Raw genomic sequence first — 56,863 nt, forward strand, 5'->3', positions numbered from 1 at the left:
GGGCGTCGAGGCCGGCTGCCCGAAGATGGCCCGTGATGTGGTCCGGGTCCGGTTGCAGTTCCTCGAACCGGTCCAGGGCGGCGCGGAAGAGTGGATACTCGATGGTGGACGGCAGCATCGCCACCAGCACCCGGCCGCCGGGAGCAAGCAGCTCGGCCAGCCCTGTCAGGGTGGGGGCGGGGTCAGCGATGTGGTGCACCGATTCCTTGAGCCACATCGCGTCGAGTTGCTCGTAGGGAAGCTGGACGCGGCCGGAGGCGATGTCCTCGGCTGATGCGGTAAGGGGTGCGAGCCGTGACGCCGCATCGGCGCCTACCTGGCGCAGCATCGGCTCCGAGGGGTCGGCGCACACGATGGGTTGCTCGGGGTGGATCAGCTGCTCGACCTCACGGGCGAAGAGGCCCGTCCCGCAACCGATGTCGGCGATGCGGTCGGTCGACGACAGGCTCAGGGCCCCTGCGATGCGCGCCGACATCCAGGGCACGTAGCCCGGCCCGTACACCCAGTTCTCGTCGTACTTGGCAGCGAGCTCCTCGTAGTGCCCCCGCACGTCACGCCGCTCCACGTTCCCCCTCGCACTGGTTCGCCAGTCTCACCCCGGCCAGGCTACCGGCTGCCGTACACGGGTGACATGGGGTGATTTCCAGCCACGGGCGGGCTGTTGCTGATGCCGCCGCTCCCCGAGCCGGTAGGCGCGACGGCCGGCGCGGAAGCTCGGGTAGGTGGTCCCGGGCCGGGCTCGTCGACGTCCTCGTGGTGGCGGCCTTTCGGTGAACCCGCCGGTCGGGTCGACACCTGGATTTCCGGGGCCCGGTGGGGGAGGCCGGGACCCGGAGAACCGGGGCCCGGCCGACCGCCCCGCGCCCGGGGTCGACGCCTGGCTCGCCTCGGGCGTCCGTCCCGCGCGCATCACCGGCACTCTCACCGCCGACCTGCCGGCGAGCTTCCGCTCCCGCCCCGCAGCCATCCTGGCCTGGCGCCTGGCCGAACTCCGCCACGGGCACCCGCAGTCGGACGCCGTCGAAGCGGGCTGACGACCGGTCGCCCGGAAGAGAATCCACACCCTTGGTGTCAAGGAGCTCTACGAACCCGCCAAGACGGAGGGACAACGAACGACCGGCTGGGCTTGTGGGTCGGCGCCCGCTCACGCCCAGTCCGGCTGAAGGCTCGGGCGAGGGCCAGGGGGCGGAGGGCGCGTGCTCGGTGGCTGCCAGGGCCCGGACGACGGGCCGCTTCCCGGCGCCGGTCAGGTCTCGCCGAAGTCCGGCAGCACGAGCGCCCCGTCGTCCCGGAGGGCGAACCCGGGGTTGTGGGCGATCTCCCAGACGTGCCCGTCCGGGTCGCGGAAGACCCCGGCGTATCCGCCGTACGCGGTCGCCGCAGGCTGCCGGGTGACGGTGGCCCCGGCCCGTCCTGCCGCGGCGACCAGCTCGTCCACCTCGGCGCTGGAGCGGACGTTGTGCGCCACGGCGACACCGCCGAAGCGGGCGCCGTCGTCGGTGACGCCGCAGTCCTCGGCCAGCTTGTCGCGTCCCCACAACACCAGGGCCAGGCACCCGGCCTGGAAGAAGACGGTCTCCTCGACCTCCTGGCCACGCCACCCCAGTGCCTCGTAGAAGGCGCGGGCGCGCGGCAGGTCCTCGACGCCGAGGGTGAGCAGGCTGATGCGCTGTTCCATGCGGGAGAGGGCATCACGCCCGCAGCCGGAGGACGCGAAACGACACGTGAGGATTCGGGGCGGAACGGTGCCGGACGTGTTGACGGTGGCGACGGAAGCCGGGTGATGTTGACGCTGTCCAGTCAAGCCTCCGACGGAAGGCAGGCGTCCCCCACATGCCTGGCATCACCCCGCTTCGCCGCCCCCGGTACGCCGGCCGGCTGCTCACCGCCGCGCTGGCGGCCGGAGCCCTCACGTTCGGCGCGACCGCGCACTCCGCACCGGGACCCGCCGCGGACTCCGACCGCGCACGCCCCGCGGCCGGGGCCACCTCACCCTTCACCGGACTGCCGGCCGAGCCGGCCCCCGTGCTCGCCGTGAAGGTCGACAACCACCGCGGCGCCCGGCCGCACACCGGCCTGGACCGCGCGGACATCGTCGTCGTCGAACAGGTCGAGGGCGGACTGGGCCGGCTGATCGGCGTGTACGCGAGCGACGTGCCCGACGCAGTCGGCCCGGTGCGCAGCGCCCGCGACTACAACGTCGAGCAGCTCCGCATGTTCGACCGTCCGGCCCTCGCCTACTCCGGCGCGGCGGAGGGCGTCGAAGAGGTCATCCGCAACTCGCCGCTGTACGCGCTGTCGCACGACACCTTCCCCGCCGCCTACTACCGCGATGCGGAGGGCGAGGCGCCGCACAACCTCTACGTGCGTCCCGCCGATGTCCTCGCGGAGGCGCCGGACGCGAGCCTGAGCGACGACATCGGCTTCCGCTTCGCCGACGACGCACCGGAGGAGGGCGCACCCACCACGACCGCCGGTGTCGAATACCCCGCCTTCCGCGCGGACTTCACCTGGTCCGCGGAGGAGGAGAGGTGGCTCGCCTCCTTCGACGGCGCGCCTGCCGAGACCGCGGACGGCGGCCGCCTCGGCGGCCGCACCGTGGTGATACAGGAGGTCGAGATGCGGCCCTCGGACGTCAACCCCGCCACGCCGTACATCGAGACCGTGGGGGAGGGGAGCGCCACCGTCCTGCGCGACGGCCGGGCTTACGAGACGACGTGGCAGCGCCCCGACGCGACGTCGGGCACCGCGTTCGTCCGCCCGGACGGCGAGCGGATGCGGTTCGACCGCGGCCAGGTGTGGATCGTCTACAAGGAGGCGTGACCCGGGCACGGATCGCGGCGCGGTTCCCCGGGCCGGCCGCCGACCCGGCCGCCGACCGGCCCTCCCGGCGGCGGCCGGCCTGGTTCACGCGGCGCCTTTCAGGCGCCGTCGTTCACGCGGTGTCGTCCTCCAACAGCAGGAACGTGCTGCGGGCTTCGGTGCCGTCCGGACGGTGCCAGGGGGCGGAGACACGGGCGCGGGTGCCGGCCGGGTCGGCGGCGGGTTCGCCGGCGGGCAGGACGCGGGCCACGGTCAGCGTGCGGCGCGGCTGCTCCTGCGCGTCCTCGGCGCCGGTGCGCAGGACCACGCCGGTGCCGTGCGGCGGACGCTCGGCGACGCCCGCCGCCTCCAGCCCGGCCGGCAGACCGTCCGCCGGCCCGTGCACGGTGACGGCGGGGTCCGGAGTGCCGGACTCGCTCTGGGCCTGCGGTTCGGCGCGGCCCCGGAGGAGGGCCAGTACCTGGGCGACCAGCACCGGGTCGTGGACGCCGTCGTAGATCCAGCGTCGCCCCAGCACGCCGTGCTCGGAGGTGCCCAGCAGGGCGTGCTCGGCGCCGTCGAGCGGCGCACCGCGGTAGCTCAGCGGAAGGTGGTACGCCACCGTCCGCTCACCGGAGGCGTCTGTGACCACCATGAACTCGATGCCCACCTCGCCGGCCGGGTCGTCGAGCCGGAATCCGCCCGCCTTGGCGAGTTCCGGCTGCCGGCCGCTCCCGGCGCCCGCGTACCAGGGGCGGCCGGGCAGCCACGCGGCGACGAGCTCGAGCTTCGTGGGCGTCATCGTGGTCCTGTGAATGACAGACATGCCTGCTGAACCCCCGGCGTGCCGAGGGTGTTCCCGGCGTACGGCGGCGGGGCAAGCCGGGGCGGGCCGGTCGGGTGGACCGGTGTGGCGCCGGGGCGTTCTCCGGCGTGCCGGGGGGACGGAACGGTTGAACGGGGCACTTCTTCCAGCGCTTTGCCGGGGCCGCGCTCACACCCCGTGAGGGCGGACCTCAGACGCCACTCTCCTGATGGAGGAAACGTGATCAAGCGCACCCCCCACACCGCCGCATCCGGGAAGCGCCGCCTGCTGGCGCGCGGCTCCGCCCTCGCGGCGGCCGCCGCGCTGGCGCTGCCGGCCGCGGCGAGCGCGGACGCCCCCACCCCGCCGACCGTCGCCGAGTTCGCCCGTGCGAGCGAGGCGATCCTGCAGGCGGACGTCGCCGGCACGGCCTGGCACGTCGACGACCGGGCCGGCACCCTGGTGGTCACCGCGGACCGCACGGTGTCCGACAAGGAGATCGCCTCGCTCAAGGACGCCGTCGGCGCACCGATGAGCGACTCGATGCGGGTCGAGCGCACGGAGGGAGAGTTCCGGCCGTACGCCTCCGGCGGTGACGCCGTCCACTCCGGACGGGCGCGCTGCTCGCTGGGCTTCAACGTGCGGAAGGGCGGCGAGTACTACTTCCTCACCGCCGGCCACTGCACCGAGTCGGCCACGCAGTGGGAGGACGGCTCCGGGAACGTGCTCGGCCGCACGACCGGCTCCAGTTTCCCGAGTGACGACTACGGCATCGTCCGGTACGACGACTCGGCCACCGAGCCGCCCGGCACGGTGGGCTCGCAGGAGATCGACCGGGCCGGCACGGCGACGGTCGGCCTGCAGGTCGAGCGCCGCGGCAGCACGACCGGCACCCACAGCGGCCGGGTCACCGCCCTGGACGCCACCGTCAACTACGGCAACGGCGACGTCGTGCGCGGCCTGATCCGTACGACCGTGTGCGCCGAGCCGGGTGACAGCGGCGGGCCGCTGTACGACGGGACCACGGCGCTCGGCCTGACCTCGGGAGGCAGCGGCGACTGCTCCGGCGGCAGCGCGACGACCTTCTTCCAGCCGGTGAACGAACCGCTCCAGCGGTACGGCGTGGAGGTCTACTGACACGTCCGGCCCGGTCGGTCCGCGCCCGTCCGCCGCCCGCTCGCCTCGTCCGCCGGGGCGAGCGGTCGGCGGCCGGGCGGTCGGCGGCGGTCGTGCGGGCCGGATACGCTGCACGCACGACGGCCGCCCGCCCGCCGCCCGCCCTTCCCCGACGGAGGTAGCGCGCATGACGACCCGGCGACACGTGCTGACCTGGGAGGTCCCGGCCGGCGACGCCACCGGCTGGGAGACCGCCTGGGTGGAGTCCTCCGGCAGCGCCCTGCATGCCCACGGGCGTGCCTTCGGCCTGCGCCCCGACCCGTACTGGCTCACCTACGAGCTGGAGACCGGCCCGGAGTGGGTGACCCGTACGATGCGCGTCACCGTGGAGGCCGAACACGCGGTGCGGCGCCTGGAGTTGACCCGTGACGAGGACGGGGTGTGGAGCGCCGACGGCGAGCCGCTGACCGGGCTCGGCGAGGCGCTGGACTGCGATCTGGGGCTGTGTCCGCTGACCAACACCATGCCGGTGCTGCGCCACCGGCTGCACGAACGGCCTGGGGACCGGTCGCTGGTGACGGCCTGGATCTCGGTGCCGGACCTGGTCGTGCGGGCGTCGCGGCAGCACTACACGCACCTGGGGGAGTGGCCGGGGCGGTCGCGGGTGCGGTTCGCGTCCGGCACCTTCCGCAGCGACGTGACGTTCGACCGGGACGGCTTCGTCGTCGACTACCCGCAACTCGCCCGCCGCGTGTCGGCCGCCTGAACGGAACGGCGAGGCCGCGGGCACACACCGCCGCCCCACGGTGTCGAGGAGTGCGGCGCACCGTCCGGTCCGGGGGCGACCACGCGAGCGGAGGCGGGCGGCGGGCGGCGCCTCGACGGAAGCGCCGCCCGCCGCACCGCGCCCGTCAGCCGGACAGCGGCAGCGGCCTGCGCCCGGTGAGGTCCGGCAGGGCGCCCGCCACCGGCCGCCCGGTCGTCTCGTCGACGACCGTCACCCGCACCGCCGGCACCGGCGTGCCGTCGACCGTGGCCCGCGCGTCCAGGGCGAACAGCACGGACACCGGCCGTGCGTCACGTGCGCCGGTGTCGTGCGCGCCGGTGTAGTGCAGGAAGCGCCAGCCGTCGTCGTCCCAGTGGTCGGCCAGCCCGGACCGTACGATCCCGGAAGCCGACTCCCAGGCCAGCGAGCGCTCCAGGAGTTCCACGGTCGCCTCCACCGGCACGTGCGCCGGGTCCCCGTCGCCGCCGAGCGGGTGGCCGAGGAGCCGCAGCCGCAGCCGTCGCAGCGGCAGCAGGTAGCGGTCGGGAGGGGTGAACAGGCCCGCCGCGACCAGCCCGTACGCCGCCAGCACGCCCGCGGCCGCGAACGGGTGCCCGGCGAGCGCGTCCCACCAGGGCTGCCACCGGAACGCCGGGCCGGCGACCACGGCCGCACCGCCCGCGACCACCAGCCCGGCCCGCAGGAAGGCGCGCGGGCCGACGGGGACGTCCTCGCGCGCCGTGCAGCCGCACGAGGACTCGGGGGCTGTGACCTTCGCCCAGGTGAGGTAGCCGGTGAAGCCCGCACCGAGGCAGAACGCCGCCGGGCCGGTGACGGCCGCTCCGGGAGCCGCCAGCAGGGCGGCGGCGACGGCGAGTTCTGCCGCCCCCACCGCCCGCAGGGCGCGGACCGCGCCGCGCAGGTCGCCGAACGCCCGCTCCAGCGCGGTGCCCGCCGCCTGCCGTTCGGGTGAACGGCCGAACAGTTTCCCCGCGCCGCTCCACCCCAGCAGGGCCCCCAGTGCGAGCGGCACCAGGGACAGGAACGGCACGGCCGTGGTCGTCGCGTTCATCGGGTGTCCGCCTCCCGCCTCAGTGGCCGACGGTGACGCGGACGACGTCGATGGAGTCGTCGCGCGGCCGCCAGGCGCCCAGGACCTGCGCGTACTGGCCGATGCGCAGCCGGGACAGGTCGGAGGTCAGGGCGCCGCCCGCGTACGAGGCGGCGGTGGTGTCCTTCACCAGCCGTCCGACGATCTCGTGGTCGTCGTGGGACAGGTGCAGGCGGTCCTTGGCGATGCCGCGGATGGTGCAGGCGAGATTGACGATGTTCACCCACACCGCGTCGGCGGCGATGCTGCCGTCCGGCATCCTCACGCCCCGGGCGTAGAGGCCGTCGCCGGGCTCGATCGCGTCGGCGGTGGTCGGGTGGACCTTCCAGATGCTGGTGGCGTTGGTGAGCTGGATGCGGTGGCTCTCGCCGTGCGAGCCGGCGACCTCCAGCATGCTGCCGTTGCGGCCCATGACCCGGCCCTCGGCGAACGAGGTCTCCTTGACGGCGGGGTCGAGCGGCTCGGTGGGGGCGGCGAACGCGGCGTCCGCGTCGAGCGCGCCGAGTGCGGAGGCGCCGACGACGGTGGCGCCGCCGAGGGCCGCGGTGGTGAGGAAGCGGCGCCGGTCGACGCCCTGCCGGGTGGTGTGCTCGGTCATCTCGGTCGTCCCCTCTCTCACTCGTAGATCCAGACGGGCAGCTTGCCGGAGCTGAGGCTGCCGATGGCGGAGTAGGCGGCCGGGGTCAGGTCGAGGATGCGGTTGACCCGGCACTGCCCGCCGCAGCAGGCCTGTTCGCCGCAGAAGCTCTTGGTGCGGGGGCCGCAGTCGGTGATGGTGATGCAGACCTGCGCGCCCGTGCACTGGTGCTTGACGTTCATCACGCTGCCGCAGCCTCTTCGCGGGATGTTGCCCTCGCCGCAGAGGTCGGGGCGGGTGATGTCGTAGCAGGCCTGCGAGGCGTAGGGCCAGGCGCCGTGGTTGGCGGCGGAGCGGCAGTTGCCGCAGGCGCCGCCCCCCGCGGAGCCGCAGGGGCCCCAGGCGTTGCCGCAGCAGAACCAGGTGGCCTCGCCGCGCCAGAGATAGGTGGATCCGCATGCCATGGGTGGTGCTCCTTCCGTCGTGTCCGCTGTCCGGCCGCGACCCGCCAGAGAGTGGCGTGAGCATGACAAAACAGCGCGCTGAAGCTGCGCCGGTGCAGGACACTCCGCAGGAGACGGACCGGGCGGTGGCCGTGTGCGCAGAGGGTGCGGGGTTGCGACGGCGAACCGCGAGGTGGGGGTTGCGCCGCGTGGGGCGGGCAGTGCGGTCGAGCAACGCCATGATGCCGCGCGGCACGCGGCGCCGGAAGGGGGCGCGCACACCTGGAGCCGTTGCACTTCGGTCGACCTGGTCGTGGCGCCCCCGGAACACGCAGGTCAGCCGAAGTGCAACGCGTCCGGACCGAGTTCGGCGGGCGAGCGGTGCCCGGACAGGCCCAGGGTCAGGTCCAGGTCCGCGAGCAGGCAGCGCAGCACGTGCCGTACGCCCTCCTCGCCGCCGTGCGCCAGCCCGTACGCGTAGGTGCGGCCCACCAGCACCGCCCGCGCGCCGAGGGCGAGCGCCTTGAGCACGTCCGCGCCCGTCCGCACGCCCGAGTCGAACAGCACCTCCAGCCGGTCCCCGGCCGCGGCGACGACGGCGGGGAGCACGTCCAGCGAGGCCACGGCGCCGTCCACCTGCCGCCCGCCGTGGTTGGACACCACCACGCCGTCCATTCCCGCGTCGGCCGCCCGCCGCGCGTCGTCCGGGTGCTGCACGCCCTTGAGGACGATCGGGCCGTCCCAGTGCTCGCGGAGAAACGGCAGCCGGTCCCAGGTCTTGTCCGTGCCCGTGAACATCGGCACCCAGCGCAGCACCGCCGCGATCACGTCCTCCTCCGGCGTCGTGGCCAGCCCGGCGCGGAAGGCCGGGTCGGAGAACGGGATCGCCGTGCCCACCCCGCGGATGAACGGCAGGTACGACCGGTCCAGGTCGTTCGGACGCCAGGCCAGCGTCCAGGTGTCGAGCGTGACGACGAGCGTGGAGTAGCCGTGCGCGCGGGCACGTTCGAGGATGCTGACGCACACGTCGTCGTCGTTCGGCCAGTAGAGCTGGAACCAGCGCGGTCCCTCGCCGCTGGCCTCGGCGACCTCCTCCAGCGTGTGCGAGGAGGCGGTGGACAGCACCATCGGCACGCCCAGCCCGGCGGCGGCGCGGGCGGTGGCGAGTTCGCCGTCCGGGTGCACGATCGACTGCACGCCCACGGGCGCGAGCAGCACCGGCGCCGGGAGCCGCTGCCCGAGCACGGTCGTGCCCAGGTCGCGTGCGGTCGCGCCGGTCAGCATCCGCGGCACCAGGCGCTGCCGGTCGAACGCCTCCCGGTTCGCCCGCGCGGTCGCGCCGGAGCCCGCCGCCCCGGCGACGTACCAGAAGGGCCCGTCCTCCAGCCGCTCCCGCGCGGAGGACTCCAGCGCGGTCAGGTCGGTGGTGAAGGGCGGCAGCCGGTCCTCGAGCCCGTGCAGGTAGATCTCGTTCTGGTAGTCGCCGAAGCGGGGTGCGCTCACGTCGGGTCTCCCTCCACGCGCCGCCCCTCCGGGGCCCGGGCGCGTCCCGGTCGGTCGATGCGGGCCGCCGCACCGGACACGTGCACCCGCGCGTCGCCGTCCCGCAGGTCGACGGTGAGTACGCCCGGCCGGCCCATGTCCTCACCCTGATGGAGAGTGAGGGTACTCCCCGCCGGTACGAGGCCCAGCTCCCGCGCGTAGCCGCCGAACGCCGCCGCCGCGGCCCCGGTGGCCGGGTCCTCCACCATGCCGCCGACCGGGAACGGATCGCGCACGTGGAAGGTGTACGCGTCCGCCGGGTCGCGCCACACCAGCTGGAGGGTCGTCAGGTCCAGCCGCAGCATCAGCGCCTTGAGCCGTTCGAAGTCGTAGGCCAGGGCGGCGAGTCGGCCGCGCGTCGCGGCGGCCAGGACGAGGTGGCGTGCTCCGGCGAAGGCGATGCGCGGCGGGACGCGCGGATCGAGGTCCGCCTCGGCCCAGTCCAGCGCGGCGAGCGCCTCCGCGAGATCCCCTGCGGCCACCGGTTCGCTGTGTGGCGCGACGCTGCTGAGTGTCGCGCGCAGGGCACCGCCCCCGCCGGCCTCGCCACCCCGTCCGGTGCCCTCGCCACCCCGTCCGGTGACCGTCACCGGGACGGGACCGACGGGGGTGGTGAACAGCATCGCGCCCGCCCCGTGCCGCTCGGCCAGCGCGACGGCCGCCGCGACGGTGGCGTGGCCGCAGAAGGGCACCTCGGCGAGCGGGCTGAAGTACCGCACCCCGTACGCCCGCCCGGCGTCCGCGGGAACCGCGTCCGCCGGGCCGGCGGGCGGCGGGGTGAGGAACGCGGTCTCCGAGTAGCCGACCTCGGCGGCGATCGCGAGCATGTCGGCGTCGGAGAGTGCGTCCGCATCCAGCACGACACCGGCGGGGTTGCCGCCGTCCGGGCTCTCGGAGAAGGCGGTGTAGCGCAGGACCTCGGCACCCCTGATCGTCGTCATGATCGTTTCAACCGCCGGATCCGGCACCGTATTCCGGCCGGGCCACCGCCTCCCCTCCGGGGCTCCCCGATGTGGAACGCGTCACGCGCGGCCTCCGACGGCACGCCGCACGCGGGCGCCGCGCGTACCGGCCGCTGCACAGGAAGCGCCCCGGTACGCAGGGCGCCGTCGCGGATCGTTGCTGTTCAGGATGGTTTCCCACGGGATCCGTGCACCGGTCCGCCCCGGCCGGACGGCCTGTGCCGGGCGGCGGAGCGGCGGCGAGGCCCCACCCCGCCGGCGACCGGGCGCCGAAACCGGCTGGGCGACCGGGGCGATCCCTGGGAGAATGTCTGTGCCGTTGACTTTCTCCTGGAGAGGTGCATGTCCGAATCCGGCCCCTCGACCCCGGCCGCTCCGCCCGCCACCCCACCCGCTGCCACCCCGGCCGTCCCCGCGCCCGCCGCCCCGCCCGCCGCCGCCGAAGAGCCGAAGCTCACCCGCCGGCAGCGGGCGGGACTGCTGCTCACCCTCATCCTGGGCAGTCTCACCGCGCTCCCGGCGCTGTCCATGGACATGTACCTCCCGGCGCTCCCGGCGGTCGGCTCCGACCTGTCCACCCCGGCGGCGAGCGTCCAGCTCACGCTGACCACCTGCCTCCTCGGACTCGCCGTCGGCCAGCTCGTCGTCGGGCCGATGAGCGACCAGTTCGGGCGTCGCCGGCCGCTCCTCATCGGCATGGGCGGATACGTACTGGCCAGCGCCGCCTGCGCGTTCGCCCCCACCATCGGCACGCTCACCGGCTTCCGCCTCGTGCAGGGCCTCGCCGGGTCGGCCGGCATCGTCATCGCCCGCGCCGTCGTCCGCGACCTCTACGACGGCCTGGCCATGGCCCGTTTCTTCTCCACCCTGATGCTCATCGCGGGCACCGCGCCGATCCTCGCCCCCGTGCTCGGCGGCCAGATCCTCCGCTTCACCGACTGGCGCGGCGTGTTCCTGGTCCTCACCGGCATCGGAACGCTGCTGATGCTGATCGTGGCCCGCAAGCTGCCCGAGACCCTGCCGGCGCGCGCACGCCACCGGGGCGGGGTGCCGGAGGCGCTGCGCACCATGCGCGGTCTCTTCGCCGACCGCGTCTTCACCGGCTACCTGCTGGCCGGCAGCTTCGGCTTCGCCGCGCTGTTCGCCTACGTGGCCGCGTCGCCGTTCGTGGTGCAGGAGATCTACGGCGCCTCGCCGCAGACCTTCAGCATGCTGTTCATGGCCAACTCGATCGGCCTGGTGGCCGTCGGCCAGGTCAACGGCAAGATCCTGGTGGGCCGGGTGTCGCTGGACCGGGTGATGGCGTTCGGACTCGCCCTCACCCTCCTCGCCGCGGTGGCGCTGCTGCTCCTGACCGCCGGCGCCTTCGGCCCGGTCGGCCTGGTGCCGGTCGCCACCGGCCTGTTCGTGCTGATGTCCGGCATGGCGCTGATCCTGCCGAACGCCAACAGTCAGGCGCTGATGCGCGCCCCGCACGCCGCCGGGTCGGCGTCCGCGCTGCTGGGTACCTCGCAGTTCCTGGTCGGCGCCGTCGCCTCGCCCCTCGTCGGCATCGCCGGCGAGCACACGGCCGTGCCCATGGCGCTGGTGCAACTCGGTGCGCTGCTCGTGGCCGTCGGGGGTTTCCTGGGTATGTGCAGACCGTGGCGTACGCGCGACTGAGGCCGGCCGTCTCGCCGGAACGGGCGGGGCTGCACGCCGCCCGGCTCGACGCTCTCGTCGCGCACGTCGACGCCCTCCCCGGCCGCTGGTGCGCCGGCGTCGTCGTCCTCGCCGGCCGGGGACCGTACGTCGCCGTCGAACACGCCGCCGGCCGGGCCGTCCGGTACGCCTCCTGGGACCCGCACGCCGGACGCGGCACCGAACTCCCGCGTCACCGCCAGGTGCCCGCCGGGACGGGCACGGTCTTCGACCTGGCCTCGCTCACCAAGCTGTTCACCGCGATCGCCGTCCTGCAGCAGGTGGAACGGGGCACCGTCGACCTCGACACCGGGATCGACCGCTACGCCCGCCGCCACGCCGGGCGCGACGCCCCGGCGCGCGGCCTCACGCTGCGGCAGCTGCTGACCCACCGCTCGGGGCTGCGCCCGGAGCTGCCGCTGTACGCCTGCGCCACCCGCGCCGAGCGCATCGACGCGCTGTGGAACGAGGAGCCGCGGACCCGCCCCGGTACCGCCGTCGGCTACTCCGACCTCAACCTGCTCCTCACCCAGCAGGTGCTCGAACTGGCGACCGGCCGTGGTCTGGACGCACTGCTGCACGAGGGCGTGCTGCACCCGCTGGGCATGGAGCACACCCGGTTCCGGCCGCCCCGGTCGTGGATTCCCCGTATCGCGGCGACCGAGGACCAGCGCACCCCGTGGGCCAAGCTCGACCGCGGGATGCTGCGCGGCGAGGTGCACGACGAGAACGCCCACGCCCTGGGCGGCGTCGCCGGGCACGCCGGCCTGTTCTCCACCGCCGGGGACCTCGCGGTGCTCTGCCGCACCCTGCTCAACGGCGGCGCGTACGGCACCGCGCGCATCCTGGCGCCGTCCTCGGTGGCGGCGCTGCTGGCCCCGCCGGGGCTGGGCTTCGGCGTCGACCAGCCGTGGTTCATGGGCGAGTTGGCGGGGCCGCTGAGCGAGGGCCGCGCCGCCGGGCACACCGGCTTCACCGGCACCAGCCTGGTGCTGGACCCCGTCAGCGACACCTTCCTCGTGCTGCTGGCCAACACCGTGCACCCGGTGCGCCGTCCCGCCGACAACGCCCCCCGCGCCCTGGCCGCGACGCATCTGGCGCGCGCCCTGCGCTGAGGCGGTCCCGCGCGGGGCATCCCCACCGGGGCTCCGGGGCGCGGACCGCCCCGGAAAACCCCGCGACGGGAGCGCACCCGGCACCGCACAATGCGCGCCATGGAACGCAGCCGCATCAGCGCCCTCGCCCACGCGCACCACCCCATCGCCGCACCGCTCGCCGACGCCGTCGTGGCAGGGCTCCTGGAGCGGGCGCTGCCCCCCGGCGAGGGACGCGTGCTCGACCTCGGCTGCGGTGGGGCCGCCTGGCTGCGTCGCGGCCTGGACCTGCGTCCCGGACTCCACGCGGTGGGCGTCGACCTGGACGCGCAGACCGTGGAGCGTGCCCGCCGGGACGCGGCCGCCGACGGACTCGGCGACCGCCTCACCCTGCACGCCGCCGACGCGCGGGAGTTCGCTGCCGACCGGCCTTTCGACAGCGTGCTGTGCGTCGGCGCCACCCACGCCTTCGGCGGCCTGCTGCCCACGCTCGCCGCCGCCCGCCGCCACCTGGCGCCGGGTGGCACGGTGCTCGTCGGCGACGGCTTCTGGGAATGCGAGCCCGACCGCCGCACCCTCGACGTCGGCTTCGCCGCGGACGAGTACGCCGACCTCGCCGCCACTGTCGACCGCGTCACGGCCGCGGGCTGGACACCGGTGTACGGGCACACCAGCACGCCGGAGGAGTGGGACGACTACGAGTGGTCCTGGACCGGCAGCCTCGCCGCGTGGGCCCTGGACAACGGCGCGGACGCCGCCCTGGAGGCCGCGACGCGGCATCGCGACGAGTGGCTGCACGGCTACCGCGGCACCCTCGGCTTCGTGACCCTGGTGCTGCGCCGTACGCGGCCGGACGACGAGCCGTCAGGCCACCGGTAGTCCCGCCGCCCGCCAGGCCTGGAAGCCTCCGCGCAGGTCCGCGACGTTCGTCAGGCCCAGCGTCTCCAGCGAGCGGACGGCGAGGCTGGACGCGTACCCCTCGTCGCAGAACACGACGACGGGCAGGTCCGGACCGGTGGCCTCGGGTAGCCGGTGCGGGCAGGTGGGGTCGAGCCGCCACTCCAGTTCGTTCCGCTCCACGACGAGCGCGCCCGGGACCAGTCCGTCGCGGTCGCGGAGCGCGGCGTACCGGAGGTCGACCAGGAGCGCGCCGGCCCGGGCCGCCGCTGCGGCCTCCGCCGGGTCCACCCGGCGCATTCCGGCCCGCACGGAAGCCAGCAGTGCGTCGATCCTGCTCATGTCCACGCTCCGGGGTGTTCGACGTCGACCAGCCGCAGCAGTCCGCCGTGCGCCGCGAACCGGCGCATCGACGGCAGCGCGGGCGCGTAGAGGTGCAGCGAGACCGCGTGCACGGTACCGGTGCTGAGCACGTCGTGCACGTGGCGCGGACCGAACGCCCGCCCGGCGCCGGCCGTGAGCACGCGCCGGTGCGGCCCGCCGGGCGGTAGCCGCACGGTGTCCGTCTCCCGGGAGGGTTCGGCGGCCGGGGTGTGCTCCTCCAGCAGCCCTTCGAGCACGGTGAAGGCGCCGCTGGCGCCGCCGTGGTCGTGCCAGCCGGTGGCCGTGCCGGGCGGCCAGCCGACGAGCCAGGCCTCACAGCCGTCCGGGCCGTCGATCCGGGCCCAGGTCCGGACGTCGGCCTCCAGGTGCAGCTGCGGGCGCACGGCGGGATCGCGTGCCAGTTCCGCGGCCCGGGCGAGGAGCCGGCGGCGGGACGAGGCCCCGGGCCCGGCCGGGTCCGGGTCGGGGCGCGACTGCGTGGGGGAGGCGAGCATCGGTGCTCCAGAGGGCCGGTCGTGCGAGCGGACGGTGTGGGGGCGGCGGGTCCGGGATGCGGACTCGGTGGTGACCCGCTGGTCTCCGACTGTACCCTACTAACCCAGTAGGAAAACTAGGGAAATCTGGGGTGTGCGTCGCGAACCCGGGGGGAACCCCGCTCCGCACCCGCCGACCACACCGTGGTGCGGCTCCGCGAGGCGGAGCTGTTCCGCGGCCGGTACCGCACCCGTACGCTCCGCCGCCACCTGGCGCTGCACGCGTACGCCTCCGCGCCCGCCACCTGCCCGGCGGGCGCGTGAGGCCACGGGCGGGGCGGCCTACCGGTACGACACCACCAGCGCGTCGGCGAGGGCGGCGGCCTGCACGCGGATCTCCGGGATGGCGGTGGTCTCCCACAACTCGCCGCGCCTGGGCGCTCCGAGGGTGTGGAGCGCACGCGACGCCGTACCGTGCTCGTCCAGCAGCCGTCCCTCCTCGGTCGCCACACCGAGGCCGAGCGGCCCGGGCACGGCCAGCCCGGAGTCCAGCAGGGAGCGCCACAGCGATCCCGGCGCCGCGTCCGTCTCCGAACCCGGACCGGTGCAGTCCACCACCCAGCCGGTCGTCAGCCGGGCGCCGTCGGCCAGGACGGTGGCGAACCTGCCGGTCTCCAGCGGGCGTACCGAGGAGATCCGTCCGGTGTGCCGCCGCAACCCGCCGGTGGCCTCCAGTCGTTGCACGGTGCGCGCGGTCGCCGGGGGCATACGGTGCCGGAGGGTGTTCCACCGGGTCATGCCGTGCGCCATCAACTCCGCCTTCTCCGCTTCGCCGAGGCCCTGCCAGACCCGCGAGACCACCGGCCGCAGCCCGTCCATGGCCGGACGCCAGTCGCCCGACTCCCGCCGCTGACCGGCGAGATGGCGGGTCACGGCGGCGCGCAGCCGTCCCGGGGAGCGTTCCGCCGTCAGTCCGGGTGGGCAGGGGACGGGCGGCAGCGGCACGTCCGCGTGCCGGGCGGGCAGCAGATCGGTGCGGGAGACGGCGTGCACCGTGCGGCCGGGACGCGCGAGCGTCATCGCGAGGTCGGCGGCGGTCAGGCCCGCGCCGACCAGCAGCACGTCGTCGCGGTCCGCCGCGACGACGTCCAGCGCGCCGGTCTCCCACGGCCGGGCCAGGAATCCCGGCGCCTCCCGGAGTTCCTGCGGAATCCATCCGCCGCCCTCGGCGGGCCCGGTCGCCAGCACCACCCGGTCGGCGTGGACCAGGCGCCCGTCGGCCAACAGCAGAGCGGCTCTCCCGGCGGGGTCCGGCCAGTCGCACCGCACCGCCTCCGCCCGCAGCCGCCGGACGCGCACGGTCTCCCGCGCACCGATCACCGCACGGCCCAGCGTGTGGCCGAGGTAGGAGCCGAACCGGTAGCGGGAGACGAAGTCCCCGTCCCCGACCTGTTCCTCGTGCCGGCACAGCCAGCGCCGGAAGTGTCCCGGATCATCCGGACGGCAACTCATCGCGCCCACCGGTGTGTTGAGCAGATGCCGGGGATCCCGGCTGCCGTACGCCGTGCCGCGGCCCGCCTCCGGCGCGGGATCGACCAGCACCAGGTCGAGCGGCTGTCCGGCGCGCACCGCGGTGTCGCACACGTGCAACGCGACGAGCGTGCCCGCCGCTCCCGCGCCGACGACCACCACGACCGGCCGCACCGGTGAGCCCTCCACCCGGAACCTCCCTCGGCCACTCTTTCCGGTCAAACAGACCGGGAAACTAGGGAAGCCCACTCTACCCCGCCTCCCGCTCCCGGAAAACCGCTGTCCCGCCCGGAGCCGACGCTGCTAGCCTGCCTGACATGAAGCGCGCTGTCGTCACGACGACGCCGGACTGACGTCCCGGCGCGCTGAACGACGAACCGAAGCGAAGCCCCGGGGCGAGTGCCCCGGGGCTTCGCCGTGCGGTGGTCACTCGTCCCCGACACCGAGGGAGACCACCGTGCAGGACCACCGCAGGCTCGGCCGCGAGCTGGACGTCTTCGACACCGACCCCTTGATCGGCGCGGGGCTGCCGTACTGGCTGCCCGACGGCGCCGCCGTGCGCCACGCGCTGGAGGAGTACGTGCGCGGCGAGGAGCGACGGGCCGGCTACCGCCACGTCTACGCGCCGCCGCTCGGCAAACGGGAGCTGTACGAGCTCTCGGGCCACTGGGAGCACTACCGCGACGACATGTTCCCGCCGATGGACCTCGGCGGCGAGCAGGTCGTGCTGCGGCCCAGCCTCTGCCCCCACCACGCGCTCATCTACCGGTCCCGTTCCCGCAGCCATCGCGAACTCCCGCTGCGTATCGCCGAGCTGGGCGACATGTACCGGTCCGAACCCTCCGGGGTGCTGGGCGGTCTGAGCCGCGTGCGGGCCATCCGCCTCAACGACGCGCACGTCTTCTGCACCCCGGGCCAGGCCGCGGCGGAGATCCGCGCCGCGCTGGAGATGATCCGCCGGGCCCACCGCGCCATGGGAATCGTCCCCACCCGCCACCGGCTCTCCCTCCCGGGCGCGGGCGGGAAGTACGTCGCCGGGCAGGAGCGGTGGCGACGGGCCATCGCGCTGCTCACCGACGCGCTCGACGCCTCCGGCCTCCCGTACGAGGCGGCGGAGGGCGAGGCCGCGTTCTACGGGCCCAAGATCGACGTGCAGTTCACCGACGCGGCCGGACGCGAGTTCACCCTGTCCACCGTGCAGATCGACTTCCACCAGCCCGAGCGGTTCGGTCTGGAGTACGTCGCGGCGGACGGCGGGCGCCACCGGCCGGTGATGGTGCACCGCAGCGTCGTCGGCAGCATCGAACGGGCCGTCGCCCACCTCCTCGAACGGCACGGCGGCGCCTTCCCCGCCTGGCTCGCCCCCACCCAGCTGGTCGTCCTCCCCGTCTCGGACGCCGAACACCCGGCCGCCGCCGCGCTCGCCCGGCGGGCCGTCGAGGAGGGACTGCGGGCCGAGGTCGCCGGCCCGGAACGCGGCACCCTCGGGGCCCGCGTCCGGCGGGCCCGCCACGTGCCGTATCAGGCCGTGGTCGGCCCGCGGGAGGCGGGCGACGGCCGCGCCGCGCTCCGGCTGCGGGACGGTCGCAGGCTCGCCGCCATGCCGTCCTGCGACCTGCTCGCCGGCATCGGCGCACACGTCGCAGCCCGCAGCGCCGAAGCCCTGTGGGACGGGGCATGACGCCGCGTAAACTCGCCGGATGGCGAAGTACTACGACGTGCACCCCGAAAACCCTCAGCCGCGCAGCATCGGCCAGGTCGTGGAGGCCGTCCGGTCCGATGCCCTCGTCGCGTATCCCACGGACTCCTGCTACGCGCTGGGCTGCCGGCTGGGCAGCGCCGACGGCATCGCCCGCATCCGGTCGATCCGGAATCTGGACGACCGCCACCACTTCACCCTGGTGTGCCGCGACTTCGCCCAGCTGGGCCAGTTCGTGCACATCGACAACGACGTCTTCCGCGCGATCAAGGGAGCGACCCCCGGCAGCTACACCTTCATCCTCCCCGCGACCAAGGAGGTGCCGCGCCGGCTGCTGCACCCCAAGAAGAAGACGGTCGGCGTGCGCATCCCCGACCACGTCGTCGCGCAGGCGCTGCTCGCCGAACTCGGTGAGCCCCTGCTCTCCAGCACCCTGCTGCTCCCCGACGAGGAGGAGCCCATGACCCAGGGCTGGGAGATCAAGGACCGGCTGGACCACGTCGTGGACGCAGTGATCGACTCGGGCGACTGCGGCACCGAACCCACCACGGTCATCGACTTCTCCGGCGGGGGCGCGGAGATCGTGCGCCACGGAGCGGGCTCCACCGAACGCTTCGAGTGATCATGCACGGCGTACCCCGTACCCGCGCACCCCGTACACTGCCACGGTGCAACAGGCCAGCTCACCGCGGACCGCGGAGTCGCTGAGGGCCGCGCTCGACGCGCTCGTCGACGGGCTGCCGCCCCGGCGGGCGGCGTCGGCCGTGGAGCGGCTGATCGGCCACTACCGCGGCGCCACCCCCACCCACGCGCCCATCCTCCGCGACCGCGCGGACGTCGTGGCGTACGCCGCGTACCGGATGCCCGCCACGTTCGAGGCCGTCGCGGCGGCGCTGCGGGCCCTGGCCGTACGGGCCCCCGGCTGGTCGCCGGAGACACACCTGGACCTGGGCGGCGGCACCGGCGCGGCGGTGTGGGCCGCCGACGCGGTCTGGGGCGACGGCCCGCCGGGCGGTCCCACGCGTGGCACGACCGTGCTCGACTGGTCCGAACCCGCCCTCGCCCTGGGACGGGACCTCGCGGCGCAGCGCGGTTCCGCGGCGCCGGCCGCCGCCGAGTGGCGGCGGCAGCGGCTCGCCGGGGACGCCGCGCTGCCTCCGGCCGACCTGGTCAGCGTCGGCTACGTGCTCAACGAACTCGCCGACGCGGACCGCGGCACCGTCATCGAGGCGGCCGCCGGGGCGGCCCGGGGAGCGGTCCTGGTCGTCGAACCGGGCACCCCCCACGGCTACGCCCGGATGATCGAAGCCCGCGACCGGCTGGTGGCGGCCGGGCTGACCGTCCTGGCGCCCTGCCCGCACAGCGGGCGCTGCCCGATCGTGCCCGGCGAGGACTGGTGCCACTTCGCCGCCCGCGTCAGCCGCTCCTCCCTCCACCGCCGGGTCAAGGGCGGCACCCTTCCCTACGAGGACGAGAAGTTCGCCTACGTCGCGGCCGTGACCCCCGGGCTGCTCGACGGGGGCGCCGGCGGCCCGGCTTCCGCCCGCATCGTGCGCAAGCCGCAGATCCGCAAGGGACAGGTGCTGCTCGATCTGTGCAGCGAGCACGAGGGCTTGCGGCGGACGACGGTCAGCAAGCGGCACGGCGCGGACTACCGCGCCGCCCGCAACGCCGACTGGGGCGACGCCTGGCCCCCGCCCGGCCCGGCCGGCCAGGTGTGTTGCAGTTGACGGAGAGTGAGGCTGGATGTGCCCGGCCCTGGATGCGGCGGCCCTGCCTGCCCGCATCATGAGCCGCCGGCTTTTCGGGTGCCGTGCCCGTGTGGGGCTTCAGCTTCCTGACGCCGTCGGGGGATTCGCGGTGCCGTTGCACTTTCCGGGTCCGGCCGCGTGTGCGGCCTCTTTTCCGCAGGCGATCATCTCCCATTCAAGCTTGAGAGTGTAGAGGTGATCGTTCGTTCGGTAGTCGATCCAGGCGCGATCGATGATGCCTCCTGGCTCGCCCACTTTCATGGCGAACAGTAGTTCGGTGAAGCCGGATGTCGACCTGTCCTCGTCCGCGCAGCTCTGGGTGATGCGGGTGCCGGGGCCGGCTTTCTCAAAGCGGCCGGGAAGTCGTCCATCCGGCAGGTCGGGAGGTTCGCCGATGGCACCACCGAGGGGTCCGGCCGCCGGGTCGGTGGCTCTGGTCTTGCCTGACACGGTGCGCAGCATCAGGTGGACGTCGAGGGGCTTGACCGTGGTGCGGTAGCGGATGTCTTCGATTTCGATGGCCGAGCCGGTGGTGGAGCAGAGCACGTAGGTGCCGAAGGTGCCCGTCCATGGCGTTCGCTCGGGTGCGTACATGGAGGTGGCGCCCTGCTGCGTGTGGGACTGGAGGGGGCCTTGTCCGGCCAGGTGCTCTCTGCGGTGGGCCTCGAAGGGGGAGCCGGCGACGGCGAGGTAGGCGACGATCGCGGCTGTGATCAGAGCAGCGGCCGTGAGCGGCGGACGAGCGGCGAGTGCCCGCCGCCGCGCGGGGGCGGGGGCGGGCACTTCGTGGGGTTCGGGGTTCACAGTTCTTCTTCGATGCGGTTGTAGTACTGCTGGACCTTGGGGGCGTAGTCGGGCTTGTCGCTGTTGCCGCACAGGGAGTCGTGGTCAGCGGTCATCTTGTAGCTGAGGGACGACTTCGATGTGTAGGCCCGCTGGGTGCTCAGGTCGATGCCAGCCGCACCCGGAATCGGGCGTTCTCCAGCGCCACAGCCTTGTTGACCTGGCCGTTCAGCGCTACCACGCCGTTCGCTTGTGCCGCAGTGGCCGCCTTCGGAGCAAGCAGGCCTCCAGCGACAACAATTCCCAGGGTGGCCGGAAAAACGGATCTCACGCCGGCATTGTTCCCCATTTGACTTCCCCCGTAATCGATGCACCCGCAAGCAAGTTACCCGAACAGCAAAGGAGCGAAAAGCGGGAAGCTGCAATGAGACACCCCTGTTATGTGTGCGTTTTTAGCTCGCAATGTCTGACTGCATCAACTAAAATGTATCCGAAAATGCAGACAAGAGTGGAAATTGGGACTGGTGAGGAGTGGCGGAGGGTGTCAGACATCGCTGCCGATGCCAGCGATGCCCGGCGCAAAGCCGGAGCCGGGTGGGGGCGACGGGCGGACCCTGCGCTCTCACTGCGTCCAACGGCTCCATGCGCGATCGGCGTCCGAAACGGCTCGCCGCGGGCGAACCCTTGTAGGTGAAGGGGGCATAGGCAGTCGCCGAAAGGGTGTCCCGCGACCACTAGAATGTGCCCCTGTCCGCCGTGGAGGCAACCGGCGGCGAACGGGGGAGGATTAGTGCACTTTGGGAAGTTCCGGCGATCGGTGACTGCTGCGACAGCAGGGTCCCTGCTGCTTGTGGCGGGATGCGGGGCCGACATTGAGAAGGTGACGCTCACGAAGGCCGAGGTGAACGCGGTCCTCCCGGGGAAGAGTGCTATGCCTGGTTGGAGGACATTCTTCAAGCCGACCACAACCTCTTACAAGAGCGCCTTCGAGGGGAAGCTCTGCCCGGGCGAGAGTGAAGCTTGCAAGGGGGTCCGCCTCTACAGCTCAGTGAGGTTCCATCACAAGGAGCAGCATAGCTTCGCCACTTTCATCGTGATTACCTACAAGGACGACGGTTCGGCGGCGGCCGCGTACGACTCGTTGTGGGAGCGATTCGGGCAGCTGCCTGACTCTCACCCGCGCACACTGGATCTCGGCGAGCTCGGCGATACCCGTGACGCGCGTTTCGGTCAGTCCGGAATCGATGAGGTCGGTGGTGTCTATCAGGTCCGTGTCGGCCCGATGATTCTGTTCGGCAATGCGACTGGCGAGAAGCCGGAAACAGAGCTCAGTCCCGGTAAGATCAAGAGTTTCGCCGAAATGCTCACCGGTCGTGCGGAAGGCCCGGAACCGGGCGACAAGTAGAGGTCGACTCCTGACGCACCAGTGCGCGGGTACGACTTCTCTTCCGCGGTACATCAATGGTGTTCTGGCTGCGGGCTGACGAACGTCGCGGCAGATTCAGTGAACAACAGGGCGGCGCATCTCGACGGAATAGCAGGTGACCACTAGTGGTCTTCGCGCAGCGCAAGCTCGCCGCCATGCTTCTCGTTCTTGGAGGGGTAGCGGGATGCTCCCTGCCCGAGGAGGAGTTCGGCGTGCCGGAGCGGGTATGCGGTGTGCCGCTTCCAGAGGGCACCGTCCGCTCCGTCCTCCCGGGCGGAGCGGAACTCAAGGAATCCGGCGAACCCTTGCCCAAGCTGTACAACCACTGTGACCTGGTGGTGGACGGAGAGTCAGCCGTGAGAATCGCCTTCGGTGCATCGACCGAGTTCTACGAACCCTTGAAAGACCACAGATATCGTGACGGCGACGAGATCACCTTGAGCCTTCCGGGTTCTGGCGCCATGAAGTCCAACGGCAGAACGAAGATAATCCTCAAATGCGGCCTACCCGGGCGTCCCAACATCGCTGGTACTTTTCACTACCCGCCGCCGGGTGGAGTCCATGCCGATCCGTCGCGCGCTGACATGAAGCGCTTCGCCGTGACGTACATGGCAGGCGCGAAGAAGGAACTCGGGTGTCCTCAACCGAACACTTCCCCGGAACCCTGACACAGCGGGCAGATTTCAGGGCTTGGACCTGTTGGCCCTGAGTCAGCGGCTGGGACCGGGTCAGGGCCTGGATCTGACTCTTCTCTCGTCCACGCACAGCACCAGGGCCTTCTCGCCAGGTGCGGACCGTGTCCGGAGAAACCCGCAGGCGGCGGGAGACCTCCAGGATGCGCGTGGCCCTCGGCGCACTCCAGCACGATCCGCGACCGCTGAGCCAGCGCCTGAGACGTCGTACGGCGACGCACCCAGCCCTCCAGCACAGCCCGCTGGGCATCAGTCAACGACAACGGCGGAATCTTCGAACCCGGACGGCTCAGACCCAACCAACGACGAATCTCCGACTCGGGTCACCAGCGGCTCCTTCCCGGGCTGCCCACCGCCGAGGGGCCGTGCCGCCCTCATGCCGCCGTGTCCGCCCCCGGCGGTGTTCCCGTACGGACCTGCCCCTGCTCCTGCATGAGCGGCCGCCGAGCGGCAACACGGGACTGAGTCGGCCGGGCTCCTCCCGGCCGGCGCAGTCCCGGCCGCGCGTGCACCTTTCCGACGCACGACCCGGCCGTGACGCACGCGACGGAGAAGGAGAGCAGAGACCGGTGTCCCATGACCGAGCCGCCGTCGGCACCCGCGGGGCCGCGCCGCCCGACCGCCTGAGCCGCGTCCGCCAGTGGTGGACGCGCGCCTCGTCCGCAGGCAGCCACGAGCGCAACACCCTGCTGCTCGTGGCGAAGAGCACCGTCGCCGCGTGCGTGGGCTGGGTGATCGCCCACCGCCTGATGCACGCTCAGTTCCCCGCCTTCGCGCCGTTCTCCGCGGTGCTGATGATGCAGGTCACCGTCTACCAGTCCGTTTCCCAGGCGCTGCGCTACGTGGGAGCGGTGGTGGTCGGGGTCGCCCTGCAGGGGGTGCTGGGGTTCGTGGCCGGCCCGGACCTGGCGACTTTCGCCCTCGTCGCGTTCATCGCCCTGGTGATCGGCCGCTGGCGGCCCCTCGGCACGCAGGGCGGGCAGGTCGTCACGGCCGCCTTCTTCGCCTTCTCCGCCTTCCTGTCCGCCGGCTCCGGCGGCGAGCGCCTCTCCCTGCTGGGCGAGATCGTTCTCCTGGTCCTGGTCGGATGTGCCGTGGGCGTGCTGGTCAACGTGGTCCTTGTGCCGCCGCTGCGGTACCGCAGCGCGGAGTACGGGGTCCGCTCCCTGGCGCACAGCCTGTGCGACCTGCTGAGCGACATGTTCGCCGCGCTGCAGGAGAACAGCCTGGAGGAGGAGCGCACCCGCCAGTGGCGCCACCGGGCCGGCGATCTCCGCTCCAGCGTGGACCAGGCCAGGTCGTCCGTGGACACCGCCTACGAGAGCCTCTTCTACAACCCGCGCCGCCTGCTGCCCGGCCGGCGGATGACGGCGGACTTCAGCGGCTACCGCGCGGTGATCGACGGCCTGGAGCGGGTGGCGCACCAGGTCGCCTCCATGACCCGCAGCCTCGACCAGTGGCGGGAGAGGGAAGGGGAACGGGGGCGGGGAGACCACGGCCGGTTCGTCCAGGTGTACGGGGACTTCCTGTCCTCCGCCGCGACGATCGCGAGGCTGCTGAGCGAGGTGGACGAGGACCGGCTGCAGGACCAGGCCACGAAGCTGTGCCAAGCCGCCGGATCGGCTCAGGACAGCAGGAAACGGCTCGCCGACCTCGGCGACCGCGAGCGGCTGCCCGCGGAGGACCTGCACCACCCCTACGGCGTGCTCCTGCTGGAGGCGGACCGCCTGATGGTCGAGTTCCAGCACACCTGCGACGTGCTCCAGGACGCCGTGGACCGGCACGCCGCGACCCGCGCCGCGCGGTGACGGCGGGGCATTCGGACGCGGTGTGCCGGTCCACGCCGGGGTGCGCGTCCGTGCGGCGCGCACCCCGGTTCCGTTCCTCAGTCCGCCGGGCGCAGCTCCGCCGTGCAGCACTTGACGCTGCCGCCGCCCTTCAGCAGCTCTCCGAGGTCGATGCCGATCGGCTCGTAGCCGCGTTCCCGCAGCGGCTCGAACAGCCCGGTCGCCGCCTGCGGGACCAGCACGTGGTGGCCGTCGCTGACGCAGTTCAGGCCGAACGCGCGGGCGTCCGCCTCGCTCGCGATCAGCGCGTCCGGGAAGAGCCGCTCCAGAACGGCTCGGCTGCCGCGCGAGAACGCGTCGGGGTAGTACATGACCTCCCCGTCGACGCCGTCGTCCAGCACGCACAGCGCGGTGTCCAGGTGGTAGAAGTGCGGGTCCACCAGGTCCAGCCCGATCACCGGGCGGCCGAAGAACTCCTGCACCTCGCCGTGCGAGAGCGGGCTGCTGCGGAAGCCGCGCCCGGCGAGCAGCCAGGACGCGGTGACGGCGAAGTCGCCCTCGCCCTCGTTGATGTGCTCCGGCTCGCGGACGTCCGCGAAGCCGTTCTCCCGGTACCACTCGGCGTGCGCGGCCGCCTCCGGCGCGCGCTCCGGGTGCGCGAAGCGCGCCCCCAGCACCCGGCCGTCGACGACCGTGGCGCCGTTCGCGGCGTACACCATGTCCGGCAGGTCGGGGTCGGGGGTCAGCTCCTCGACCGTGTGGCCCAGGGCCCGGTAGCGGTCCCGCAGGTCCTCCCACTGGGCGACGGCCAGCGGCAGGTCCACCGGCTTCCCCGGGTCCATCCAGGGGTTGATGGAGTACGTGACGCGGAAGTGCTCGGGTGGGCACATCAGGTAGCGACGCGCTTTGAACAACTCTTGCTCCTCACGGGATCGCCGTGCACTGGTGAGGCCATGGTCCACTCCCAGCGGGCTTCCTGCGAGTGTCGCGCACGGTCTTTACGGGGATTCCCACCCCCCTCCGTCACGGAAGGCGTCCTCCCCTGTGGTGGAGTATCGCGCTTCCGGCCGCCGCGCGCCCGCCCGCCCCGCTTGTGTACCGCTCCGCACGGCGGACCGCGGCCCGACCCCGGTGCGCACGGATCGGGGCGAAGAGGCAGGATGGGGGCAGGTGTCCGCGGTGCGAGGGAACAGCCCGGCCCCGTGATCCACGGATTCCGCGTCACGGCGGTGCGGCACTGCGTACCCTCGTCCGTGAGGCGGGTGCGCGGGTCCGCACGGGTGACCCGGCGCCACGGCCGAAGGTCGCGTGAGTGAGACGGTAGGCGGTAGATGGAACGCGAGAGCAGGTTCTCCCAGTGGCTGCGACGGCGTGCCCGCAACGGGGCCCGCTCCGGTCCGGATGCCGCCCGCGCCCGTGCCGAACTGCTGCTGCGCGCCGCCGAGGCAGGGTTCCCGCTCGCTCCGGCGGCGCACCCGTCGGGGTACGGCTGTTCGTGCGTACGCATCGGCTGCCCCACGCCCGGCCGGCACCCCGTGTCGTTCGCCTGGCAGACGCAGGCGACCACCGACCCGGAGCAGATCGAACGCTGGGCGGAGACGCAGCCGCAGGCCAACTTCGTCACCGCCACCGGCCGTACCCACGACGTGCTGGACGTGCCGGTCGAGGCCGGCCGCATGGCGCTGGAGAGGCTCGACGAGCAGGGCGACGACGCCGCGGCCGGGCCGGTGGCGCTCTCCGACGGGGAGCGGATGCTGTTCTTCACCGCGACCCGCGGCACCCCGGACGACGAGGACGAGTGGTGGCCGTGCGAGCTGGACTGCCACCCGGAGACCATGGACGAGCATCCGGGCCTGCGCTGGCACTGCCGCGGCAGCTACGTCCTGGTGCCGCCCGCGACGCTGCCCGGCGACCGGCCGTACGCGGACGTGCGCTGGCTGCGGCCGCCGGTGCCGGGGGAGGCGCTGCCCGAGCCGCTGACGCTGCTGGAGACGCTCACCGATGCCTGCGCCGTGCACGCGGGTGGCCGTCGGGACCACGAACCGGCCGCGCCCTGGCCGTCCCGCTGAGGGCCGGCGGGCCGCCGAGCCGTCGCCGGTGCGCGGGGCCGCCGCGCGGCCGTCAGGACCCCGTCAGGACCCCTTGACCTCGGTCAGCCCGGTCACCCGGCTGAGGAACTCCACGTCGCCGCCGTCCGCCGCCGTCGGCACCAGCACGGCCTGCTCCGAGACCCGTACGTACGTCACCGACTGCTTCGGCTCGCCCTCCATCAGGGCCTCGACGTAGGGGTCGTCGATCTCGGGGGAGTAGCCCTTCGAGGCGGTCTGCTTCATGTAGTGCTGGGAGGCGAAGAACACCACCGCGCCGCCGTCCTCGGTGCGCAGCGCGAAGGGCGTGAACCGCGGCGGCTGGACGGGCAGGTCCGCCCACTCGGTGCGGACCCGCGGCTGCTCGGCGTTCTTCGCCCGCTCCTCCCGCCAGGCGCTGGTGTGCGGCCCGGCCGCCCAGCCCTCGCCGCCCTCCTGCAGGTAGGTGGTGTAGCCCTTGCTGGCCTTCTCCGGCGGTACGGCGAGCTTCTCGGCACCGGGCTCCGCGCCCGGTCCGCCGCCGACCGGCACGTCCTGCACGTGGCCGTCCCCGTCCGTCGCGAACTCGGGGGTCTCCTCCTCGGACAGTACGGCCAGGTAGGTGGCCAGCCACGGCTCGTCGACGCCGTCGCGCTGGAACACCAGGTACCAGCGGCCGCCGTCGCCGCGGTTGCTGGCGGTGTCGGCGACGAAGGACTTGGGCCAGCCGGCCTGCTCCGGGATGAGGAACCGCGGGTCGGTCAGTTCCAGCGGGCTGAAGTCCTCGTTGCCCTGTCCGTGGACCTCGTCCCGCGCGCGCAGACCGGCCTGGTCTATCGCGCCGAGGGCGCCGCCCTCGATGGTCTTGTTCAGCTCGGCGTCGAAGGTGCGGTTGGCCTTGTTGTTGACCTCGATGAACCTGTCCAGGACCTTCTTGGCCTCGGACGTGCTGATCGCGGGCACCACGGCGGTCTCACCGTGCACCGTGATACATCCCGACAGCGTCGCCGCCAGAACCGTCGCGGTCGTCGCCGCCGTCAGCAACCGGGACCTCATCCTGGATTCCTCCCCTTGACCGCCTTCGCAGCACCGCACCCTACCGTTGTCACCGCGCGCGCCCGCGCGCGGCCCGGACACCCGTGCGCACGGCGTCGGGGCCGGTCAGGTGCGGCCGTGCAGCTGCTGTGAGCGGCGGGAGAGGGAGTCGACGACGACGGCGGCGAGCAGCACCCCGCCGGTCACCATGAACTGCACCGAGCCCTGGATGCCGAGCAGCGCCATGCCGGACGCCACGGACTGGATGACGAGCATGCCGAGCAGCGCGGACCACGGCGTGCCGTGGCCGCCGTACAGGCTGGTGCCGCCGATGACGGCGGCAGCGATGGCGTTGATCAGCAGCGTGCCCGAGCCGGAGGTCTGGCTCGCGGAGGTGATGCGCGAGGCCAGCATCAGGCCGCCCAGCGAGGCCATGGTCGAGGACACCACGAACACCGAGATGCGCACCGTGCTCACCCGCACGCCCACCCTGCGGGCCGCCTCGATGCCGCCGCCCAGCGCGAGCACCCGCCTGCCGTAGCCCGTCCGGCGCACCACGAAGTCCATCAGGGCGAGCACCACCACCAGGATGAGCAGCGCGAGCGGCAGCCCCTGGAACATGTTGAGCACGTACGCGGCCGCGAACGCGACCGCCGCCAGCAGGCCCGTGCGGGCCAGCACCTCGTTCAGCGGACGCAGCGGCAGTCCCACGGCGAGGCGCCGCCTGCGGTCCAGCCAGGCGCCGAGGAAGTACAGCCCGGTGCCGACGGCGGCCAGCGCGTACGCCGCGGCCACCTCCTCGAAGTAGGTGCTGGTGAGCATGGCGACCATGCCCTCGTCGTCGATGTTGACGGTGCCGCTGCGCCCCAGCACGAACAGCATCAGGCCGTTCCAGGCGAGCAGCCCGGCCAGCGTCACCACGAAGGCGGGCACCCCCACCTTGGCGATGAAGAAGCCGTGCACCAGGCCGATGGCAGCCCCGCACAGAGCCGCCGAAAGGAACGCCAGCCACTCCGGAACCCCCTGCTGCACGTTCAGCACGGCGAACAGTGCGGCGCCCAGGCCGCTGACCGAACCGACCGACAGGTCGATCTCGCCGACCAGCAGGACGAAGACGATGCCCGCCGCGATCAGCCCGGTGCCGACGATGTCCACGCCCAGGTTGGACAGGTTGCGGGCGGAGAGGAAGTTCGCGTTGAGGCTCTGGCAGACGATCCAGATGACCACCAGACCGATCAGCGCGGGAACGAAGCCGAGTTCGCCCCCGGCGATCCGGGTCTGGTAGCCCTCCACCCAGCCCTTGGTGATCCTGCCGGGCCTGCTCACCAGTCCGCCTCCCCGGGATGCCGGATGTCGCGGGTGACGGCGTCCCCGCTCGCTCCCGTGATGGCGGAGATGATCTGTTCCTGGGACGCGGTGGTGACGTCGAAGAGGCCGTTGTTGCGCCCCAGCCGCAGCACCGCCACCTCGTCGGCCACCGCCTTCACGTCGCCCATGTTGTGGCTGACCAGCAGCACGCCGGCGCCGCGGTCCCGCAGCCGGTCGATGAGGTCCAGCACCTGCGTGGTCTGCTGGACGCCCAGCGCGGCCGTGGGTTCGTCGAGCAGCAGCAGCTTCGGGCCGCCGAGGAACGAACGGGTGATGGCGACCGTCTGCCGCTGGCCGCCGGACAGCGACGCCACCGGCACGCGCAGGTCGGGGATGCGGATGGAGAGGGCGTCCAGCAGGTCCCGGGCGCGGCGCTCCATCTCCACCTCGTCCAGGATCCCGAACCGCCGGATCTCCCGGCCGAGGAAGAGGTTGGCGACGACGTCCAGGTTGTCGCACAGCGCCAGGTCCTGGTAGACGGTCGCGATGCCGAGGTGCTGGGCGTCCTGCGGGCGCCGGATGTGCACCGCCCGGCCCTGCCACTCGACGATCCCGCGGTCGGCCGGCCCCACTCCCGAGATCACCTTCACCAGGGTCGACTTGCCCGCGCCGTTGTCGCCGACCAGCGCCACCACCTTCCCCGCCTTGATCTCCAGCACCACGTCCCGGAGGGCGTGCACGGCGGCGAACTGCTTGGAGACGCCACGCAGCGACAGCAGCGGCAGGGGGGACACGGCGCACCACTCCTCTCCCTGCCGATTAGCCGACGAGCCCGGCCCTCGCGCAAGCCGACACGAACTTCGGCGTACAGATCTCCTCGATCGTGTACATCCCGCGCTTCACGACCGTCTCCTCGATGTTGTCGGCCGTGACCGGGATCGGGTTGAGCAGCACCGCGGGCACGTTCTTCGCGGACTCGGTGTCGACCGTCGCCCCCGCCAGCGCGTCCACGGGCTCGCCGCGGGCCAGCGCCAGGGCCATCTCGGCCGCCGCCAGGGTCTCCGGCCCGAAGGGCTTGTAGACCGTCATCGTCTGCTCGCCCTCCACGATGTCCTGGATGGCCGACAGCTCGGCGTCCTGGCCCGTCAGGGGCGGCAGCGGCTCGACGTTCTGCGCCTTGAGCGCGGCGATGACGCCGGAGGCCAGGGCGTCGTTCGCCGCGTACACGCCGTCGATGCCGCCGGGGCCCAGCGCGGCGATCGCGCCGGACATGTTCCGGTTGGCGTTCAGCGGGCTCCACTGCGGGGTGTCGTACGCCTTCGCGATCTCCACCTCGCCCTCCAGCACCGCGAGGGCGCCCTCCTCGAACGCCGCCGTGTTCGGGTCGGTGGGGTCGCCGTTCATCATCACGACCCGCGCCTCACCCGGCGGCTCGTCCATCGCCGCGAGCAGCGCCTCGCCCTGGAGCCGGCCGACCTCGTCCCCGTCGAAGGACACGAACCCCGAGATGGGTCCTTCCGTCAGCCGGTCGTAGGACAGCACCGGGATGCCGGCGTCGTCCGCCTGCTTGACGGACGACCTGAGCGCGCGGAAGTCGACCGGGGTGAGGACCAGCGCGTCCACCCCCTCGGTGATCATGGTGTCGACCTGCTGTTGCTGGGTGCCCACGTTGCCGCGGGCGTTGGCGTACTCGATCCGGCACTCGGGGCAGATGCGCTTCAGCTGCCGGGCGATCAGCGGCCGGTCGAACCCCTCCCAGCGGCCGGTGACGGCGTCCGGGAGCAGCAGCCCGACGGTGGTGACGCCGTCGGCCGGGGGCAGCGCCGAGCCGTCGGACTGGGCGGCCGTGCCGCACGCGGGGACGGCGAGCGCCAGGCAGGCGACGGCAGCGGCGAGGAGGCGCCGGGCCCGTGTGCGGACAGATGCGCCGAACGGGAGGCGCGGACGGGTCGGCACCGGCCTCACCACGCTTCCGCCGGGGGGCCGGCGAGACGGTCGCCGTCCCCCGGCTCACGGGCCGGCACCGGGACCTCCGCCCACACCTGCTTGCCGCCGCCCACCGGCACCGAGCCCCAGGCCGTGGACACCGCCTCGACCAGCAGGATGCCGCGCCCACCCGTCGCCTCCCAGTCCACGATGACCGGCTTGGCGGGCGCCCGCGGCGAGGAGTCGGTCACCGCCACCCGCAGCCGGTCCCCGGACAGCATCAGGTCCAGACGCGCCGCGCCCTGGGTGTGCAGCAGCGCGTTGGTGACCAGCTCCGAGACCACCAGCAGAGCCCCGTCCACCTCGTCGGCCAGGCCCCAGGAACGCAGCGTGCGCGCGGTGAAGCGGCGCGCGTGCAGCACGGCGTCCGGAAGTCGCCACACCGACCAGCCCGCCCGGATCGGGCGGGACGCCATGCCGTCGAACCGCAGCAGCAGCAGCGCTGCGTCGTCCTCCCGCCGGGTGACGCCGCCCACCACGTCGTCCGCCATCCGCTCCGCCGCGGCCGGGTCGGCGGCGGCCAGCAGATCGCGCACCCGGCCCATCCCCTCGTCCAGGTCGAGGCGCTTGGACTCGACCAGGCCGTCCGTCAGGAGGGCCAGGACCGTGCCGGGAGCGAGCCCGAGGGTGGTCAGGGGGTACTCGGCGTCCGGCAGCACGCCCAGCGGTGGACCACCCTCCGCCGCCACCTCTTCCGTGCCGCCCTCCGGGAGCCGCAGCACCGGCGGGATGTGTCCGGCCCGCACCACCCACGCGTGCCCCTCCTCCAGGTCGAGTTCGACGTAGGTGCAGGTGGCGAAGAGGTCGGTCTCCATGGAGACGAGCAGCCGGTTGGTGTGCGAGACGACGATGTCCGCCGGGTGCCCCTCGGCCGCGTACGCCCGGATGGCCGTGCGCAGCTGGCCCATGAGGGTGGCCGCCGCTGCGCTGTGGCCCTGCACGTCCCCGATGACCAGCGCCACGCGGCCCTCGGCCAGCGGGATGACGTCGTACCAGTCGCCCCCGACCTCCAGCCCCATCATCGAGGGCAGATAGCGGGCCACCGCCAGCCCGCCCGGCAGGTCCGGCAGCCGGCGCGGCAGCAGGCTGCGCTGCAGCGTCGTGGCCAACTCGTGCTCCGCGTCCAGCGCATGCGCCCGTTTCAGCGCCTGCCCCACCAGACCGGCCGTCGCCGTCAGCAGCGAACGTTCCTCCGCGCCGAAGACGTGCGGCGCGTCCCACCCCACGAAGCAGGCCCCCACCACCTGACCGTCGGCCGGCAACGGCAGCACGGCCAGGCCCCCCGGGCCGACGCCGGCCAGCGCCGGCTCCCGCACGGTGCCCGGCTCCCACAGGCTGGCCCGCCCCTCGCTGAGCGCGGCGTCCAACGTCGGCAGCACCCGGGCCGGTGTCCCAGGCGACCCCGCATGCCAGCCCTCCGGCCATCCGCCCGGCCCCGGCGGGTCCAGCCCCACGACCGCGAGGCGGTCACCGGCCAGCTCCGCCAGCGCCACCCGCGCCGCACCCAGCGGCTCCCGCAGCGAGTCCACCACCGCGTGGCTCACGTCCCCGACCGTCACCGCGGTGGCCAGCGCGGCGGACAGCTGCTGCAGCCGGGACACGTCGTCGCCCCCGGGACGCAGGAACGAGGAGTCCGCGATCACACCCAGCAGACGCTCCCGCCCGCCGTCCCCGCCCGGGCCCCCCTCCTCGTCGGGCAGCACCCGCGCCCGCAGCCGCAGCCAGCGCAGCTCCCCGGACGGCCGCCGCACCCGGAACTCCAGATCCCGGCCGCGCCCGTACGACGTCGGGTCCGGCTTCACCACCGTCATGAGCGCGGGCAGGTCGTCCGGCACGGTGTACGCCAGCAGCGTCTCGATCCTGGCGTCGAACTCCTCCGGATCGAGATCCACCAGTTCCAGGGCGCACCGGTCGGCGTCGATCCGGCCGGTGCCCAGGTGCAGCGTGAACGTGCCGACCCGCAGGTCCTCCAGCGCCGCCGCCGCGCGCGCACTCTCGGCGATGCCGCCGCGGCCCGCCCCGGCCGCCTCCAGCCACGTCGCGACGTGGTCGGCGTACATCTCCAGCAGCGCCCGCCGCTCGGCGCAGAAACCCTCCCCGCCGGTCTCGACGACAGCCAGGCAGCCGAAGGGCCCGGAGGCGCCGCCGAGCGGCAGGACGGCCAGCGAGAGGCGCGCCAGTTCCGGGTAGGCGGACATCGGCCACAGGGGGTGCCCGGCCCGGAAGGCGTCCGCCACGGGGGAGGACTCCGACGCCGGACAGGCGGCCGGCAGCCCGTGCTCCTCCGGCGCGCCTCCGACACTTCCGGCGGCACGCAGCACCCCGTCGGCCGGGTCCAGCAGGTACACGACCGCGAGCGTCGCCCCGGCGGACTCCAGCGCGTCGCGCCGCTCCGGGTCCACCGGCGCGCACCCCGGCCCCCGCGCCGGGTCCACGCGTGAACTCTCCGGCCCGGGCCTGGTGCGGCCGCCTGCGTCGGGCATTTCGGTATCCACCTGCCTCCATCGTCGCCGCACCGGACGGGCGCGGCCAGTCGAGGGCGGCCGCCCGGCGTCCCTCCCCGGGCCGGAGAGCGCCGGGCGGGGCCCGCAGGTGCCGTTTTGGGGCGCGCATCAGCCCACCCGTGCCGGGTACCGGTCCGTGCACCACGCGACCCCCGAACGGGGGTCCGTCCGTCCACCGACCGGGAGCCTGCGCCGATGACCGCCTGCGACGACGTCGAGCCCTCCGCCGAAGAGGCCTGCGGCCCCGTCGGCCCCGACCCGGCGGGCGAGCCGGCGCCGAAGGGCCGGCAGGAGGAGGGGGAGACGAAGGGCACCGTCTTCGTCGCCCTCGCCGCCAACCTGGTCATCGCAGCGGCCAAGGTCGTCGGCGGCCTCGTCAGCGGCTCCTCCGCGCTGCTGTCCGAGGCCGCCCACTCCGTCGCCGACAGCCTCAACGAGGTCTTCCTCCTCGCCTCGCTGCGCCGCAGCCGCAAACGCCCGGACGCCTCACACCCCTTCGGCTACGGCAAGGAGCGCTACTTCTGGTCGCTGCTCGCCGCCGTGGGCATCTTCGTGATGGGCGGCTGCTTCTCCGTGTATCAGGGAGTCCACGCCCTGCGCTCCGACGCCTCCGAGCCCTCCGGCGGGTACCTGATCGCCATCCTGGTGCTGGTCGCCGCCGGACTCATGGAGGGCACCTCGCTGGCCCGCGCGCTGTGGCAGGTCCGCAGGGAGACGAGGACGACCGGCCGCCCGTTCCGCAGGCAGCTCCGCGAGACGGAGGACCCGGCCCTGCGCACCGTCATCGGCGAGGACGGCGCCGCCGTCACCGGCGTCCTGGTCGCCCTCGCCGGGATCACCGCCCACCTGCTCACCGGCGACACCCTCTGGGAGGGCCTCGCCTCCCTCGGCATCGCGGCGCTCCTCGTCTATGTCGCCTACCGCCTGGGCCGCGAGGCCCGGGACCAGCTCGTCGGCCAGGCCATGGACTCACCCCTGCGCCGCGAGGTCCACGCCTTCCTCTGCGGCCAGCCGGAGATCGACGCCGTCACCGACCTGCTGACCATGCGTCTCGGCCCCGGCTCGGGCCTGCTGGCCGCCCGCGTCGACCTCGTCGGCGGCTCCGACAGCGAGGAGGTCGAGGAGTCGGCGGTCCGCATCAAGCGCGACATCGTCCACCGCTGGCCCGAACTCGACCACGTCTTCCTCGACATCACCGACGCGAGTCCCGGCGACCGCCGCCGCGCCCGCCTCCTCCACGACGACCTCAACGGCGCCTCGGACTGACGGCCCTCAGCGGAGCCCGCCGCCCCGTACGGCGAGGGACGGGGACAGGCACAGGCGCGCCCTCAACGGGCTCCTGGTCGCCGCCGGCAGGATCGAGTGGTGGCGAGGGGATCGGTCGTCGGACTGCGCGTGGCGGAGGGCCGGTGACAGGATGCGGACGGGAGTCGATCGGGAGGGGCGGGAGCATGACGCAGGTGGGGGAGCGGGCCGGGTACGGGTCGTACGGGGAGGCGCTCGGGGCGTTGCGGGAGGCGCAGAAGAGCGCCAAGGGGGTGTCGCTGTACTCGCGGTACGTGAACCGGCCGGCGGGCAGGGTGCTGGCGGCCGGGGCGTACCGGGCGGGGCTGACCCCGAACCAGGTGACCGGCGTCAGCGCCGCGTTCAGCTTCGCGGGGATCGGTGCGCTGGCGGCGCTCCCGCCGTCGTGGCCGCTGGCGTGCGCGGTGTACGCGGCGCTCGCGGTCGGCTTCGCGTTCGACTCGGCGGACGGGCAGCTCGCCCGGCTGCGCGGGGAGAGCAGTGCGGCGGGGGAGTGGCTGGACCACGTCGTGGACTGCGCGAAGATCACCGCGCTGCACGCGGCGGTGCTGGTGGCCTTCTTCCGCTTCTTCGACCTGCCCGACCCGGCATGGCTGTTGCTGCCGCTCGGGTTCCAACTCGCAGCCGTGGTGATCTTCTTCGGTGGCCTGCTCACGGACAAGCTGAAGCCGAAGCCCGCCCCCGGGGCGCCGCGCCCGGCGCCGTCGGCGCTGCGGGCGGTGGCGCTGCTGCCGGTGGACTACGGCGTGTTCTGCGCCGTGTTCCTGCTGCTGGGCAGCGAGACGGCGTTCCGCACCGGGTACGCCGTCCTCGCCGCCGTACACGCGGCGTTCCTCGTCGCGTTCTGCGTCAAGTGGTTCCGGGAGCTGTCCGCCCCGCGACCGCCGGCGTGACGGCCGGGGGCGCCAGCGCGTCCAGGGCGCGGCGCAGCTGCGTGCTGGAGGTGTGCATGGTGTACGGGAAGTAGACGACGTCCACGCCCACGGTGCGGAAGTCCGCCTCCAGCCGGTCGCCCTTCGCGGTGCCCCGCCAGTCGTCGCCCTTGAAGAGGACGTCGAAGCGGACCTGCTGCCACGTCTCCAGCTTGTCCGGCACCGTCTCGACGAACGCAGCGTCCACGAACCGGATGCTGCGGACGATCTCCAGGCGCTCGACCAGCGGAACCACCGGCGGGCGGCCCTTGGCCCGTTCGGCCATCTCGTCGGACACCACCCCGGCGACGAGGTAGTCGCACCTGCTGCGGGCGTGCCGCAGCAGGTTCAGGTGGCCGACGTGGAACAGGTCGTACGCGCCCGGCGCGTAGCCGACGGTGTGCGTCATGTGCCGCTTCCCCCCACGGGATCCGGATGTCCGGTCGGGCAGGCCGGTCCCCTCCGGCGCCCTCGCGGGCAGATCTTTCCATAAACCGAGGAAATCGGGACCTTGTTGTGCAGATGATGTGCTCGCGGCGCTAGGCTGCCGCTTCGGGGTATCGGGGGCGCCGCGTCACGCGGCGGACACATCGAGGGGGAGGGGTACGCGTATGTCCGCGTCGACGGGTGCGCCGGGAGCGTTCGCAGGCCGAAGAGTGCTGCTGGTGTCCACCAACTACGCTCCGGAACAGGCCGGCATCGGCCCCTACGCCACGCAGACCGCCGAGCACTGGGCCGCCGAGGGCGCGGAGGTGCACGTGCTGGCCGGCATGCCGCACTACCCCGCCTGGCGCACCGACCCGGCCTACCGGAGTGCCTGGGCCCGCACGGAGAGGCGGAACGGCGTCCGCGTGCACCGGCGCCGGCACACCGTGCCGCCCCGGCAGACCGCCGTGCGGCGCGCGCTGTACGAGGCGTCGATCCTCGCGCACGGGGCTCTCCTCCCGCCGCGCATGCCCCGCCCGGACGCCGTCGTCGCCCAACTGCCCAGCCTGGCCGGCGGCGTGCTGGCCGCACGTTTCGCCCGCCGGCAGGGCGTGCCCTTCGTGCCCGTGGTGCAGGACCTGATGGGCGCCGCCGCCGCGCAGAGCGGCATCCGCGGCGGCGACCGGGCGGCGACCGTCGCGGCGGCCGTCGAACGGCACGTGCTCAGCGGCGCGACGCTGGTCGGCGTCATCCACGAGTCCTTCGTCGAACGGGTGGCCGCCGCGGGCGTGCCCCGCGACCGCGTGCGGCTGGTGCCCAACTGGTCGCACGTCGCGGCGCCCAGGGCGTCCCGGCGCGAGACCCGGAGGGCCCTCGGCTGGCCCGAGGACCGCACCGTCGTGCTGCACTCCGGCAACATGGGCCTCAAGCAGGGCCTGGAGGTGCTGGTGGAGGCGGCCCGCGAGGCACCCGAGGTGCTGTTCGTCCTCATGGGCGACGGCAACCAGCACGCCCGCCTGCGCGCGTGCGCGGCCGGGCTGCCGAACGTGGAGTTCCGCCCGCCCGCCGAGGAGGACGCCTTCCCCGACGTGCTGGCCGCGGCCGACGTCCTCGCCGTCACCCAGCGGGCGTCCGTGCTCGACATGAGCGTCCCCTCCAAGCTGACCTCCTACTTCGCCGCGGGCCGCCCCGTCGTCGCCTCCGTCGCGGCGGGCGGCGGCACCGCCGAGGAGGTGCTCCGCTCCGGAGCGGGCGAGCTGGTGCCCCCGGAGGACCCGGCGGCGCTGCTCCGCGCCGTCCGCGACGTCGCGTCCGACGCCGAGGCGGCGGCCGCGGTCGGCGCACGCGGCCCGGCGTACGTGTCCGCGCGGCTGAGCCGGGCGGCGGGCCTGCGCCGCATGACCGAACTGCTCGACGAGGCGCTGACGGCCGGTGAGGGCCGGGCGGCGGCCCGGGAGAGGGAGGCACTGCTGTGAGAGAGGGCGCACCGGGCGACGCGTCGGGCCGGGTCGTGCAGGCCCACGACGAACCCGACCTCCTGCGGGAGCAGTTCCGGCAGCTGCTGCGCTACCGCACGCTGATCACCGTGGGTGTGGTGCTCGGCGTGCTCGCCGGGCTCGCACTGGCCCTCTCCCGCGGCGACTCCTACACGGCCTCCAACGAGGTCGCCCTGCGACCCAGCACCCAGGCCATGCAGGAGCTCGGCACCGACGGGGAGGTGAGCATGGGCTCCGAGCGCCGCACGGCGCTCAGCCGGGTCGTCTCGCGGCAGGCCGCCCGGGACCTCGGGCTGCCCACCGGCCGGGCGGAGAACCTGGCGCGGGACCTTCAGGTCACCAACCCGCCCAACACCGCGGTGCTCCGCTTCGCGTACACGGCCGAGTCGCCCGTCGAGGCCGCGAAGCGCGCCAACGCCTTCGCGCGCGCCTATCTCGATTTCCGGCAGCAGGAGACCGCCGACCGCATCGAGCACATGATCGGCTCGTACAAGGAGCAGCGGAAGCCGCTGGTGGAGGAACGGGACCGGCTGGCCGCCGAACTGGACACCGTGGGCGGCGGCGAGGGCTACGACTCCGTCGTCTCCTCCCACACCTCCTTCGTCGGCCAGATCGCGGACATCAACAGCCGGATCAGCCAGCTGGAGGCGCTCGACACCACACCCGGCCGGGTCGTGTCCGAGGCGACCGCGCCCGAGGCGCCCTCCGGGCCCGGCCTGGTGCTCCTCCTCGTGCTCGGCGCCTTCGTCGGAGTGGGGCTCGGCCTGCTGGCCGCCTGGGTCCGGCTGGTCTTCGACCCGACCGTACGGTCCCCCGGTGACGTCGTCCGCGCCCTGCGCGCCCCCGTCCTGGGCGTCCTGCCCAAGCAGCGGCGCGGCCAGCCGGAGCCGCTGCTCGCCGAGGGCCGGCTCGCCGAGGAGTACCGCTCGGTGGCCTTCCGCCTCGCCTACGACGAGACGTTCGCGCAGCGACGGCGGCTGCTGGTCGTGGCGCCGCGCGGCGGCATCGACAGCGTCCTGGCGGCGTCCGTCAACCTCGCCGCGGCGTTCGCCGAGATGGGCAGGGACGCGCTGCTCATCGAGGCGAACCTGCGGACGCCGGTGCTGCGCGACCAGCTGCACCACGCCGACGGGATGCGGCCCGGCTGGGCCGAGTCGGCGGACGACGAGGTCGGCGACTGGCCCGCCGGCCGCCGGGTGCCGATCGACGCCGGGGAGTCCGGCGTGTTCGACCTGGTGCCGGGCCGCCGGGTGCGGAACGTGCCCCGCGCCCTCACCTCCTCGTCCGCGACCCGTCTGATCAGCCGGGCCGAGGCCCGCAACTCGGTCCTCGTCGTCCTCGCCCCGGCCGTGCTGTCCTACGCCGACGCCATCGCGCTCACCGACCGGGTCGACGCCGTCCTCGTGGTCTGCGATCCACGCGAGGTGCGGCGCGACGACCTGGACCGGGTGCGCGAACTCGTCGTCGGGGCCGGCGGTGTGCTGCTCGGCGCCGTGCTGCACTCCGAGGGCGGCGCGGCGCGGGAGACGAAGGGCCGCGCTCCGCGCAGGCAGCCGGCTCCGGAGACGAGCTCCCGCAGCGGCCGCACCACGTCCGACGCTTCCTCGGTGACCAGGGAGTGGGACCGCGCGGGCGCCCGCGAAGCGGAGCGGCAGCGCCGTGAGCCGGTGGACGCACGGGAGGTCGGCGTGGACACGGTGGGGCTCCGGATCGTCGACCGCGCCGACATCGAAGACGGCGCGCCGCACAGGTGAGCGAGGCGCCCGACGGGCGGCGGCCCACCGCGCGCGGCGCCGTGCTCTGCTCGGTCGCCGACCAGGGCGTGGCGGCGCTGACCAACATCGCCGTCCTCGTCGTGGCCGCCCGGCAGTCGACGGCCGCCGGATTCGCCGTGTTCTCCGTGGTCTACACGGTCTTCGCGGTGCTGCTCGGCCTGTCCTCCGCCTACGTGGGGCAGGCACTGGTCCTGGAACGCGGGGAGACCCGCGCCGTGCGCACCGCCTGCCGCTCCGCCGTCGCCTTCACCGCCTCCGCCGCGGCGGTCCTCGCCGCCTGCGCGGCCCTCGTGCTGTGGCCGCTCACCGCGGGCGCCGGCGCGGGCGGCGGCGTCGACGGGTACGGGCAGCGGCTCACGGACGGCATGCTGGCGCTCGCGCTCGTGCTGCCCGTGGTGCTCACCCAGGACGCCCTCCGCTACGCCTTCTCCGCGCTCCACCTCCCCGGGCGGGCCCTCGTCGCCGACCTGCTGCGCCTCGCCGTGGCCGTTCCGGTGCTCGCCGTGCAGCCCCACCAGGCGTCCCCCGCGCGGCTGGTGGCCGTCTGGGGGCTGTCCGCGCTGCCCGCCCTGGTCGCCGGGCTGCTGCTGCTCGCGCCGCGCGTGCGGCAGGCCGCCACCGAGCCGCGACGCCTGCTGCGCCGCGGCCACCTGGGGCGCCGCTTCGCCGTCGAGTTCTCCGTCGGCAATGCCGGCACCCAGCTCGCCGTCATCGGACTCGGCCTGCTGGCCACGCCGCTCGCGGTCGGCGCCCTGCGCGGCGCCACCACGCTCTTCGGCCCGCTCAACGTGCTGTTCAACGCCGCCACCGGCTTCGGCCCACCCCTGCTGAACCGGCTGGTGAGCCCCGCGCGCAAGGCCCGTACGGCGGCGGTCACCGGCGGCGTACTGGCCGCCGTCGCCGGGGCGTGGGCCGTCGTGCTGGCGCTGCTGCCGGACGGCGCGGGGCGCATGCTGCTCGGCGACACCTGGGACGCGTCGTCCGCGCTGCTGTCCGCCACCGGCAGCCAGTACGCCGCGATGGCGCTGGGCACCTGCGCGTTGCTCGCCCTGCGCGTGCTGCGGCCGCGCACCACCCTGCTGCTGCAGGTCGTCTTCTCCTCGGTCTCGGTGTGCTGCCTGCTGGCCGGGTACGCGCTCGGCGGCGTACTCGGCGCGGCCTGGGGGCTGTGCGCCGGTTCGGCGGCCAAGGCGGCGGCCGGCTGGCTGCGTACGGCGGCCGTGGTGCGTACGTGGGACGGACACGCCTCCGGCGTCAGCGCAGCATCCGCCGCGGATCCGGCCGGAAGGTCGTGACCAGGGCCAGGCACAGCACGGCGATCGCGACGCGGCCGCTCGCCTGGAGCAGCGGGCCGCGCAGCAGGATGAAGCCGTACCCGGCGACGAGCGGGATCACCACGGCCATCACGTGGCCCGGACGGGGGTCGTCCAGCGTCTGCGACACGTACCGGCGGTCCGCACGGGAGGCGGCGTAGCCCACTCCGACGAAGCCGAGCGCCATGCCGAACGGGCCGAAGTCCAGCCACAGTTCGGCCCACAACGGGGACGACAGGTTGGTGTTGTTCATGCCCATCCACTCGCCGACGCGCACGCCCGAGTCCTCCGGCTTGCCGCTCCACACCGAGCGCGGTACGAAGAACAGCAGCGTCCCGGAGAGCTGCCGGCCGTAGGTGTGGCCGGTACCGGCGTCCGCGAACGAGACGGTGTTCGCGATCATCCCGACCTGGTCGTAGTCCTTGAGGGTCAGCGGCACCAGCACCGACTCGGTCTCCCGGGCCGGGCCGCTGTCCTCGGCGTACCGGAAGCGGTCGGCGAAGGGGAACACCACGAGCGCCACCACCGCACCCAGCGCGAGCGCGCTGCGGTACATCACGGGGCTGCGGGGGAACGCCGTGAACAGGAGCGCGAAGAGGACGGTCAGGAACCAGTAACGCGGGTTGGAGATCGGGTTGTTGACCACGGCGTTCACGCCGAGCGTCACCACCCACAGCAGGGGGACGAGCGGCCGGCGGCGGGCGGTCCGCGAGGTCACCAGCCAGCGTGTGAGCAGCAGCAGCGCGAGCAGCGCCGGAACGGTTCCGAAGCCGCGCAGGAACGCCGAACCCGCCTGCGACACGGCCGCCGCGCCCGCGGCCGGCCCGAGGGCACCGGCGACGCTCTCGCTGATCTCCTGCCGGCTGCTGAAGAACACGCCGAGGCCGCCCAGCCGCATGACCATCAGGGCGCTCGCCGCCCAGGAGAACACCACGAACACGTACAGCCGGGGGCGGTGCACCGAGGCCGCGGCCCGGGGCACGACGCGGCGCACCGAGGGCCGGTGCCGGGCCAGCAGCGCCCCCACGTCGAAGGCGACGACGCCCACCAGGACCAGGGCGATGGCCAGGACGGTGTCCGAACGCGGGCCCACCACCGGTGTCGGCACCCGGTCCAGCACCGTCTGGGCGAGCGGGGCGATGCCCATCGCGATGTAGACGAAGAGCCAGAAGGAGCCCTGCACGAGGCGGCGCCGCGCGGACAGCACCATCGCGGTCAGCCGGGCGCCGGCGTAGACGCAGACGGTGAGCTGGAGCCAGAACGCCTCGTCGTGCGCGCCGGGGCCGGGCTGGGTCGCCACCCAGCCGGGCAGTACGGCGACCAGGCCGAGCGCGAAGGGCACGGCCAGCGCCCGGGACAGGGCCGCGCGCGGGCCCGCGTCGGGTGCGGTGGTGGGAGCGGGGACCGCGGCGCCGGGCCGTACGTCGACCGCCATGCGTCCCCCTCGCTCCCCGACAGCCGGAAACCCCGAAACCCCGAAAGCCCGGAGTCCGACGACTTCCCCGAGCCCCCCGAAAACTCCCCGATCCTCCCGCAGTGTAGCGATCGGCACCCGGACAACGCGGGTCGAAGCTAAGCTGATCCGGATTTCGCGCGCCATGGGGAGGGTGCGCAGGGGAGGGGAGAGACGTTGCGGGTTCTGCATGTCGTCACGCTGCACACGCCCACGCACGACTTCGGCGGTCCGACGCGAGTGGCGCTCAACCTGTCCCGGGGGCTGCGCGCCCGCGGGGTGCAGGCGGCGATGGTCGCGCTGGGCGACGGGTTCGACGGTGAGATGCCGCGTGAGGTGGACGGTGTGCCGGCCCGGCTGTACCAGGCGCGGCACGTGCTGCCGCGTTTCGAGGTCAGCGGGATCACCTCGCCGTCCCTGCTGGCCGACGCCCGCCGTCTGGTGCGCTCCGCGGACGTGGTGCACGTCCATCTGATGCGGGACCTGGTCACGCTGCCCTACGCGCTGGCGGCGCTGCAGTGCGGCCGTCCGCTGGTCCTCCAGACGCACGGGATGATCGACCCGACCGAGAAGCGCGCGGCGCAGCTGGTCGACGTGCTCGGGCTGCGCAGGGTCCTGAAGAAGGCCGACGCCGTGCTCCACCTCACGGAGCAGGAGCGCCGGGACACCGCCGCCGTCGTGGCGCCCGAGCCGATGGCGCCCGCGTACCGGCTGGTGAACGGCGTCGAACCGCAGCAGCGCCGGCCGGAGCGGGACGGGCGGCCGCCCACCGTCCTCTACCTCGCGCGGGTGCAGGAGCGGAAGCGGCCGCAGGACTTCGTCTCCGCGATCCCCACCGTGCTGGCCAAGTACCCCGACACGCGCTTCGTGCTGGCGGGCCCCGACACCGGCGCCATGGCCGACGACATGCTCGCGCTGGCCCGGTCGCTCGGTGTCGGCCACGCGCTGGACTACGTGGGGCCGCTGGACCACGACGCCGTCATGGCCCGGCTGCGCGCGTCGGACGTGTACGTGCTGCCCGCGATCGTGGAGCCGTTCGCGGTGTCGGTGCTGGAGGCGATGTCGGTGGGGCTGCCGGTGGTCGTCACCCGCACCGGAGGACTCTCCCCGGACGTCGGCGCGGCCGGCGCCGGACGGCTGGTCGACAGCCGTCCCGACGCGGACAACGGCGAGCGCGTCGGCCAGGCGGTGCTGGAGCTGCTGGACCCCGCCGCCAACGCCGAGGCGTCGGCGGCGGCCCACCGGCTGATCGGGGACAGCTTCACCCTCGAAGGTGTCGTGGACACCCTCCAGGAGATCTACGAGCGGGTCATCGCGGCGCGTCCGGGCGGTCTGCGAGCCACCCGTACTCGCGGGTCTTGAGCCCGATCTGCCACCGGTAGAAGCTCATGGCCAGCGCGTAGTCCAGGCCGGCCCGGCCGTCCAGGAAGCCGCGCTTGACCAGGTAGGCGTAGCCGAACGAGACCAGCGGCTTGAACGGCGCCCGGTGGAACACCTGCCCCTGCCGGGTCTTGGCCTTCCGGATCTGCTCCCGCACCTCGGGGTGGTGCTCCAGCCAGGCCTCCCAGTCGGCATACCGGTTGTGCCGGTCGAACCAGGTGCGCACCGGGTCCAGGTCCTCGTGCTCGATGGTTCCCTTCAGCCGCACCACCGGGTCGGCCAACGGCTGGTAGTGGCCCTCCTGTTCGCCCATGCCGGGCGCCCGCAGGTCGTCCGGCTCCGGGAAGCGGGCCCGGGTGCGGTCCAGCAGGGCGCGCTTGACGATGGTGTAGCCGTGCCGCAGCCGCCGCCCGGCGAACCAGTAGCCCAGCGGGATGTCGAACGCGGCCGGACGCACCGTCATGCCCGGCGGGACGTCGAAGATCCGCCGCAGTTCGGCGAGCAGTTCGGGCCCGACTCTCTCGTCGCCGTCGACGAACAGCATCCAGTCGGTCCCGGGGCGGACGTGGTCCAGGCACCACTGCTTCTTCTTGGGGTACTTCCCGTCCCAGGTGTAGGAGACGACCTCCGCCCCCGCCGCCTTGGCGAGGGCGCGGGTGTCGTCGGTGCTGTCCGAGTCGACCACGACGACGGCCTCGAAGTGGTCCACGACGGACCGGACGGCCGCCGTGATGTTCTCCGCCTCGTTCCGGGTGGGTATCGCGACGACGATGGGCAGCTTGCGCACGCGGTTCTCTCTCCTCAGTCGAGCAGGCCGGCGGCCTGGAGCAGGGGCTTGTGCTTCGGGCACAGGTGCAGGACGGCGTCCTTCGCGTCGGCGATCTCGCCGGACCGCAGCGCGCCGACGGCCGCCTTCCGATCGACCTTCGCGGTGCGTCCGATGCGCTGGCAGGCGGCTTGCCCGGCCTCCAGCACGGCGGCCGGCTCGTAGCCCTCGGGCACCCGTTCGACCAGGTACTCCTTCTGTTTCTCCGTGAAGCTTCCGGTGGCCGGGGTCAGTTCCGCCTTCGGCACCGTCGGCTGCTCCGCGGCCCCGCCCTTCCCCTCCTTCTCACGCTTCTCACGGGTCGGCTCGCCGTCGCCCGGACCGGCCGCGGAGGCGTCCGGCGACGGGCTCGCGGCCCCCGGCGCGGGCCCGCGGTCCGGTGCGGGGTCCTCGCCGCTGCCGCATCCGGTTCCGGCGACCGCCACGGCGGCCGTCAGGACGACGGCCGCCGCGGCGTTCCGGAGGGTGCGGGCCCTCACGGCGCCTCGAAGGTGAGGCTGAGCTTCGGGCTGCGGTTCTCCCCGGCCTCGTGGGCCCACACCCACAGGCTGTCGGTGCCCTGGCTGGTCACCGCCACGTTCAGCGGGCCGTCCAGCGAGCCGGCGACCCCTGCCGGGTCGAGCGTGACGGGGTAGCCGGTCTGGAGCGCCGACGGGGCCTTCAGGGTGCCGAGCACCGTGCTTCCCAGCGAGGGTCTGGTCGACCACGTGGTGCCGCCCTCGGACCAGCTGCCCGTGACCGGCACGACGGTGTGGTCGTCCGCGGACGCGGCGTAGGAGTCGCCGCTGGTGGTGAGGGTGAGCGTGGCGCCGGTCAGCGTCATGCCGGCCGGAGCGTCGGGAAGGTCGAACCGCAGGTAGGACTGGTACGCGGAGGTGCCGCGCACCGCGAGCTGCTGGTGTCCGCCGTAGTTGGCGGACCCCGCGGAGCCGTTCACGTAGGTGTCGGCCTCGGCGGGAACCTCCAGAGTGATCTGCGAGGGGGTGCCCGGTGTCGTCACCGTGGCGCTCTGGGACGCCTGGCTGGTGTTGGCGCCGCCCGCGTCGCTCGCCGTGATCCGGTAGCTGTAGGTCGTGCCGCTGTCCACCTCGGTGTCGGTGAAGCGGAGCGTCGGCCGGTCCCAGAACACCGAGTCGGCGGTCAGGGTGTGCACCGGTTCGCTGGAGCCGTTCCGGTAGACCTTGTACGTCAGCGCGCTGTCGTCCTCGTCGGTCGAGGCCCGCCAGCTCACCCGCACGCCGTCGGAGACGTTCGCCGCGCCGACCTCGTCGGGCACCGTGGGCGCGCCGGTGTCCGGTCCGGTCGCGAACCGGACGAGGCCCTGCTGCCGCATGTTGCCGTGGGTGACGATGCGGGTGAACTCGCCGCCGACCCACATGTAGTCCGTGCCGCCGCGGGCGGACACCACCATCGCGCGCGGACCGATCTGCTCGGTGCCGGACGGACCGTCGTCGGTGTCGGGGAACCAGCTGAGCAGCGGAGTCGGGTCGTGCACCGACTCGGCCAGCAGGTGCTGACGCTCGTGCAGCTCGGGGAACTGCCCCATGCTGCGGCAGTTGTGCGCGTGCGAGGCGCTGTAGAGCACCTCGTCGTGCACCACGACGTCCTGTGTGGCACCGAGGCAGGTGTCGCGCCAGCGCTGGCCGAAGTCGTCCAGGTCGAGCGCGATGCGGCCGTCGAAGACGCCGCCGCCGGTGCCCTCGTTGGCGGTGTAGACGCCGGTGGCGTCGGTGGTGAGGCCCTTGACGACCGAGTTGTCGTCGATGAAGTTCCCGCCGTACCGCCGGGTCAGTGCGCCGCTGTCGGCGTCGACGACGGCGAGGGCGTGCGAATAGCGGTCGCGGACGTAGAAGAAGTCGCCGCCGATGACGACGTTCTCGCCGTCGGGTGTGACCTCCAGCGCGCGTCCCACCCCGCTGTCGGCCTGCGGGTTCCAGGGTTTGAGCGCACCGTCCGTGCCGACCGCCGCGAAGTAGCCGCGGCTGTTGTTCTCCACCGAGGTGAAGTCGCCGCCGAGGTAGACGGTGTCCTCCGTGACGCCCAGCGCCCGCACGGTGGCGGACACCCCGACCTTGAAGCCCGTACGGACCGAGCAGTCGTCCAGGTTCACCGCGGCGAGGTTGCTGACCGAGGTGCCGTTGACGGCCCCGAACCTGCCGCCGGCGTACAGCGTCGAACCGTCCGGAGAGACGGCGAGCGCCCGCACGGTCGCCGTGCCGCTGCCGACGGTGAACGACAGGTCGCAGCCCTGGACCGGGGCGCCGGTCGCGGCGTTGAGCGCGACGAAGTTGAGCGCTCCCGTCTCGTCGGTGCCCGGCGCCGCGCCCGGCGGGCGGACGGCGGAGAAGGTGCCGCCCGCGTAGACCACGCCGCCCGCCTGGGCGAGTGCCCAGACCACGCCGTTGGTCTGCCACGTCGGCAGGTCGTCGGCGGTGAAGGCGACCGGCGGGGTGACGGCCTCCGCCTCCGGGGCGCCGGTGACCTGTGCGCCCGTCCAGGACGCCGCGGTCAGCGCCAGTACCGCGGCGAGTGCGCCGGCTCTGCGCCGGCGACGCCCGGTCTTGCTCGTACTGCCCATCGCTTGCACCTCGTTCTCACGGTTCCGGGTGGCCCCGGTGGTTCCGGTGGTTCCGTTGTTCAAGTGGTTCCGGTGGTACTGCCGGTGCCGGGCGGCACCGGTGGTCTGCGGGGCCCGGGAGGGGCCCGTGGGGCGGGGTCAGCGGTCGATGCGGACCGTCTCGCCGGAGAGCTCCGCCTCCAGCGCGCCGATGTCGGCCTCGACCATCACGCGGGCCAGCTCCGGCCAGCGCACCCGCGGCTTCCAGCCCAGCACCTTCTCGGCCTTGGAGGCGTCGCCGATCAGCGCGTCCACCTCGGTCGGCCGTTCGTACTTGGCGTCGAAGCGCACGTACTCCTCCCAGTCCATGCCGGCCGCGCCGAACGCGGCGCCGAGGAAGTCGCGCACCGAGGCCGCCTCGCCGGTGGCGACGACGTAGTCGTCGGGGGTGTCGTGCTGGAGCATCCGCCACATCGCCTCGACGTACTCCGGGGCGTAGCCCCAGTCGCGCACGGCGTCGAGGTTGCCCAGGAACAGTTCCTTCTGGAGCCCCGCACGGATGCGGGCCACCGCGCGGGTGATCTTCCGGGTCACGAAGGTCTCACCGCGGCGCGGCGACTCGTGGTTGAACAGGATGCCGTTCACCGCGAAGAGTTCGTACGCCTCGCGGTAGTTGACGGTCGACCAGTAGCCGAAGACCTTCGCACAGCCGTACGGGCTGCGCGGGTGGAAGGGGGTGCCCTCGTTCTGCGGCGGGGGAGCGGACCCGAACATCTCGGAGGAGGACGCCTGGTAGATGCGGGTGTCGATGCCGCTGGCGCGGATGGACTCCAGCAGCCGCACGGTACCCATGCCGGTGACGTCACCGGTGTACAGCGGGGCGTCGAAGGAGACGCGCACGTGCGACTGGGCGCCGAGGTTGTACACCTCGTCGGGCCGCAGGTCGCGCAGCAGGTTCACCAGCGCGACGCCGTCGGTCAGGTCCGCGTGGTGCAGTATCAGCCGCCGCTCGGCCTCGTGCGGGTCCTGGTAGAAGTGGTCCAGCCGCGCGGTGTTGAAGGACGACGAGCGGCGCAGCAGCCCGTGCACCGTGTAGCCCTTCGACAGCAGCAGCTCCGCCAGGTACGAGCCGTCCTGGCCGGTGACCCCGGTGATGAGTGCGCTCTTGGTCATCGACAACCCCCTGGCCGGTCAAAGAACATGACAAGTGTGACAATGTGGGCATATGTGGAGCGATTGCGCGTAAACACCGCATGGCCGGGTCAGCCACTGGCAGAATCCGGTTCATGACGCCTTCGATACCGCTGCTGCCGGCCCCCGCCCGGATCTTCGTCGCCGGGCACCGCGGCCTGGTCGGCTCCGCCGTCGCCCGCCGCCTCGCCGCCGAGGGTCACGAGGTGCTCACCCGTGACCGCACGGAACTGGACCTGCGCGACGCCGAACGGACGGAGCGCCACCTGCACGACGTCCGGCCGGACGCGGTCGTCCTGGCGGCGGCGAAGGTCGGCGGCATCATGGCGAACCAGCGGCAGCCGGTGCCCTTCCTGGAGGACAACCTGCGCATCCAGCTCAGCGTCGTCGCCGGTGCGCACGCCGCCGGGGTGCCCCGGCTGCTGTTCCTCGGCTCGTCCTGCATCTACCCCAAGCACGCGCCGCAGCCCATCTCCGAGGACGCACTGCTGACCGGTCCGCTGGAGCCGACCAACGAGCCCTACGCCCTCGCCAAGATCGCCGGCATCGCACAGATCCGCGGCTACCGCCGCCAGTTCGGGGCGTCGTACATCTCGGCGATGCCCACCAACCTGTACGGGCCGGGCGACAACTTCGACCTGGAGACCTCGCACGTGCTGCCCGCGCTGATCCGCCGCTTCCACGAGGCGCGCGCCGAGGGCCGGGACGAGGTCGTGCTGTGGGGCAGCGGTACCCCGCGGCGCGAATTCCTGCACGTCGACGACCTGGCTGCGGCCTGCTCGCTGCTGCTGCGGACCTACGACGACGACGCGCCGGTCAACGTCGGCTGCGGAGAGGACCTGACGATCCGCGAACTCGCCGAGACCGTCCGGGACGTCGTCGGCTTCGAGGGCCGCATCGCCTTCGACACCTCCCGCCCCGACGGCACACCGCGCAAGCTGCTCGACGTGTCCCGGCTGCGGGCGCTGGGCTTCACGCCGCAGATCCCGCTGGCCGACGGCATCCGGGACACCTACCGCTGGTGGCTCGACCGTCTCGGCCGGGCGGAGGAGACGGACCGCCCGGCCTTCCTCGTCTAGGTCCTGTCCGGGCCCTGGCATCCGCTCCACCACGGCCGGCTCCCGCCCCGCCACCTAGTACGCTCCGCGTCCGTCGACGACGGCGCGGAACGTACGGGCCAGCACGTCCAGATCCGTGGTCAGCGACCAGTTGTCGGCGTAGCGCAGGTCCAGGGCGAGGCTCTCGTCCCAGGACAGGTCCGAGCGCCCGCCGACCTGCCAGGGGCCGGTCATCCCGGGCTTCACCCCGAGCCGTCGCGACTCCACCGCGTCGTACGCCGCCACCTCCTCCGGCAGCGGCGGCCGGGGGCCGACCAGCGACATCTCGCCGCGCAGCACGTTCACCAGCTGCGGCAACTCGTCCAGCGAGGTGCGGCGCAGCACCCGGCCCGTGCGGGTGATGCGCGGGTCGCGGCGGATCTTGAACGTGGGCCCGTCCTGCTCGTCGGCGGCGGCCAGTGTCAGCCGGAGCCGGTCGGCGTCGACGACCATCGAGCGGAACTTCCACATCGTGAACGGCGCCCCGTCGTGCCCGATCCGGGTCTGCCGGTAGAGCACCGGCCCCGGCGAGTCCAGCCGCACGGCGGCAGCCGTCAGCGCGAACAGCGGGGCCAGCACCAGCAGTCCGAGCGCCGCGCCGACCCGGTCCAGCACGCTCTTCAGCGCCAGCTGGGGGCCGCGCCGCACGGGCGGCGCCACGTGCAGCAGGTTCAGTCCGGCCACGGTGGCGAGCCGTACGCGGCGCAGCGCCACCTCGGTCAGCCCGGACGCGACGACCAGCGGGAGACCCGCGTCCTGCACGGACCAGGAAAGCCGCCGCAGCCGGTCGCCGGTGAGCGCCGCGCCCGGTACCACCAGCACCAGCTCGGCGCGGTGGCGGCGGGCGGCCGCCAGCACGGTCGTGCCGTCGTCCGGCGCCTGCGCCGGGTCCGCCGCAGGCGCAGCGGTCCCCTCCGGCAGCCGTCCGGCCTGCGGCACGCCGCTGCGCAGGGCGGTCGGGCCGCCCGCGCCCACGGTCACCGCGCCGATCACCACGTAGGCGTGGTCGGTGCCGGCGGCGAGCTGTTCCACCACGCGGTCCACGGGCCCGGCCTCGCCGACGACCAGCGCCCGGCGCACCGCGTGCGCCTCCCGCCGCTCGGCCTTCAGGTGCCGGTGGGTGACCGCCCGGCACAGGCTGGTCAGCAACGGGGCCGGGGCCAGGGCGAGCAACGCCACGCCGGGGGCCGAGTCCTCCGCGGTGAACACCCGCAGCACGGCCAGCAGCCCGAGCAGGGTCAGCCAGTCGTGCAGGGTGGACAGGAAGCCCCGGGACTCGCCCAGCGACTCCTGCCCGTAGCGCCGGTACACGGCCTGCACGCCCACCCACACCGCGGCCGCGGTGAAGGCGGCGGCGAAGGGATGCGGCTGACCGGTGGCACCGAACACGAAGAGGACCGGCAGCGCGGTCCCCGTGACGTCCGTCGCCAGGGCGGCCGGCACGTACCACGGTGCCTTCTGCCGCTCCCGGCTCCGCATGGCTCTTCGGCGCCCGGCCCGAAGCACGGCCGAACCCGTCACGGGCCGTCCGCCTCCGGACAGACCCACGGCGTCACGCTGCATGAACCCCCCACCCTGGAACCGAATCTGCAGGGCGAGCCGCCCACTCCCCAGGAGGCGGCACGCCGATACGGCACAACGGCAGAGACCTTAAGTCATATCAGCGCCGTTTCTCTGGCGTTCGCTTCATTTTCTCGTTCATGTCCGAAATCGCGCGGCTCTGTTCGCGGTTGCCGTTCGCCTCCTCGTTCGCGGACCTTCGCCGCGATCCGCACGGATATCAGGCCCCGGCGGCGCCGGGCACGGCGAGTACGGCCGGAGGGGCTCGGGCACAGGGAACCCATGCTCAGATTCGTCCTGGCCGGACTGCTCGTCCTCGTCGCCGTCACGTCGGCCGTGCTGGCCGGCGCAATCTCACCGTGGTGGTGGCTGCCCGCCGCGCCGCTGTCGGTCCTGGCCGCCACAGCCGTCCACGACCTCGCGCAGACCAGGCACTCGGTGCTGCGGAACTATCCGGTGCTGGGGCACCTGCGGTTCCTGATGGAGAGCATCCGTCCCGAGATCCAGCAGTACTTCATCGAGCACGACTACAACGGCCGCCCGTTCGACCGCGACGTCCGCAGCCTCGTGTACCAGCGGGCCAAGGGCACGTCCTCCGAGGACCCCTTCGGCACCGAACTGGCGATGTACGAGGACGGCCACGAGTACCTGGTGCCCTCCATGGCTCCTTGCCCGGTCCCGCAGACCCCGCCCACCGTGCGCGTCGGCGGTCCCGGCTGCACGCGGCCGTACGACATGTCGCTGCTCAACGTCTCGGCGATGAGCTTCGGCTCGCTGTCCGGCAATGCCGTCCGGGCGCTGAACAAGGGCGCCGCGGCCGGGGGGTTCGCCCACGACACCGGCGAGGGCGCCGTCTCGGAACACCACCTGACGTACGGCGGCGACCTGATCTGGGAGGTGGGCACAGGCTACTTCGGCTGCCGGACGGCCGACGGGGACTTTGACCAGGAGCAGTTCCGCGAGAAAGCCGCGCTGGACACCGTGCGGTGTGTGCTGCTGAAGGTCTCCCAGGGGGCGAAGCCCGGCATCGGGGGCGTGCTGCCCGGGGAGAAGGTCAACGCCGAGATCGCCCGCGTCCGCGGGGTCCCCAAGCGCGAGACGGTCGTCTCCCCGCCGTACCACCGGGTGTACGCCACGCCCCGTGAACTGGTGCGCTTCATCGGGAGGATGCGCGAACTGGCCGGCGGGAAGCCCACCGGGTTCAAGCTGTGCGTCGGCTCGCGGCGCGAGTTCCTGGCCGTGTGCAAGGCCATGGCCGAGGAGAACGTCACTCCCGACTTCATCGTGGTGGACGGCGCCGAAGGAGGCACCGGCGCGGCGCCTCCGGAGTTCGCCGACCACATCGGCTACCCGCTCACCGAAGGGCTGTTGATCGTGCACAACGCGCTCGTCGGCGCCGGCCTCCGGGACCGCGTCCGGATCGGCGCCTCCGGCAAGGTCGCCACCGGCGCGGACATCGTCAAGCGCCTGATCCAGGGAGCCGACTACACGAACGCGGCCCGCGCCATGATGTTCGCCGTCGGCTGCATCCAGGCGCAGCGCTGCCACGCCAACACCTGCCCGGTGGGCGTCGCCACCCAGGACCCCAGGCGGGCCCGCGCGCTGCACGTTCCGGACAAGGCCGAACGCGTGCACCGCTTCCACCGGGCGACCGTGCACAGCGCCCAGCGCATCATGGCGTCCATGGGCGTCGCCGACCCGCGCGACCTGCGCCCCGACATGCTGCACCGGCGCGTGGACCCGGTGACCATCACGTCGAGCGCCGAGCTGTACCCGCGCCTCGCCCCGGGTGAGCTGCTGGAGAGTCCTCCGGAGGCGTGGGCCGCCGACTGGAAGGCCGCGGACCCGGACCGCTTCCACCTCTGAACGGCGGAACGCCGGTCCGGCCGCCCAGGGGTCGCGGCCGGACCGGCGTGTCCGGGGGAGGGTGTGCGCCGGGTGGGGACGGCTACCAGGTGAAGCCGCTGGAGCTGAGGACGGCGATCGCGACGATCGCGATGACGATGTCCACGACGCCGAGGACGATCGCGGCCTTGGCCATGCCCGACGCCGCCTTGCGGTGCGCCACGAGGCCGAGGATCAGGGCGACCGGCCCCAGGATCAGACTGCCGAAGAACACCCCGACGACGCCGCACACCAGGCCGCCGACGGCCAGGCCCTTGCCGTCCGAAGCGGACGTCTTCGCGCTGTACCCCGTCATGTTCCCTCCCCTTCCGCGGCTTTCGCCCGCTGTCATCTCTCCTGTGCCCCTGAACCGGTGGACTACTCCCGCGACCTCCCGGGACCTCCCGCGCTTCAGAGGAAGCGGTGCAGCGGTCGTACGGCGGCCTCCTTGAGCCGCTGGTGGACCGGACGCCGCAGCCAGCGGGTGTGCTGCATGAGGGTGCTCACCTCGAGGTCGGCCTCGAAGTGCCGGTCGAGTTCGGCGGTCAGTTCGCGGTCGAGGACGGTGAGCATGACCTCCTCGTCGTGGTCGAGGGAGCGCCGGTTGAAGTTGGTCGAGCCGATCAGCGACGCGAATCCGTCGACGGTGACGGTCTTGGCGTGCATCATCGTCGGCTGGTACTGCCAGATCCGCACCCCGCAGCCGAGCAGCGCCTCGTAGTGCTGCTGGCCGGCCAGCAGGCAGACCCGCTTGTCCGTGTGCGGGCCCGGCAGGAGGATGTCCACCTCGACGCCGCGCCGGGACGCGCCGCACAGCAGGTCGACGAAGAACGCGTCGGGAGCGAAGTAGGCCGTGGACAGCCGGATGCGCTCCTCCGCCGACTCCAGCACCACGCGCATCAGCGTCTGCATGTCCTGCCAGCCGAAGCTCGCCGACCCGCGGACCACCTGCACGACGGCGTCGCCCTCCGACTCCTGGTCGAGGAAGCGGTCCCGGGAGTCGAACAGCTCGTCGTGCGCCTCGGCCCAGTTCTGGGCGAACGCCGCGGCGACGCCGTCGACGGCCGGCCCCCGTATCTCGGCGTGGGTGTCGCGCCATTCCGTCGCGTCCCGGGCGTCGCCGCACCACTCCTCCGCGATGCCCACGCCGCCGGTGAAGGCCACCCGCTCGTCGACGACCAGCACCTTGCGGTGGCAGCGGTGGTTCTGCTTGAGCGGGGAGATCCACAGCGGCTTCCGGAACCACACGACCTCGACCCCGGCCCGCCGCATCCGCGTGAGCTGGTCCTTCTCGATGAGTCTGCTGCCGAACCCGTCGAGCAGCAGGCGCACCCGGACGCCGTTCCGCGCCCGGTCCGCGAGCGCTTCGGCGAAGCGGTGGGCGACGTCGCCCTTCCAGTAGACGAACGTCATCATGTCGACCGTGTGCCGGGCGGAACCGATCGCCTCCAGCATGGCCGGGAAGATGCGGTCGCCGTTGAGCAGCGGGCGGACGGAGTTGCCCTCCGTGGCGGCGATGCCGATGAGCCGTTCCAGCCGCCGCCGAAGGCGCTGCTGCCGTTGGTGCACGGTCGTCTCCGGCTCGGTGGTGGTCACGGGCGTCTCCTGGTCGCTGGTCGGGGTACGGAACGTGGCGGCACGTGCAGGCACCGCACACGCGTTCGTGTGCCCCGCACGCCGGAGTGGATGCAGAGCCGGAGCTGTGGTCCGCGTCGCACCGGACGGCGGGCCGGGCCTCCGGAGATCGGCTGATACGGCGTCACCTCGGCCCGCCCGTCCCCCTTACAGTGGATACCGAGGCGGGAACCGCCCGCCCGTACGGCTCGGGGGAAGGTGTGCGGTGAGCGAATCCAGCAGCGGAACCGATGTGTCCGGCAGCGGACTGAACAAGGGACTCGGCACGGTCGAGGTGCGGTTGCGGTGGGATCCGAGCCCGATGGGGGAGCCGGACAACGACCTCGACCTGGTGGCCGCCGTCTACGACGCGGACGGCGGGACGGCGTACCTCGTCCACTTCGACAGCCGTTCCCCGGACGGCACGATCACCCTCACCCGCGACAGCCGCACCGGTCAGGGCTTCGGCACCGACGAGGCCATGAAGCTGGAACTCGACCGGATGGCGGAGGCGTACACGCGCGTCGTGGTGGGCGTCGCCATACAGCAGAACGACGGCCGCAAGCCCTTCGGGAGCGTCCAGAACGCCGAAGTCGGGATCTTCCGGGGCTACGACGAACTCGCCGTGCACGACCTGGGGACCCTCGGCGGCAACACCGCCGCGACCGTCGCCGAATTCGTCCGGCCGGAGAGTGAGAGCGGCTGGGAATTCCGCCACCGGCTGCGCGGATTCGACGCCGGTCCCGACGACTTCCCGGGAGTCATGGGGAAGGTCTGACCGCCTCCTCGCTCCGGCGCCGCTTCGTGGGAACCGCGGAACCGCCCGGAAGGACCCGGAAAGGACAAGGGCCCTCGCTTGAGGCGAGGGCCCTTTCCCGCGTATATTGAGTGGTTCTGTCGTCACAACAGAAAAGGCCCGCGAAGGGCCTTGTAGAACACACTTTAGCGTGCGAGGAGTGGCATTGTCAAACGGGGCACCGGTACACGGGGAGAACCAGGCGGACGCGGAACTCGCCGCGGACGCGGAACTGCGAAAAGAACAACGATTCGTCGCCGGCCTGTACGACCGCGTCGACGCCCTGCGCGGCCGGGCCGAGTCCACCGTGCGGCACTCCCTCGGGGACACCGGCACCGGACAGCAGGCCCGGCTGGAACGCGACATCACCGTCCACGAGCAGTCCCACCTGCTGGCCGCCCTCGACGCGGTCGACTCCGGCCTGTGCTTCGGCCGCATCGACCTCCGCGACGGCGGCCACCACCACATCGGCCGGGTCGGCGTCCGCGAGGACGACGCCGACCGGACCCCCGTCCTCATCGACTGGCGCGCGCCCGTCGCCCGCCCGTTCTACCTCGCCACCGGCCACGCCCCCATGGGCCTGCGCCGCCGCCGGCACCTGGCCACCTCCGGCCGCGAGGTCACCGGACTCCACGACGAGATCCTCGACCTCGACGACACCGAGCGCACCGGCCACGAGTCGCACGACGCCGACGCCGTGCTGCTCGCGGCACTCGACGCCGCACGCACCGGACGCATGCACGACATCGTGCAGACCATCCAGGCCGAGCAGGACCGGATCATCCGCGCCCCGCACCGCGGGGTCCGCGTCGTCGAGGGCGGACCCGGCACCGGCAAGACCGCCGTCGCCCTGCACCGGGCCGCCTACCTGCTCTACGAGTACCGCGAACTGCTGGCCCGCCGCGCCGTGCTGATCGTCGGCCCCAACCCGGCCTTCCTCGGTTACATCGGCGAGGTGCTGCCCTCGCTGGGCGAGACCGGTGTGCTGCTGTCGACCGTGGGCGAGCTGTTCCCCGGCGTCACGGCGACCGGAACCGACACCGAGGAGGCCGCCGAGGTCAAGGGCCGTGCCGGAACCGCCGAGGTGATCGCCCGCGCGGTACGCGACCGCCAGGCGCTCCCCGATCCGGTCCTGGAGATCGACCACGACGGCGACGTCCTCGTCCTGGACCGTGAGACGGTACGCGCCGCCCGCGACAAGGCGCGCGCCACCGGACTCCCGCACAACGTCGCCCGCGAGCACTTCGAGGGCCACCTCCTCAACGCCCTCACCGACCAGCGCGCCGGGCGGCTCGGTGCCGACCCCTTCGGCGGGCCCAACCTGCTGGACCCGAGCGACGTCTCGCAGATCCGCAGCGAACTCGACGACGACCCCGGCCTGCACGCCGCCGTCGACGCGCTGTGGCCCTCACTCACCCCGCAGCGCCTGGTGGCGGAGCTGCTCGCCGACCCCGAGGGCCACTTCTCCGGGACCGACGCCCGCGCCGTAAGGCGTCCGCTGACGGCCGCCTGGACGCCGGCCGACGTGCCGCTGCTGGACGAGGCCGCCGAACTGCTGGGCGAGGACGACCGCGCGGCGCAGGCCGCGGCGGCCGCCGAACGGCGCCGGCAGGTCGCCTACGCCCAGGGTGTCCTGGACGTCGCCTACGCCTCCCGGACCTACGAGTTCGAGGACGTCGACGACGAGGACTCCGAGGTCCTCGGCGTGCAGGACGTGCTGGACGCGGAGACGATGGCCGAACGCCAGGAGGAGGCCGACCACCGCACCGCCGCGGAACGCGCCGCGGCCGACCGCACCTGGGCGTTCGGGCACATCGTCGTCGACGAGGCGCAGGAGCTGTCGCCGATGGCCTGGCGGTTGCTGATGCGGCGCTGCCCGACCCGGTCCCTCACGCTCGTCGGCGACCCGGCGCAGAGCTCCACCGGGACCCGCGGCTGGCGGGAGGCGCTCGAGCCGTACGTCGGGGACCGCTGGGAGCACATCCGGCTGGGCGTCAACTACCGCACTCCGGCCGAGATCATGGACTACGCGGCGGAGCAGCGGCGCGCGGACCACCCGG

General features: G+C 73.4%; 52 protein-coding genes (2 of these 52 running past the window's edge). 24 read left to right on the forward strand and 28 right to left on the reverse strand.

Annotated elements, in window-relative coordinates; genetic code table 11:
- A protein-coding gene (locus tag K304_RS0105615; protein ID WP_027762948.1) for a methyltransferase crosses the window boundary here: on the reverse strand, positions 1-565 show its 5' portion. It extends 212 nt beyond the left edge of the window; only the first 565 of its 777 coding nucleotides appear in the window; its start codon is at positions 563-565; the stop codon falls past the left edge of the window.
- Positions 566-770: 205 nt separating this feature from the next.
- On the opposite strand from K304_RS0105615, the gene K304_RS0105620 reads away from it, so the two are divergent.
- Positions 771-1,034 carry a hypothetical protein gene (locus K304_RS0105620; protein WP_027762949.1) on the forward strand — a complete coding sequence of 88 codons (264 nt, stop codon included), beginning with the start codon at positions 771-773 and terminating at the stop codon, positions 1,032-1,034.
- 212 nt (positions 1,035-1,246) lie between these two features.
- Here the strand turns inward: K304_RS0105620 and K304_RS0105625 are convergent, their stop codons facing one another.
- On the reverse strand, positions 1,247-1,678 hold the full coding sequence (locus K304_RS0105625; protein WP_027762950.1) for a VOC family protein: 432 nt from the start codon (positions 1,676-1,678) through the stop codon (positions 1,247-1,249).
- Between the two features lie 155 nt (positions 1,679-1,833).
- Here K304_RS0105625 and K304_RS0105630 point away from each other — a divergent pair, with 155 nt between their 5' ends.
- Complete coding sequence (locus K304_RS0105630; RefSeq protein ID WP_027762951.1) at positions 1,834-2,823, forward strand: DUF3048 domain-containing protein; 990 nt, start codon at positions 1,834-1,836, stop codon at positions 2,821-2,823.
- Positions 2,824-2,935: 112 nt separating this feature from the next.
- Here K304_RS0105630 and K304_RS0105635 read toward each other — a convergent pair whose 3' ends face one another.
- A complete protein-coding gene (locus K304_RS0105635; RefSeq protein WP_027762952.1) occupies positions 2,936-3,628 on the reverse strand; it encodes a maltokinase N-terminal cap-like domain-containing protein in 693 nt (230 codons plus the stop codon).
- Between the two features lie 219 nt (positions 3,629-3,847).
- Here K304_RS0105635 and K304_RS0105640 point away from each other — a divergent pair, with 219 nt between their 5' ends.
- Entirely contained in the window at positions 3,848-4,744 is an 897-nt protein-coding gene (locus K304_RS0105640) for a S1 family peptidase (RefSeq protein WP_027762953.1), read from the forward strand.
- 166 nt (positions 4,745-4,910) lie between these two features.
- Complete coding sequence (locus tag K304_RS0105645) at positions 4,911-5,489, forward strand: putative glycolipid-binding domain-containing protein (RefSeq protein ID WP_027762954.1); 579 nt, start codon at positions 4,911-4,913, stop codon at positions 5,487-5,489.
- 145 nt (positions 5,490-5,634) lie between these two features.
- On the opposite strand, the gene K304_RS0105650 is transcribed toward K304_RS0105645, so the two are convergent.
- From K304_RS0105650 to K304_RS27465, 5 genes are all read right to left on the reverse strand, one after another.
- Entirely contained in the window at positions 5,635-6,561 is a 927-nt protein-coding gene (locus tag K304_RS0105650) for a MauE/DoxX family redox-associated membrane protein (RefSeq protein WP_106965526.1), read from the reverse strand.
- Between the two features lie 19 nt (positions 6,562-6,580).
- Positions 6,581-7,198, reverse strand: coding sequence for a hypothetical protein (locus tag K304_RS0105655; protein WP_027762956.1), 618 nt, complete (start codon positions 7,196-7,198; stop codon positions 6,581-6,583).
- 17 nt (positions 7,199-7,215) lie between these two features.
- Positions 7,216-7,641 carry an RlpA-like double-psi beta-barrel domain-containing protein gene (locus K304_RS0105660; RefSeq protein ID WP_027762957.1) on the reverse strand — a complete coding sequence of 142 codons (426 nt, stop codon included), beginning with the start codon at positions 7,639-7,641 and terminating at the stop codon, positions 7,216-7,218.
- 315 nt (positions 7,642-7,956) lie between these two features.
- Positions 7,957-9,123, reverse strand: coding sequence for a lactate 2-monooxygenase (locus K304_RS0105665; RefSeq protein ID WP_027762958.1), 1,167 nt, complete (start codon positions 9,121-9,123; stop codon positions 7,957-7,959).
- Complete coding sequence (locus tag K304_RS27465; RefSeq protein WP_051307928.1) at positions 9,120-10,103, reverse strand: PhzF family phenazine biosynthesis protein; 984 nt, start codon at positions 10,101-10,103, stop codon at positions 9,120-9,122. The genes K304_RS0105665 and K304_RS27465 overlap by 4 nt, the downstream gene beginning before the upstream one ends.
- A gap of 363 nt (positions 10,104-10,466) precedes the next feature.
- Between K304_RS27465 and K304_RS0105675 the strand changes: the two genes are divergently transcribed.
- The 3 genes from K304_RS0105675 (at position 10,467) to K304_RS0105685 (ending at position 13,777) form a co-directional block, all read left to right on the forward strand.
- On the forward strand, positions 10,467-11,786 hold the full coding sequence (locus K304_RS0105675) for a multidrug effflux MFS transporter (protein ID WP_027762959.1): 1,320 nt from the start codon (positions 10,467-10,469) through the stop codon (positions 11,784-11,786).
- Positions 11,759-12,919 (forward strand): serine hydrolase, encoded by a 1,161-nt coding sequence (locus K304_RS0105680; protein ID WP_027762960.1) that lies wholly within the window; start codon positions 11,759-11,761, stop codon positions 12,917-12,919. Before K304_RS0105675 ends, K304_RS0105680 begins: the two co-directional genes overlap by 28 nt.
- Before the next feature lie 99 nt (positions 12,920-13,018).
- On the forward strand, positions 13,019-13,777 hold the full coding sequence (locus K304_RS0105685) for a class I SAM-dependent methyltransferase (protein WP_027762961.1): 759 nt from the start codon (positions 13,019-13,021) through the stop codon (positions 13,775-13,777).
- Here the strand turns inward: K304_RS0105685 and K304_RS0105690 are convergent.
- The 3 genes from K304_RS0105690 to K304_RS27475 all read right to left on the reverse strand — a co-directional run bounded on the left by K304_RS0105690 (position 13,763) and on the right by K304_RS27475 (position 16,371).
- Positions 13,763-14,137: a rhodanese-like domain-containing protein gene (locus K304_RS0105690; RefSeq protein ID WP_051307930.1), complete on the reverse strand. Its 375-nt coding sequence runs from the start codon at positions 14,135-14,137 to the stop codon at positions 13,763-13,765. The genes K304_RS0105685 and K304_RS0105690 overlap by 15 nt on opposite strands.
- Positions 14,134-14,673 (reverse strand): cupin domain-containing protein, encoded by a 540-nt coding sequence (locus tag K304_RS27470; protein ID WP_037789322.1) that lies wholly within the window; start codon positions 14,671-14,673, stop codon positions 14,134-14,136. The genes K304_RS0105690 and K304_RS27470 overlap by 4 nt, the downstream gene beginning before the upstream one ends.
- A gap of 321 nt (positions 14,674-14,994) precedes the next feature.
- On the reverse strand, positions 14,995-16,371 hold the full coding sequence (locus K304_RS27475; protein ID WP_486591579.1) for an FAD/NAD(P)-binding protein: 1,377 nt from the start codon (positions 16,369-16,371) through the stop codon (positions 14,995-14,997).
- Between the two features lie 268 nt (positions 16,372-16,639).
- On the opposite strand from K304_RS27475, the gene thrS reads away from it, so the two are divergent.
- From thrS to K304_RS0105715, 3 genes are read left to right on the forward strand one after another with little or no spacing between them, the layout of a single operon-like run.
- Positions 16,640-17,863: a threonine--tRNA ligase gene (gene thrS / locus K304_RS0105705; RefSeq protein WP_027762963.1), complete on the forward strand. Its 1,224-nt coding sequence runs from the start codon at positions 16,640-16,642 to the stop codon at positions 17,861-17,863.
- Positions 17,864-17,882: 19 nt separating this feature from the next.
- Positions 17,883-18,503, forward strand: a complete 621-nt coding sequence (locus K304_RS0105710; RefSeq protein ID WP_027762964.1) for an L-threonylcarbamoyladenylate synthase — start codon at positions 17,883-17,885, stop codon at positions 18,501-18,503.
- A 46-nt stretch (positions 18,504-18,549) separates the two neighbouring features.
- Entirely contained in the window at positions 18,550-19,611 is a 1,062-nt protein-coding gene (locus K304_RS0105715) for a small ribosomal subunit Rsm22 family protein (RefSeq protein ID WP_027762965.1), read from the forward strand.
- A 99-nt stretch (positions 19,612-19,710) separates the two neighbouring features.
- On the opposite strand, the gene K304_RS0105720 is transcribed toward K304_RS0105715, so the two are convergent.
- Entirely contained in the window at positions 19,711-20,436 is a 726-nt protein-coding gene (locus K304_RS0105720) for a hypothetical protein (RefSeq protein WP_486591580.1), read from the reverse strand.
- A gap of 139 nt (positions 20,437-20,575) precedes the next feature.
- On the reverse strand, positions 20,576-20,746 hold the full coding sequence (locus tag K304_RS33570) for a hypothetical protein (RefSeq protein ID WP_199779572.1): 171 nt from the start codon (positions 20,744-20,746) through the stop codon (positions 20,576-20,578).
- A 549-nt stretch (positions 20,747-21,295) separates the two neighbouring features.
- Here K304_RS33570 and K304_RS0105730 point away from each other — a divergent pair.
- From K304_RS0105730 to K304_RS27480, 3 genes are all read left to right on the forward strand, one after another.
- Positions 21,296-21,820, forward strand: coding sequence for a hypothetical protein (locus K304_RS0105730; protein WP_158687302.1), 525 nt, complete (start codon positions 21,296-21,298; stop codon positions 21,818-21,820).
- A gap of 146 nt (positions 21,821-21,966) precedes the next feature.
- Positions 21,967-22,509 carry a hypothetical protein gene (locus K304_RS33245; RefSeq protein WP_158687303.1) on the forward strand — a complete coding sequence of 181 codons (543 nt, stop codon included), beginning with the start codon at positions 21,967-21,969 and terminating at the stop codon, positions 22,507-22,509.
- A gap of 593 nt (positions 22,510-23,102) precedes the next feature.
- Complete coding sequence (locus K304_RS27480; RefSeq protein WP_486591581.1) at positions 23,103-24,341, forward strand: aromatic acid exporter family protein; 1,239 nt, start codon at positions 23,103-23,105, stop codon at positions 24,339-24,341.
- Between the two features lie 77 nt (positions 24,342-24,418).
- On the opposite strand, the gene ddaH is transcribed toward K304_RS27480, so the two are convergent.
- A complete protein-coding gene (ddaH, locus tag K304_RS0105745) occupies positions 24,419-25,282 on the reverse strand; it encodes a dimethylargininase (protein ID WP_486591582.1) in 864 nt (287 codons plus the stop codon).
- Between the two features lie 369 nt (positions 25,283-25,651).
- On the opposite strand from ddaH, the gene K304_RS0105750 reads away from it, so the two are divergent.
- Positions 25,652-26,389: a bifunctional DNA primase/polymerase gene (locus K304_RS0105750; protein WP_027762970.1), complete on the forward strand. Its 738-nt coding sequence runs from the start codon at positions 25,652-25,654 to the stop codon at positions 26,387-26,389.
- Positions 26,390-26,452: 63 nt separating this feature from the next.
- Here the strand turns inward: K304_RS0105750 and K304_RS0105755 are convergent, their stop codons facing one another.
- From K304_RS0105755 to K304_RS27490, 5 genes are all read right to left on the reverse strand, one after another.
- Complete coding sequence (locus K304_RS0105755; protein ID WP_037789324.1) at positions 26,453-27,442, reverse strand: SCO2278 family lipoprotein; 990 nt, start codon at positions 27,440-27,442, stop codon at positions 26,453-26,455.
- A 105-nt stretch (positions 27,443-27,547) separates the two neighbouring features.
- On the reverse strand, positions 27,548-28,747 hold the full coding sequence (locus K304_RS0105760; RefSeq protein ID WP_486591583.1) for a sugar ABC transporter permease: 1,200 nt from the start codon (positions 28,745-28,747) through the stop codon (positions 27,548-27,550).
- Complete coding sequence (locus K304_RS0105765) at positions 28,744-29,523, reverse strand: ATP-binding cassette domain-containing protein (RefSeq protein ID WP_027762972.1); 780 nt, start codon at positions 29,521-29,523, stop codon at positions 28,744-28,746. The genes K304_RS0105760 and K304_RS0105765 overlap by 4 nt, the downstream gene beginning before the upstream one ends.
- 25 nt (positions 29,524-29,548) lie before the next feature.
- Positions 29,549-30,685: a substrate-binding domain-containing protein gene (locus K304_RS27485; protein ID WP_037789382.1), complete on the reverse strand. Its 1,137-nt coding sequence runs from the start codon at positions 30,683-30,685 to the stop codon at positions 29,549-29,551.
- A 5-nt stretch (positions 30,686-30,690) separates the two neighbouring features.
- Complete coding sequence (locus K304_RS27490; RefSeq protein WP_078528609.1) at positions 30,691-33,198, reverse strand: SpoIIE family protein phosphatase; 2,508 nt, start codon at positions 33,196-33,198, stop codon at positions 30,691-30,693.
- A gap of 216 nt (positions 33,199-33,414) precedes the next feature.
- Here K304_RS27490 and K304_RS27495 point away from each other — a divergent pair, with 216 nt between their 5' ends.
- Positions 33,415-34,485 (forward strand): cation diffusion facilitator family transporter, encoded by a 1,071-nt coding sequence (locus K304_RS27495; protein WP_051307933.1) that lies wholly within the window; start codon positions 33,415-33,417, stop codon positions 34,483-34,485.
- Between the two features lie 185 nt (positions 34,486-34,670).
- Positions 34,671-35,417 carry a CDP-alcohol phosphatidyltransferase family protein gene (locus tag K304_RS0105785; protein WP_051307936.1) on the forward strand — a complete coding sequence of 249 codons (747 nt, stop codon included), beginning with the start codon at positions 34,671-34,673 and terminating at the stop codon, positions 35,415-35,417.
- Here the strand turns inward: K304_RS0105785 and K304_RS0105790 are convergent.
- Complete coding sequence (locus K304_RS0105790) at positions 35,374-35,844, reverse strand: adenylyltransferase/cytidyltransferase family protein (protein ID WP_027762974.1); 471 nt, start codon at positions 35,842-35,844, stop codon at positions 35,374-35,376. The genes K304_RS0105785 and K304_RS0105790 overlap by 44 nt on opposite strands.
- A gap of 202 nt (positions 35,845-36,046) precedes the next feature.
- Here K304_RS0105790 and K304_RS27500 point away from each other — a divergent pair, with 202 nt between their 5' ends.
- The 3 genes from K304_RS27500 to K304_RS0105805 are packed head-to-tail and all read left to right on the forward strand — an operon-like array spanning position 36,047 to position 40,427.
- On the forward strand, positions 36,047-37,336 hold the full coding sequence (locus tag K304_RS27500) for a glycosyltransferase (RefSeq protein ID WP_078528612.1): 1,290 nt from the start codon (positions 36,047-36,049) through the stop codon (positions 37,334-37,336).
- The gene (locus K304_RS27505; RefSeq protein WP_486591584.1) at positions 37,333-39,111 is read left to right on the forward strand and encodes a lipopolysaccharide biosynthesis protein; all 1,779 of its coding nucleotides are present in this window, start codon (positions 37,333-37,335) and stop codon (positions 39,109-39,111) included. Before K304_RS27500 ends, K304_RS27505 begins: the two co-directional genes overlap by 4 nt.
- Positions 39,108-40,427 (forward strand): MATE family efflux transporter, encoded by a 1,320-nt coding sequence (locus tag K304_RS0105805; RefSeq protein WP_037789325.1) that lies wholly within the window; start codon positions 39,108-39,110, stop codon positions 40,425-40,427. Before K304_RS27505 ends, K304_RS0105805 begins: the two co-directional genes overlap by 4 nt.
- Here the strand turns inward: K304_RS0105805 and K304_RS0105810 are convergent.
- A complete protein-coding gene (locus K304_RS0105810) occupies positions 40,387-41,880 on the reverse strand; it encodes an O-antigen polymerase (RefSeq protein ID WP_027762976.1) in 1,494 nt (497 codons plus the stop codon). The two genes, K304_RS0105805 and K304_RS0105810, sit on opposite strands and share 41 nt — an antisense overlap.
- 195 nt (positions 41,881-42,075) lie before the next feature.
- Between K304_RS0105810 and K304_RS0105815 the strand changes: the two genes are divergently transcribed.
- Positions 42,076-43,260, forward strand: coding sequence for a glycosyltransferase (locus tag K304_RS0105815; protein ID WP_027762977.1), 1,185 nt, complete (start codon positions 42,076-42,078; stop codon positions 43,258-43,260).
- Here K304_RS0105815 and K304_RS27510 read toward each other — a convergent pair.
- The 4 genes from K304_RS27510 to gmd form a co-directional block, all read right to left on the reverse strand.
- Entirely contained in the window at positions 43,208-44,065 is an 858-nt protein-coding gene (locus K304_RS27510; RefSeq protein ID WP_037789327.1) for a glycosyltransferase family 2 protein, read from the reverse strand. The genes K304_RS0105815 and K304_RS27510 overlap by 53 nt on opposite strands.
- Positions 44,066-44,079: 14 nt before the next feature.
- Complete coding sequence (locus K304_RS27515; protein ID WP_037789329.1) at positions 44,080-44,583, reverse strand: hypothetical protein; 504 nt, start codon at positions 44,581-44,583, stop codon at positions 44,080-44,082.
- Complete coding sequence (locus K304_RS0105830) at positions 44,580-46,682, reverse strand: CBM96 family carbohydrate-binding protein (RefSeq protein WP_037789330.1); 2,103 nt, start codon at positions 46,680-46,682, stop codon at positions 44,580-44,582. Before K304_RS0105830 ends, K304_RS27515 begins: the two co-directional genes overlap by 4 nt.
- Positions 46,683-46,820: 138 nt before the next feature.
- Positions 46,821-47,834 carry a GDP-mannose 4,6-dehydratase gene (gene gmd, locus K304_RS0105835; RefSeq protein WP_027762979.1) on the reverse strand — a complete coding sequence of 338 codons (1,014 nt, stop codon included), beginning with the start codon at positions 47,832-47,834 and terminating at the stop codon, positions 46,821-46,823.
- 113 nt (positions 47,835-47,947) lie between these two features.
- Between gmd and K304_RS27520 the strand changes: the two genes are divergently transcribed.
- The gene (locus K304_RS27520; RefSeq protein WP_051307938.1) at positions 47,948-48,931 is read left to right on the forward strand and encodes a GDP-L-fucose synthase family protein; all 984 of its coding nucleotides are present in this window, start codon (positions 47,948-47,950) and stop codon (positions 48,929-48,931) included.
- 54 nt (positions 48,932-48,985) lie between these two features.
- Here the strand turns inward: K304_RS27520 and K304_RS0105845 are convergent, their stop codons facing one another.
- Complete coding sequence (locus K304_RS0105845) at positions 48,986-50,428, reverse strand: sugar transferase (RefSeq protein ID WP_051307940.1); 1,443 nt, start codon at positions 50,426-50,428, stop codon at positions 48,986-48,988.
- Positions 50,429-50,791: 363 nt separating this feature from the next.
- Between K304_RS0105845 and K304_RS0105850 the strand changes: the two genes are divergently transcribed.
- The gene (locus K304_RS0105850) at positions 50,792-52,375 is read left to right on the forward strand and encodes an FMN-binding glutamate synthase family protein (RefSeq protein ID WP_027762981.1); all 1,584 of its coding nucleotides are present in this window, start codon (positions 50,792-50,794) and stop codon (positions 52,373-52,375) included.
- An 82-nt stretch (positions 52,376-52,457) separates the two neighbouring features.
- Here K304_RS0105850 and K304_RS0105855 read toward each other — a convergent pair whose 3' ends face one another.
- Both K304_RS0105855 and K304_RS0105860 read right to left on the reverse strand, forming a co-directional pair.
- Positions 52,458-52,709, reverse strand: coding sequence for a DUF4190 domain-containing protein (locus K304_RS0105855; RefSeq protein WP_027762982.1), 252 nt, complete (start codon positions 52,707-52,709; stop codon positions 52,458-52,460).
- 95 nt (positions 52,710-52,804) lie between these two features.
- Complete coding sequence (locus K304_RS0105860) at positions 52,805-53,989, reverse strand: cardiolipin synthase B (RefSeq protein ID WP_027762983.1); 1,185 nt, start codon at positions 53,987-53,989, stop codon at positions 52,805-52,807.
- A 244-nt stretch (positions 53,990-54,233) separates the two neighbouring features.
- Between K304_RS0105860 and K304_RS33885 the strand changes: the two genes are divergently transcribed.
- The gene (locus tag K304_RS33885) at positions 54,234-54,785 is read left to right on the forward strand and encodes a TerD family protein (RefSeq protein WP_486591585.1); all 552 of its coding nucleotides are present in this window, start codon (positions 54,234-54,236) and stop codon (positions 54,783-54,785) included.
- 250 nt (positions 54,786-55,035) lie between these two features.
- Positions 55,036-56,863, forward strand: partial view of a UvrD-helicase domain-containing protein gene (locus K304_RS0105870; protein ID WP_027762985.1) — the 5' portion only. 368 nt of this gene lie beyond the right edge of the window; 1,828 of the gene's 2,196 nt are visible here — the first part of the coding sequence; the start codon lies at positions 55,036-55,038; the stop codon falls past the right edge of the window.

This window comes from Streptomyces sp. CNS606 (assembly GCF_000426325.1).

What these genes read in the sequence shown, in the direction of transcription:
- K304_RS0105685 (WP_027762961.1), top strand. Translation starts at nt 13,019, where the DNA reads ATGGAACGCAGCCGCATCAGCGCCCTCGCCCACGCGCACCACCCCATC.
- K304_RS0105655 (WP_027762956.1), bottom strand. Translation starts at nt 7,198, where the DNA reads ATGACCGAGCACACCACCCGGCAGGGCGTCGACCGGCGCCGCTTCCTC.
- K304_RS0105650 (WP_106965526.1), bottom strand. Translation starts at nt 6,561, where the DNA reads ATGAACGCGACGACCACGGCCGTGCCGTTCCTGTCCCTGGTGCCGCTC.
- K304_RS0105785 (WP_051307936.1), top strand. Translation starts at nt 34,671, where the DNA reads ATGACGCAGGTGGGGGAGCGGGCCGGGTACGGGTCGTACGGGGAGGCG.
- gmd (WP_027762979.1), bottom strand. Translation starts at nt 47,834, where the DNA reads ATGACCAAGAGCGCACTCATCACCGGGGTCACCGGCCAGGACGGCTCG.
- K304_RS0105790 (WP_027762974.1), bottom strand. Translation starts at nt 35,844, where the DNA reads ATGACGCACACCGTCGGCTACGCGCCGGGCGCGTACGACCTGTTCCAC.
- K304_RS27520 (WP_051307938.1), top strand. Translation starts at nt 47,948, where the DNA reads ATGACGCCTTCGATACCGCTGCTGCCGGCCCCCGCCCGGATCTTCGTC.
- K304_RS0105750 (WP_027762970.1), top strand. Translation starts at nt 25,652, where the DNA reads ATGGAACGCGAGAGCAGGTTCTCCCAGTGGCTGCGACGGCGTGCCCGC.
- K304_RS0105625 (WP_027762950.1), bottom strand. Translation starts at nt 1,678, where the DNA reads ATGGAACAGCGCATCAGCCTGCTCACCCTCGGCGTCGAGGACCTGCCG.
- K304_RS0105845 (WP_051307940.1), bottom strand. Translation starts at nt 50,428, where the DNA reads ATGCGGAGCCGGGAGCGGCAGAAGGCACCGTGGTACGTGCCGGCCGCC.
- K304_RS27495 (WP_051307933.1), top strand. Translation starts at nt 33,415, where the DNA reads ATGACCGCCTGCGACGACGTCGAGCCCTCCGCCGAAGAGGCCTGCGGC.
- K304_RS0105850 (WP_027762981.1), top strand. Translation starts at nt 50,792, where the DNA reads ATGCTCAGATTCGTCCTGGCCGGACTGCTCGTCCTCGTCGCCGTCACG.
- K304_RS0105855 (WP_027762982.1), bottom strand. Translation starts at nt 52,709, where the DNA reads ATGACGGGGTACAGCGCGAAGACGTCCGCTTCGGACGGCAAGGGCCTG.
- K304_RS0105635 (WP_027762952.1), bottom strand. Translation starts at nt 3,628, where the DNA reads ATGTCTGTCATTCACAGGACCACGATGACGCCCACGAAGCTCGAGCTC.
- K304_RS0105830 (WP_037789330.1), bottom strand. Translation starts at nt 46,682, where the DNA reads ATGGGCAGTACGAGCAAGACCGGGCGTCGCCGGCGCAGAGCCGGCGCA.
- K304_RS0105710 (WP_027762964.1), top strand. Translation starts at nt 17,883, where the DNA reads ATGGCGAAGTACTACGACGTGCACCCCGAAAACCCTCAGCCGCGCAGC.
- K304_RS0105630 (WP_027762951.1), top strand. Translation starts at nt 1,834, where the DNA reads ATGCCTGGCATCACCCCGCTTCGCCGCCCCCGGTACGCCGGCCGGCTG.
- K304_RS0105755 (WP_037789324.1), bottom strand. Translation starts at nt 27,442, where the DNA reads ATGAGGTCCCGGTTGCTGACGGCGGCGACGACCGCGACGGTTCTGGCG.
- K304_RS27500 (WP_078528612.1), top strand. Translation starts at nt 36,047, where the DNA reads ATGTCCGCGTCGACGGGTGCGCCGGGAGCGTTCGCAGGCCGAAGAGTG.
- K304_RS27490 (WP_078528609.1), bottom strand. Translation starts at nt 33,198, where the DNA reads ATGCCCGACGCAGGCGGCCGCACCAGGCCCGGGCCGGAGAGTTCACGC.
- K304_RS0105660 (WP_027762957.1), bottom strand. Translation starts at nt 7,641, where the DNA reads ATGGCATGCGGATCCACCTATCTCTGGCGCGGCGAGGCCACCTGGTTC.
- K304_RS0105690 (WP_051307930.1), bottom strand. Translation starts at nt 14,137, where the DNA reads ATGAGCAGGATCGACGCACTGCTGGCTTCCGTGCGGGCCGGAATGCGC.
- K304_RS27465 (WP_051307928.1), bottom strand. Translation starts at nt 10,103, where the DNA reads ATGACGACGATCAGGGGTGCCGAGGTCCTGCGCTACACCGCCTTCTCC.
- K304_RS0105675 (WP_027762959.1), top strand. Translation starts at nt 10,467, where the DNA reads ATGTCCGAATCCGGCCCCTCGACCCCGGCCGCTCCGCCCGCCACCCCA.
- K304_RS27470 (WP_037789322.1), bottom strand. Translation starts at nt 14,673, where the DNA reads ATGCTCGCCTCCCCCACGCAGTCGCGCCCCGACCCGGACCCGGCCGGG.
- K304_RS0105810 (WP_027762976.1), bottom strand. Translation starts at nt 41,880, where the DNA reads ATGGCGGTCGACGTACGGCCCGGCGCCGCGGTCCCCGCTCCCACCACC.
- K304_RS0105645 (WP_027762954.1), top strand. Translation starts at nt 4,911, where the DNA reads ATGACGACCCGGCGACACGTGCTGACCTGGGAGGTCCCGGCCGGCGAC.